This window comes from Arthrobacter sp. STN4 (assembly GCF_024539665.1).
GTDB lineage: Bacteria > Actinomycetota > Actinomycetes > Actinomycetales > Micrococcaceae > Specibacter.
Map to the genome: position 1 here is coordinate 1 of NZ_JAKZGX010000032.1, position 45,345 is coordinate 45,345.

At 68.8% G+C, this 45,345-nt stretch carries 43 protein-coding genes, 1 tRNA gene, 1 pseudogene and 2 riboswitches; of the genes and pseudogenes, 17 read left to right on the top strand and 28 right to left on the bottom strand.

All coding sequences use genetic code 11. From position 1 onward, the window contains the following. Positions 1 to 245: 245 nt before the first annotated feature. The 5 genes from sucD to MMF96_RS17030 all read right to left on the bottom strand — a co-directional run bounded on the left by sucD (position 246) and on the right by MMF96_RS17030 (position 6,868). Positions 246 to 1,148: a succinate--CoA ligase subunit alpha gene (gene sucD / locus MMF96_RS17010; protein ID WP_176617069.1), complete on the bottom strand. Its 903-nt coding sequence runs from the start codon at positions 1,146 to 1,148 to the stop codon at positions 246 to 248. A gap of 30 nt (positions 1,149 to 1,178) precedes the next feature. Beyond that, positions 1,179 to 2,348, bottom strand: a complete 1,170-nt coding sequence (gene sucC, locus MMF96_RS17015; protein ID WP_256884228.1) for an ADP-forming succinate--CoA ligase subunit beta — start codon at positions 2,346 to 2,348, stop codon at positions 1,179 to 1,181. 186 nt (positions 2,349 to 2,534) lie between these two features. Continuing rightward, a complete protein-coding gene (locus MMF96_RS17020; protein ID WP_256884229.1) occupies positions 2,535 to 3,197 on the bottom strand; it encodes a hypothetical protein in 663 nt (220 codons plus the stop codon). Positions 3,198 to 3,241: 44 nt separating this feature from the next. Further along, positions 3,242 to 5,866, bottom strand: a complete 2,625-nt coding sequence (gene pcrA, locus MMF96_RS17025) for a DNA helicase PcrA (protein ID WP_375141464.1) — start codon at positions 5,864 to 5,866, stop codon at positions 3,242 to 3,244. A 114-nt stretch (positions 5,867 to 5,980) separates the two neighbouring features. After that, positions 5,981 to 6,868, bottom strand: a complete 888-nt coding sequence (locus tag MMF96_RS17030; protein ID WP_256884231.1) for an inositol monophosphatase family protein — start codon at positions 6,866 to 6,868, stop codon at positions 5,981 to 5,983. 71 nt (positions 6,869 to 6,939) lie between these two features. On the opposite strand from MMF96_RS17030, the gene MMF96_RS17035 reads away from it, so the two are divergent. The 4 genes from MMF96_RS17035 (at position 6,940) to MMF96_RS17050 (ending at position 8,557) form a co-directional block, all read left to right on the top strand. Continuing rightward, the gene (locus MMF96_RS17035; protein WP_256884232.1) at positions 6,940 to 7,575 is read left to right on the top strand and encodes a hypothetical protein; all 636 of its coding nucleotides are present in this window, start codon (positions 6,940 to 6,942) and stop codon (positions 7,573 to 7,575) included. Positions 7,576 to 7,649: 74 nt separating this feature from the next. Then, a tRNA-Arg gene (locus tag MMF96_RS17040) sits at positions 7,650 to 7,721 on the top strand. A gap of 54 nt (positions 7,722 to 7,775) precedes the next feature. Next, positions 7,776 to 8,111 (top strand): YnfA family protein, encoded by a 336-nt coding sequence (locus MMF96_RS17045; RefSeq protein WP_176617064.1) that lies wholly within the window; start codon positions 7,776 to 7,778, stop codon positions 8,109 to 8,111. 38 nt (positions 8,112 to 8,149) lie between these two features. Continuing rightward, complete coding sequence (locus MMF96_RS17050) at positions 8,150 to 8,557, top strand: NUDIX domain-containing protein (RefSeq protein WP_176617063.1); 408 nt, start codon at positions 8,150 to 8,152, stop codon at positions 8,555 to 8,557. A gap of 81 nt (positions 8,558 to 8,638) precedes the next feature. On the opposite strand, the gene MMF96_RS17055 is transcribed toward MMF96_RS17050, so the two are convergent. Then, entirely contained in the window at positions 8,639 to 10,540 is a 1,902-nt protein-coding gene (locus tag MMF96_RS17055; RefSeq protein WP_176617062.1) for an ABC transporter ATP-binding protein, read from the bottom strand. A 355-nt stretch (positions 10,541 to 10,895) separates the two neighbouring features. Here MMF96_RS17055 and MMF96_RS17060 point away from each other — a divergent pair, with 355 nt between their 5' ends. The 3 genes from MMF96_RS17060 to MMF96_RS17070 are packed head-to-tail and all read left to right on the top strand — an operon-like array spanning position 10,896 to position 13,218. After that, positions 10,896 to 11,720, top strand: coding sequence for an amino acid ABC transporter substrate-binding protein (locus MMF96_RS17060; protein ID WP_256884233.1), 825 nt, complete (start codon positions 10,896 to 10,898; stop codon positions 11,718 to 11,720). An 18-nt stretch (positions 11,721 to 11,738) separates the two neighbouring features. Beyond that, positions 11,739 to 12,398, top strand: a complete 660-nt coding sequence (locus MMF96_RS17065) for an amino acid ABC transporter permease (protein ID WP_306295964.1) — start codon at positions 11,739 to 11,741, stop codon at positions 12,396 to 12,398. Beyond that, positions 12,385 to 13,218: an amino acid ABC transporter ATP-binding protein gene (locus MMF96_RS17070; protein ID WP_256884235.1), complete on the top strand. Its 834-nt coding sequence runs from the start codon at positions 12,385 to 12,387 to the stop codon at positions 13,216 to 13,218. Before MMF96_RS17065 ends, MMF96_RS17070 begins: the two co-directional genes overlap by 14 nt. Positions 13,219 to 13,283: 65 nt before the next feature. On the opposite strand, the gene fdhD is transcribed toward MMF96_RS17070, so the two are convergent. Next, positions 13,284 to 14,120 carry a formate dehydrogenase accessory sulfurtransferase FdhD gene (fdhD, locus tag MMF96_RS17075; RefSeq protein ID WP_375141462.1) on the bottom strand — a complete coding sequence of 279 codons (837 nt, stop codon included), beginning with the start codon at positions 14,118 to 14,120 and terminating at the stop codon, positions 13,284 to 13,286. Positions 14,121 to 14,250: 130 nt separating this feature from the next. Here fdhD and MMF96_RS17080 point away from each other — a divergent pair, with 130 nt between their 5' ends. After that, positions 14,251 to 16,581 (top strand): FdhF/YdeP family oxidoreductase, encoded by a 2,331-nt coding sequence (locus MMF96_RS17080; protein ID WP_256884236.1) that lies wholly within the window; start codon positions 14,251 to 14,253, stop codon positions 16,579 to 16,581. Positions 16,582 to 16,685: 104 nt separating this feature from the next. On the opposite strand, the gene MMF96_RS17085 is transcribed toward MMF96_RS17080, so the two are convergent. Next, positions 16,686 to 17,720: an ornithine cyclodeaminase gene (locus MMF96_RS17085; protein WP_256884237.1), complete on the bottom strand. Its 1,035-nt coding sequence runs from the start codon at positions 17,718 to 17,720 to the stop codon at positions 16,686 to 16,688. A 127-nt stretch (positions 17,721 to 17,847) separates the two neighbouring features. Here MMF96_RS17085 and MMF96_RS17090 point away from each other — a divergent pair, with 127 nt between their 5' ends. Then, positions 17,848 to 18,279, top strand: coding sequence for an Lrp/AsnC family transcriptional regulator (locus MMF96_RS17090; protein WP_176617055.1), 432 nt, complete (start codon positions 17,848 to 17,850; stop codon positions 18,277 to 18,279). A gap of 63 nt (positions 18,280 to 18,342) precedes the next feature. On the opposite strand, the gene MMF96_RS17095 is transcribed toward MMF96_RS17090, so the two are convergent. The 8 genes from MMF96_RS17095 to MMF96_RS17130 all read right to left on the bottom strand — a co-directional run bounded on the left by MMF96_RS17095 (position 18,343) and on the right by MMF96_RS17130 (position 24,403). After that, on the bottom strand, positions 18,343 to 20,163 hold the full coding sequence (locus MMF96_RS17095; RefSeq protein WP_256884238.1) for a complex I subunit 5 family protein: 1,821 nt from the start codon (positions 20,161 to 20,163) through the stop codon (positions 18,343 to 18,345). 16 nt (positions 20,164 to 20,179) lie between these two features. Then, the gene (locus tag MMF96_RS17100; protein ID WP_256127901.1) at positions 20,180 to 20,530 is read right to left on the bottom strand and encodes a sodium:proton antiporter; all 351 of its coding nucleotides are present in this window, start codon (positions 20,528 to 20,530) and stop codon (positions 20,180 to 20,182) included. A gap of 2 nt (positions 20,531 to 20,532) precedes the next feature. Beyond that, on the bottom strand, positions 20,533 to 21,300 hold the full coding sequence (locus MMF96_RS17105) for an MnhB domain-containing protein (RefSeq protein WP_176617053.1): 768 nt from the start codon (positions 21,298 to 21,300) through the stop codon (positions 20,533 to 20,535). Then, complete coding sequence (locus tag MMF96_RS17110; RefSeq protein WP_176617052.1) at positions 21,297 to 21,554, bottom strand: DUF4040 domain-containing protein; 258 nt, start codon at positions 21,552 to 21,554, stop codon at positions 21,297 to 21,299. The genes MMF96_RS17105 and MMF96_RS17110 overlap by 4 nt, the downstream gene beginning before the upstream one ends. Next, complete coding sequence (locus MMF96_RS17115; protein WP_176617051.1) at positions 21,551 to 21,853, bottom strand: monovalent cation/H(+) antiporter subunit G; 303 nt, start codon at positions 21,851 to 21,853, stop codon at positions 21,551 to 21,553. Before MMF96_RS17115 ends, MMF96_RS17110 begins: the two co-directional genes overlap by 4 nt. Then, positions 21,846 to 22,130, bottom strand: a complete 285-nt coding sequence (locus MMF96_RS17120) for a monovalent cation/H+ antiporter complex subunit F (protein ID WP_176617050.1) — start codon at positions 22,128 to 22,130, stop codon at positions 21,846 to 21,848. Before MMF96_RS17120 ends, MMF96_RS17115 begins: the two co-directional genes overlap by 8 nt. After that, positions 22,127 to 22,585 (bottom strand): hypothetical protein, encoded by a 459-nt coding sequence (locus tag MMF96_RS17125; RefSeq protein ID WP_256884239.1) that lies wholly within the window; start codon positions 22,583 to 22,585, stop codon positions 22,127 to 22,129. The genes MMF96_RS17120 and MMF96_RS17125 overlap by 4 nt, the downstream gene beginning before the upstream one ends. Positions 22,586 to 22,912: 327 nt before the next feature. Then, positions 22,913 to 24,403 carry a sugar porter family MFS transporter gene (locus tag MMF96_RS17130; protein WP_256884240.1) on the bottom strand — a complete coding sequence of 497 codons (1,491 nt, stop codon included), beginning with the start codon at positions 24,401 to 24,403 and terminating at the stop codon, positions 22,913 to 22,915. Between the two features lie 231 nt (positions 24,404 to 24,634). On the opposite strand from MMF96_RS17130, the pseudogene ligD reads away from it, so the two are divergent. Continuing rightward, positions 24,635 to 25,546 (top strand): annotated as a pseudogene (ligD, locus tag MMF96_RS17135) (non-homologous end-joining DNA ligase); the annotation flags it as partial. 76 nt (positions 25,547 to 25,622) lie between these two features. Here ligD and MMF96_RS17140 read toward each other — a convergent pair. Then, complete coding sequence (locus MMF96_RS17140; RefSeq protein WP_256884241.1) at positions 25,623 to 26,294, bottom strand: TetR/AcrR family transcriptional regulator; 672 nt, start codon at positions 26,292 to 26,294, stop codon at positions 25,623 to 25,625. Positions 26,295 to 26,373: 79 nt separating this feature from the next. Between MMF96_RS17140 and MMF96_RS17145 the strand changes: the two genes are divergently transcribed. Beyond that, a complete protein-coding gene (locus tag MMF96_RS17145) occupies positions 26,374 to 27,822 on the top strand; it encodes an MFS transporter (protein WP_256884242.1) in 1,449 nt (482 codons plus the stop codon). 10 nt (positions 27,823 to 27,832) lie between these two features. Here the strand turns inward: MMF96_RS17145 and MMF96_RS17150 are convergent, their stop codons facing one another. The 7 genes from MMF96_RS17150 to MMF96_RS17180 form a co-directional block, all read right to left on the bottom strand. Then, complete coding sequence (locus MMF96_RS17150) at positions 27,833 to 28,699, bottom strand: alpha/beta fold hydrolase (RefSeq protein ID WP_256884243.1); 867 nt, start codon at positions 28,697 to 28,699, stop codon at positions 27,833 to 27,835. After that, entirely contained in the window at positions 28,690 to 29,970 is a 1,281-nt protein-coding gene (locus MMF96_RS17155; RefSeq protein ID WP_375141463.1) for a molybdopterin molybdotransferase MoeA, read from the bottom strand. Before MMF96_RS17155 ends, MMF96_RS17150 begins: the two co-directional genes overlap by 10 nt. Before the next feature lie 8 nt (positions 29,971 to 29,978). Continuing rightward, the gene (locus tag MMF96_RS17160) at positions 29,979 to 30,263 is read right to left on the bottom strand and encodes a DUF6457 domain-containing protein (RefSeq protein ID WP_256127892.1); all 285 of its coding nucleotides are present in this window, start codon (positions 30,261 to 30,263) and stop codon (positions 29,979 to 29,981) included. Between the two features lie 35 nt (positions 30,264 to 30,298). Then, a complete protein-coding gene (locus MMF96_RS17165; protein ID WP_256884244.1) occupies positions 30,299 to 30,931 on the bottom strand; it encodes an NTP transferase domain-containing protein in 633 nt (210 codons plus the stop codon). Between the two features lie 249 nt (positions 30,932 to 31,180). Further along, entirely contained in the window at positions 31,181 to 31,951 is a 771-nt protein-coding gene (locus MMF96_RS17170; protein ID WP_256127891.1) for an NlpC/P60 family protein, read from the bottom strand. 3 nt (positions 31,952 to 31,954) lie between these two features. Beyond that, a riboswitch (cyclic di-AMP (ydaO/yuaA leader) is annotated at positions 31,955 to 32,140 on the bottom strand. 151 nt (positions 32,141 to 32,291) lie between these two features. Beyond that, positions 32,292 to 32,924 carry a M23 family metallopeptidase gene (locus tag MMF96_RS17175; protein ID WP_256884245.1) on the bottom strand — a complete coding sequence of 211 codons (633 nt, stop codon included), beginning with the start codon at positions 32,922 to 32,924 and terminating at the stop codon, positions 32,292 to 32,294. A gap of 185 nt (positions 32,925 to 33,109) precedes the next feature. Then, positions 33,110 to 33,369: riboswitch (cyclic di-AMP (ydaO/yuaA leader) on the bottom strand. A 175-nt stretch (positions 33,370 to 33,544) separates the two neighbouring features. Then, entirely contained in the window at positions 33,545 to 34,240 is a 696-nt protein-coding gene (locus tag MMF96_RS17180; protein WP_176617041.1) for a metal-dependent transcriptional regulator, read from the bottom strand. A 249-nt stretch (positions 34,241 to 34,489) separates the two neighbouring features. On the opposite strand from MMF96_RS17180, the gene serC reads away from it, so the two are divergent. After that, on the top strand, positions 34,490 to 35,617 hold the full coding sequence (serC, locus tag MMF96_RS17185) for a phosphoserine transaminase (RefSeq protein ID WP_256884246.1): 1,128 nt from the start codon (positions 34,490 to 34,492) through the stop codon (positions 35,615 to 35,617). A 105-nt stretch (positions 35,618 to 35,722) separates the two neighbouring features. Here the strand turns inward: serC and MMF96_RS17190 are convergent, their stop codons facing one another. The 3 genes from MMF96_RS17190 to MMF96_RS17200 form a co-directional block, all read right to left on the bottom strand. Next, positions 35,723 to 36,124 carry a nuclear transport factor 2 family protein gene (locus tag MMF96_RS17190; protein ID WP_256884247.1) on the bottom strand — a complete coding sequence of 134 codons (402 nt, stop codon included), beginning with the start codon at positions 36,122 to 36,124 and terminating at the stop codon, positions 35,723 to 35,725. Between the two features lie 159 nt (positions 36,125 to 36,283). After that, complete coding sequence (locus MMF96_RS17195) at positions 36,284 to 36,844, bottom strand: DUF3027 domain-containing protein (protein WP_256884248.1); 561 nt, start codon at positions 36,842 to 36,844, stop codon at positions 36,284 to 36,286. Between the two features lie 11 nt (positions 36,845 to 36,855). Then, entirely contained in the window at positions 36,856 to 37,236 is a 381-nt protein-coding gene (locus MMF96_RS17200; RefSeq protein ID WP_176617037.1) for a cold shock domain-containing protein, read from the bottom strand. A gap of 200 nt (positions 37,237 to 37,436) precedes the next feature. Between MMF96_RS17200 and MMF96_RS17205 the strand changes: the two genes are divergently transcribed. The 5 genes from MMF96_RS17205 to MMF96_RS17225 all read left to right on the top strand — a co-directional run bounded on the left by MMF96_RS17205 (position 37,437) and on the right by MMF96_RS17225 (position 44,551). After that, positions 37,437 to 37,676 carry a hypothetical protein gene (locus MMF96_RS17205; RefSeq protein WP_176617036.1) on the top strand — a complete coding sequence of 80 codons (240 nt, stop codon included), beginning with the start codon at positions 37,437 to 37,439 and terminating at the stop codon, positions 37,674 to 37,676. A gap of 51 nt (positions 37,677 to 37,727) precedes the next feature. Beyond that, positions 37,728 to 40,331: a helicase-associated domain-containing protein gene (locus MMF96_RS17210; RefSeq protein ID WP_256884249.1), complete on the top strand. Its 2,604-nt coding sequence runs from the start codon at positions 37,728 to 37,730 to the stop codon at positions 40,329 to 40,331. Further along, positions 40,328 to 41,986, top strand: coding sequence for a DNA repair helicase XPB (locus MMF96_RS17215; protein ID WP_256884250.1), 1,659 nt, complete (start codon positions 40,328 to 40,330; stop codon positions 41,984 to 41,986). The genes MMF96_RS17210 and MMF96_RS17215 overlap by 4 nt, the downstream gene beginning before the upstream one ends. Before the next feature lie 114 nt (positions 41,987 to 42,100). Continuing rightward, positions 42,101 to 42,892, top strand: a complete 792-nt coding sequence (locus MMF96_RS17220; RefSeq protein ID WP_256884251.1) for a class I SAM-dependent methyltransferase — start codon at positions 42,101 to 42,103, stop codon at positions 42,890 to 42,892. A 570-nt stretch (positions 42,893 to 43,462) separates the two neighbouring features. After that, positions 43,463 to 44,551: an IS630 family transposase gene (locus tag MMF96_RS17225; RefSeq protein ID WP_256884252.1), complete on the top strand. Its 1,089-nt coding sequence runs from the start codon at positions 43,463 to 43,465 to the stop codon at positions 44,549 to 44,551. Positions 44,552 to 44,560: 9 nt separating this feature from the next. On the opposite strand, the gene MMF96_RS17230 is transcribed toward MMF96_RS17225, so the two are convergent. After that, complete coding sequence (locus tag MMF96_RS17230) at positions 44,561 to 45,178, bottom strand: TetR/AcrR family transcriptional regulator (RefSeq protein ID WP_176617032.1); 618 nt, start codon at positions 45,176 to 45,178, stop codon at positions 44,561 to 44,563. Positions 45,179 to 45,345: the final 167 nt, after the last annotated feature.

Consider the following 45,345-nt stretch of genomic DNA (forward strand, 5'->3'; position numbering starts at 1 on the left):
GCTGCGGCACTGGCAGCCGGCCGCCCGCCACTGCTTGAACACGCACTCAGTGCCAACATCGGCACCACGACGGCAACCACCGCCACCTTCCGCCACGGGATCTTCCTCACTTGCGGTCTCCTTCATTGCTGTTGCGCAGGGCACCGTGGCCCGTTTGCGGGCCGGGGCCACAGGAACCGGCCTGACAAAAAAGCGCGGCCGCCACACCGAACAAACGGGTGCAGCGGCCGCGCTTCGGGGCTGAATTACAGTGCCGCGTACACTTCGCGCAGCAGGGCGGCGGTCTCAGACGGCGTCTTGCCGACCTTGACGCCGGCAGCCTCAAGGGCTTCCTTCTTGGCCTGTGCTGTTCCCGCGGAGCCGGAGACGATGGCGCCTGCGTGGCCCATGGTCTTGCCCTCGGGGGCGGTGAAGCCTGCCACGTAGCCGACAACGGGCTTGGTGACGTTGGCCTTGATGTACTCGGCTGCACGCTCTTCAGCGTCACCGCCGATCTCACCGATCATGACGATGGCCTTGGTCTCCGGGTCCGCCTCGAACGCGGCCAGGGCGTCGATGTGGGTGGTGCCGATGACGGGGTCGCCACCGATGCCGATGGCGGTGGAGAAGCCCAGGTCACGCAGTTCGTACATCATCTGGTAGGTCAGGGTTCCGGACTTGGACACCAGGCCGATGGGGCCCTTGCCGGTGATGTTGTTCGGCGTGATGCCGACCAGTGCCTCGCCGGGGGTGATGATGCCGGGGCAGTTCGGGCCGATGATGCGGGTGGCCTGCTTGCCGTCGGCGTCAACCTTGGACTGGGCCAGGGCCCAGAACTCGGCCGAGTCCTGCACGGGCACGCCTTCGGTGATGACGACGACCAGCGGCACGGCGGCCTCGATGGCCTCGACCACGGCGTCCTTGGTGAACGCCGGGGGGACGAACACGATGGAGACGTCGGCGCCGGTCTCGGCAACGGCTTCCTTCACGGTGCCGAACACGGGCAGTTCAACCTCGCCGTGGAGGACCGTGGTGCCGGCCTTGCGTGCGTTCACGCCGCCAACAACCTGGGTGCCGGCCTTGAGCATCAGGGCGGTGTGCTTGGTGCCCTCGCCGCCGGTGATGCCCTGGACGATGACCTTGGAGTCTTTGTTCAAGAAGATAGACATGTATTTTTCCTTAGATCTCGTGCGGCGAGCTCAGCGAGCTGCGTTGGCGAGCTCGGCGGCCTTGTCGGCGCCCTCGTCCATCGTGGCGGCCAGGGTGACCAACGGGTGGTTGGCCTCGTTGAGGATGCGGCGGCCTTCTTCAACGTTGTTGCCGTCGAGGCGGACGACCAGCGGCTTGTTGGCAGCCGCGCCCAGCTCGGCGAGAGCGCCGACAATGCCCTTGGCAACGGCGTCACAGGCGGTGATGCCGCCGAAGACGTTGACAAAAACGCTCTTGACCTGCGGGTCGTTGAGGATGACGTCCAGGCCGTTGGCCATGACCTCGGCGGACGCTCCACCGCCAATGTCCAGGAAGTTGGCGGGCTTGACGTTGCCGTGGTTCTCGCCGGCGTACGCAACGACGTCCAGGGTGGACATGACCAGGCCGGCGCCGTTTCCGATGACGCCGACTTCGCCGTCGAGCTTGACATAGTTCAGGCCGGCGGCCTTCGCCTTGGCCTCAAGCGGGTCGGCCGAAGCGGCGTCCTCAAGCTCGAGGTGGTGCGGGTGGCGGAAGTCGGCGTTCTCGTCGAGGGAGACCTTGCCGTCCAGTGCCACGATGTCGCCGGCGCCGGTGCGCACCAGCGGGTTGACCTCAACGAGCGTCGCGTCTTCCTTCTTGAAGACGTCCCACAGCTTGATGATGGTGGCGGCCACCTTCGGGGCGATTTCCGCGGGGAAGCCCGCGGTGGCGACAATCTCGTCGGCCTTGGCCGCATCGATGCCGACGGCCGGGTCGACGGCAACCTTGGCCAGGGCCTCGGGGCGCTCCACGGCCAGCTCTTCAATTTCCATGCCGCCTTCCACCGAGCACATGGCCAGGTAGTTGCGGTTGGCGCGGTCCAGCAGCACGGAGAAGTAGAACTCCTCGGCGATGTCTGCGCCCTGGGCGATCATGACCGTGTTGACGGTGTGGCCCTTGATGTCCATGCCGAGAATGGCGGTGGCGTGCTCGAACGCCTCATCGGCGGTCTTGGCTACCTTGACGCCGCCGGCCTTGCCGCGGCCACCGACCTTCACCTGCGCCTTGACAACGGTGACGCCGCCAATCTTCTCGGCTGCTGCCTTTGCTTCTTCAGGGGTGTGCGCCACGATGCCGGCCAACACGGGAACGCCGTGAGCCTCAAACATGTCGCGCGCCTGGTATTCAAACAGGTCCACGGGTTTGTGTCCTTCTACGTCGAAGTAGTGATCATGGGGTGCAAAACCCCTTCCACACACTACCGCTTTGCCGCACAAGCACATATTTTTACTTGACACCACAGGGAACGGGGGTTATTCCGCTCACAAAAACCCACTGCCGCCGATCCCCTTCAAGTCCGACGCCTGGTCCCCGGCGCGGTTGCCTCAGCCGGCCGGGGCCCGGTGCCCGGGGCCGAGGAGTTCGTAGCTGCCGGAAGCGACGAAGAACCCGAGTCCGGTGGCCAGGTTGGCGCACGCCACGCCGTCGTCCAAGGCGGCGCAACGGTAGCCGTCCGCCTCCATCGCCCGTCCCTGTCCCAGGACCGGGACCGTGGACATCGCCTCGCTGGGGGTTCCGCCGGGGCCAAAGGAGGCCTCGGCGGCGGTGACACCGGCCCGGCAGCCGCCGTACGTCACCCGGTCCGGCGTCAGCAGGGCAGTGCCGCCGAGGTAGCCGATGAACGTTCCGGCGCACTTGTCTGTGACATCGGCGGGCGCGGGGTCCGGGTAGCTGGCCAATTCGCAGTTGACCACGGGAATCGTCGGGGCCTTGGCGTTGGCGCCGTCGTCGTAGTTGTTTGGTTCCCAGGGCTGGTCCAGGTTTCCGGCACGGGAGGTGGTGAAGACGCAGGCCACGTTGCGGGAGTCGGTCACGAACTGCGGCAGGGTGCCGGCGGACGGCGCCCCGGTGGGCTGGTCCACGGGGGCGGCCTTGAGCCGGTCAACGTAGCTGGGCGGGCCGGCGGACGTGGTGGCGGGATGCGCGGGGCCGGCGGAGGGCACGGTGATGCAGCCGGCGAGCGCCACGGCGGACGCAGCGCAGCCCAAGGCCGCAAGGACGGCCCGGACCACCGTCCGGTCGCCGGCCCTGCTCAGTGCTCCACCTTTGTCAGCGGCGCGTACCGGAGCAGCAGCCGCTTTTCGCCGATGCTGAACTGGACGGTGGCCACCATTTTGTCGCCCGCGCCCTGCACGGCGGAGACCGTGCCGTTGCCGAATGCGGTGTGGTTGACCTTGTCCCCCACGCTGACGGTGATGACTTCCTTTTGCGGCTGGACGCGGCCGGCGGCGGCCCGGGCGGAAATGCTGGGCGGCAGCTGGCCGGTGTCACGCCCGCCCACGGCAGAGCCGGCGCCCCAGAAGGAGCCCGAATACCGGCTGCTGCCAAAGCCGCCCCCGGACGGCGGGGCCATGCGCGCCACGCCTTCGCGCTTCCAGTCGATCAGCTCCGCCGGCACTTCCTCGATGAATTGGCTCGGCGGGTTGTACTGGCTCTGCCCCCACAGGCTGCGGACCTCGGAGCGGGTCAGGTATAGCCGCTTGCGGGCGCGGGTCAGGCCCACGTAGGCCAGGCGCCGTTCCTCGGCCAGTTCCTTCGGGTCGGTGGCCGAGCGCGAGTGCGGGAAGATCCCGTGCTCCATGCCCGTGAGGAAAACCACCGGGAATTCCAGTCCCTTGGCCGTGTGCAGGGTCATGAGCGTCACCACGCCCAGCCGCTTGGCCTCGGCCACGGCCGCCGCGGCCTCCGCCTCGGAGCCGCCCGGCGCGTCCGGGATCTGGTCGGCGTCGGCCACGAGGGACACCTGCTCGAGGAACTCCCCGAGCGTCCCTTCCGGGTTGTCCTTTTCAAATTCACGCACGACGGCGAGCAGTTCCGCCAGGTTTTCCACACGCGACTCGTCCTGCGGGTCCGTTGAGCTGCGCAGCGTCTCCAGGTAGCCGGACTGCTCCAGCACGGCTTCCAGGGCAGTGGCCGGACCGGAGTCGGCGGCCACCTCGCCAAGGTCGCCCATCATCTTGGCAAAGCCGGTCACTGCGTTCAGCGATCGGGTGGCGAGACCCGGGGCTTCACCCGCGCGGGCCAGCGCGGCGGAGAAGGAGATCCGTTCCCGCCCGGCCAGGGCGGCGAGGGCGCCTTCGGCGCGGTCGCCGATCCCGCGCTTGGGTTCGTTGAGGATCCGGCGCAGGTTGACGTCGTCGTCCGGGTTGACCAGGGCACGCAGGTAGGCCAGCGCGTCCTTGATTTCCTTGCGTTCGTAGAAGCGGGTGCCGCCCACCACGCGGTATGGCAGGCCGGTCCGCACCAGGATGTCCTCGATGGCGCGCGACTGGGCGTTGGTGCGGTAGAAGATGGCAACGTCGCCGGGGCGGATGTCGGTTTCGTCCTGGAGCCTGTCGATTTCCTCGGCGATGAAGCGGGCTTCCTCATGCTCGGATTCGGCCACGTAGCCGATGATCTTTTCGCCGTCGCCTTCGGCGGTCCACAGCCGTTTCTCACGCCGGTTGGGGTTGCGGGAGATGACGGCGTTGGCGGCGCTGAGGATGTTTTGGGTGGAACGGTAGTTTTGCTCCAGCTTGATGGTGGCGGCGCTGGGATAGTCCTTCTCAAATTCCACGATGTTGCGGATGTCCGCGCCGCGGAAGGCATAGATGGATTGGTCGGAGTCGCCCACCACCGTCAGCTCGGCCGGTTCGATCCCGGTGTCCGGGCCTGCCGACACCCCGGAGTCCTCGCCCACGATTTCGCGCACCAGGGCGTACTGGGCGTGGTTGGTGTCCTGGTATTCGTCCACCAGCACGTGCCGGAAGCGGCGGCGGTAGGAGTCGGCCACGCCCGGGAACGCACGGAACATGTACACGGTTTCGGCAATGAGATCGTCAAAGTCCATGGCGTTGGCCTGCCGCAGCCGCTGCGTGTAGCCGTTGTACACCTCGGCCACGGCGGCGGCAAAGGGGTCCTTGAAATTGGTGTTCAACGCGTTCTCATCGGCATCGGTGAGCTCGTTCTTCAGGGCCGAGATCTTGTGCATGATGGCCTTGGGCGCAAACTTCTTCGGGTCCAGTTCCAGCCCCTTGGCCACCAGGGTGATGAGCCGCAGGGAGTCGGCGGAGTCGTAGATTGAGAAGTTGGAATTCAGCCCGACGGTCTTGGCCTCGCGGCGCAGTATCCGCACGCAGGAGGAGTGGAACGTGGAAATCCACATGCTGTTCGCGGCGTCGCCAATGAGCGCGTGGATGCGTTCGCGCATCTCCGCTGCGGCCTTGTTGGTGAAGGTGATGGCCAGGATCTGCCCCGGGTGGGCCCGTCCGGTGGCCAGCAGGTAGGCGATCCGGTGGCTGAGCACACGGGTCTTGCCCGAGCCGGCGCCGGCCACAATGAGCAACGGCGACCCGGCGTGGACCACGGCCTCCTCCTGCTGGGGGTTCATGCCCTCCAGCAGTGCGGCAGGGTCCGGCCAGCGGCTCCCCGCGCCGGTGCCGAAAGCCTGGCCGGCGCCTCCTGCGGCAGCATCGAAACCGGCGCCGCCCCGGGCAAACCCGGGCAGCGCATGCTCCGGCACGGCACCTTCCGGCAGGCCCTGTTCGGGTGCGTCGGCGCCGGGGTCGTCGGCGTCGGAGGGCTCCCAGCCCGGGAAGGCTGCAGGCAGGGGCGGCAGGAACCCGGCGGCCCGTGCCGCGGCAGGTTTGGGCTTTTTGGCGTAAGGGTCAAACAACATGTCCATGGTGCGCTCCAGTCTAGTTGGCCACCCTGACAGCGGGCACGGCACGGCGGCCCGCTGTGCACAACGCCGCGGCGGGCGCCACCAGCCTTGGCCCCGCCGTGAAGGCCGTCAGTCCGGCAGCGCACCGTCCGCGAGCGCGGCGGAAATCGCAGCCACCGCCCCGGCGGGCCCGGCCACAAACCAGTCCAGCCCGTTGACCCGCACGACGCCGGTCTGCCCGCCGGCCGCCCGCACGATCCCCTTACCGGGGAGCCAGTCCCAGGCCGGGCAGCTGTGCTGGAACCAGACGCCCAGTTCCGCCTGGGCCACGCGGCCCAGGTCGCAGGAGCCGGAGCCGAGCATCCGCAACGTTGCCGGCAGCTGGGCGGCCTCCTGCCACGGCCCGGCCGCCCGCGCCTCCGCCAGCCAGCCCGGGTGGATGTAGGTCACCCCGCCAAGCATGGAGACGTCCTGCCGGGCGTCCACCGCAACGGCCCGGCCGTTCAGCGTTGCCGGCTGCAGCGCCCCGCCCAGCCACAGCTTGTCCTCTTGGGGCTGGAAGACGGCCCCGAGCAGCACCTCGGCGTCGGCGAGGGCGTGGCGCGGCGGTTCCCCGGCACCCAGGGGGGCCTGCGTGCCCGGGGAGGTCCCGGCGTCGTGCGCCCCGTCGGCCAGGGCCAGGGCCGAGCACCAGTACGTGGAGCCGCTGAAGAAGTTCCAGGTGCCGTCCACGGGGTCGATCACCCAGGTGCGCCCGGACGTGCCCGCATGCGCGGCGCCTTCCTCGCCCAGGATCGAATCCTGCGGACGGCAGCGCAGCAGCTGCTCCACGACGTAGCCTTCGGCGGCGGTGTCGGCGGCCGTGACGACGTCGGCCACGCCGGTCTTTTCAGTGGCCGTGCCGCGGAGGGCGTCAAGCCCGCGGCTGCGCATCGCCAGGGCCAGCAGGCCGGCATTGCGCACCAGGGCCGCTGCAAGGTCAGCGTCGGTCAGGCTGGGATCCAGGTTTTCGGCCATGCACCCACCCTAGTGCGTGCCCCGCCCCGGAGCCGGAAAAGTGCTGCAGCGAACTGGGCGATAATGGAGGCATGGCAAAAACTCCCGCCCAACGCGCCAAAAAACACGGTGCGGCGGCCACTCCACCCAGTGCCGCCGTCGTCAATGCCGGCACGCGGCGTTCCCCGGCGAAGGCCCAGGGCAATGCAAACCTGATCGTGATCGCCGGCGCCGTGGCCAGCCTGTTCCTGTTTTGGTACTTCCACCTGCTGACGCTGAACCAGATGACGGACCTCTCCGGCGGCCTGGCCATGCCCGACTCCATGGTGTTCGGCTTCAATACCTCCCACATTGAGGCGCTGCGCTCGGCCATGAATGCCGACGCACTGGGGCAGCTGCAGTTTGTGCACAAGACCGCCGGCACGCTGTTCCCGCTGGTGTTTGGGCTGTCCGCCGTGACGCTCATGGCCATCAACGTCGCCAAAAAGTGGCTGCGGCGCCTGCTGTGGGTGTTCCCCGTGCTGTTTGCCGGCATCCAGCTGTGGGCCAATGTGGCCATCGACGACATGCTCGGCGCGAAGGTGCTCGACGCCAGTTCGGTCACCCTGGCCTCGGTGCTGGTGGTTGCGTCGTGGGTCCTGCTCGTGGTGTCCCTGGCGGGGACGGGCGTGGCGTTGTCTGCCGGGCGCCGGAAGAAGGCTGTTCCGGAGCCGGACGCGGCGGCCTGATTTTCGGCACCGTGTGGTGTCCGGCTGCCGGTGATTTTTTGCTTGATATCCCGTTCCGCTAGGCTGGTTGACGCGCCTCTGTAGTCCAATGGATAAGACGGCCCTCTCCTAAAGGGCAAATCCGGGTTCGATCCCCGGCGGGGGCACTCCAAGACCACCTCCCATAAAGTGCTGCGCCGGCCGGGCTGGGAGGATGGAGCATGACCGTCGCCAAAACCATTGTCCTGTTCATCCTGGCCGCCGCCGCGGAAATTGGCGGCGCATGGCTGGTGTGGCAGGCGGTGCGCGAAGGCAGGGCCTGGTGGTGGGCAGGGCTAGGCGTCGTGGCCCTGGGCGCCTACGGATTCATTGCCGCCCTGCAGCCGGATGCAAATTTTGGCCGGGTCCTGGCAGCGTACGGGGGTGTGTTCATTGCCGGTTCGCTGGCATGGGGCATGGCCTTCGACAAGTTCTCCCCGGACCGCTGGGACGTCACCGGCGCCATCGTCTGCCTGGCCGGGATGTCCATCATCATGTTCGCCCCGCGGGCCGGCTGACACCTCCGGCCCCGAACCGGCCCGCTAGGATCAGAGGGATGAAAACCGTTCTGAGGGTGTCCGCCGTGTGTGTCTACGACCCGGACGGGCGCCTGCTGACGGTGCGCAAGTCCGGCACGGGCAAGTTCATGCACCCCGGCGGCAAGCCCGAGCCGGGCGAGGGCGCGGCCGAGGCGGCGTCGCGGGAACTGGCCGAGGAAACCGGCCTCTCGGTGGCCCCGGAGGACCTTGGGCTCCTGGGCGTCTGGACCGGGGCGGCCGCCAACGAGCCGGACACCGACATCGAGGCCACGGTCTTCACCGCGCCCGGCACCTGGGACGCGGCCGGCGTCGCGGCGGCAGCCGAGATTGCCGAACTGCGCTGGCTGGATGTGGGCCGCATGGCCGACTACGACGACCTCGCCCCGCTCCTGACCGAGTTCGTCCTCCCCCGCCCCGCCCCCTAACCATCCGTGTTGCACAAAGTGGACCGAAAAGACGCCTTCCGCGTGGTTTTTGTCCAGGAAGTGCAACACAGGCCGGAGGTGTCAGGCGTCCTCGGGGATCGCGGCATCCGCCACGGCGGCCACGGCCTGGGCGAACTGGGTGTCGTGCAGTTCGGCATAGCGCCCGCCCTTGGCGATCAGTTCCTCGTGCGTGCCCCGTTCCACGACCTGCCCGGCCTCGACCACCAGGATGGCGTCGGCGGAGCGGATGGTGGAGAGCCGGTGTGCAATGACGATGGCGGTGCGCCCCTCCAGCGCCTCCCCCAGGGCGGCCTGCACGGCGGCCTCGTTCGTGGAGTCCAGCGCCGCCGTCGCCTCGTCGAGGATCACGACGGCGGGCTGGACCAGCAGGAGCCGGGCGATGGTCAGGCGCTGGCGCTCCCCGCCGGAGAGCCGGTAGCCGCGCTCCCCCACCACGGTGTCCAGGCCGTCCGGCAAGGCCTCCGCAAACGCGGACAGCCGGGCCCGGCGCAGCACGTCCCAGATCTCGGCGTCGGTGGCGTCCGGCTTGGCCAGGTGCAGGTTGGAGCGGATGGACTCGTGGAACAGGTGGCCGTCCTGCGTCACCATGCCGATGGCTGCGCGGAGCCCGTCAAAGGACAGGTCCCGCACGTCGGTGCCGCCCAGGCGCACAGCCCCGGAGTCGACGTCGTACAGGCGGGACAACAGCTGGGCGATGGTGGACTTCCCGGCGCCGGAGGAACCCACCAGCGCAATGGTCTGGCCCGGTTCGGCGCGGAAGGAAATCCCGTGCAGCACCTCCTCGCCGCCGCGCGTGTCCAGCACGGCCACGTCCTCCAGGGAGGCCAGTGAGACCTTGTCCGCGGACGGGTAGGCAAAGCGGACGTCGTCGAACTCCACGCCGAGGGGCCCGGCCGGCACCGGCACCGTCACCTCCTTTTCGGCGATCAGCGGCTTCAGGTCCAGGATTTCAAACACGCGATCAAAGCTGACCAGGGCGCTCATGATGTCCACGCGCGCGTTGGCGAGGGCGGTGAGCGGGGCGTAGAGCCGGGTCAGCAGCAGGGCCAGCACCACCACGTCGCCAGCGTTGAGCGCGCCCCCGATGGCCAGCGAGCCGCCCAGCCCGTACACGAGGGCCAGCGCCAGGGAGGAGACCAGCATCAGGGCGGAGAAGAAGACGAACTGCATGACGGCGGTGCGCACGCCGATGTCGCGGACCCGGTTGGCGCGGGAGGCAAACTCGCGCGATTCGTCGGCGGGGCGGCCAAACAGCTTGACCAGCGTGGCGCCCGGGGCGGAGAACCGTTCGGTCATCTGCGTGCTCATGTCCGCATTCAGGTTGGCGGCCTCGCGGCGCATGCCGGCCAGGCGGCTGCCGAAGCGGCGGGCCGGCATCAGGAAGATGGGCAGCAGCACCAGGGCCAGCAGCGTCACCAGCCACGAGGTGTTGAGCATGACGATCAGCGTCAACACCAGCTGCACCGAGTTGGAGACGATGCCGGACAGGGTGCCGGAAAACGCCTGCTGGGCGCCGATGACGTCGTTGTTGAGCCGGCTGACCAGCGCCCCGGTGCGGGTCCGGGTGAAGAACGCGATGGGCATGCGCTGCACGTGGTCAAACACGGCGGTGCGCAGGTCCAGGATGACGCCCTCCCCCAGGTTCGCCGAAATCCACCGGATCACCAGCGACAGCCCGGCGTCGAGCACGGCCACCAGGGCAATGAGCAGCGCCAGGTTGACCACCACGTCCAGGGCGGCCTTGGCCACGATGGCATTGACCACCCGCCCGGCCAGCACGGGGGTGGCCACGGCGAGGGCGGCGGAGACCACCGACAGCACCACGAAGACCAGCAGCTTGCGGCCGTACGGCTTGGCAAAGGCCACCGTCCGGCGCAGCGTGTCCTTGGAAATGCCGCCATTGCTTTTGTCCGATCGCATGGTGCTCCACAGGGAGCTCCAGGCGGCGCCTTCCATACTCATGCAGGTTCCTTAATAGAGGTGTGGGCAAGCTACCAGCTTAAGCGGTCCGGGGGCGGGTGGAAATTCCCGGTTCCCGTTTTTCGCCCGGCTTTCCCGGGCACGACGCCCGGGCTGCCGCGCCCGGGTGCCCCGGCCCCGGCCCGGCGTGCTCCACCCCGGCCCGCCGGCTACTAGTGCATTGACGCAAGGTGAGTCAAATCACTGCATCCATCTGCGCGTAATATACTGTCATATTCCCTCTTCGCCCCGGCCCGCCCGGTGGTAGCCTCCATAGGACGGGCAGCCCGCTGCCCTTTTGTTGCGTGGGCATTTTCCCGCGGGAACCTCCGCTTTGACCTTGAAGGAACACAGGACAATGAATCGTCGTACTTTTGGACTTGTCGGCATGCTCGCAGCGGCCTCGATCGCACTTGCCGCCTGCGGCGGCGGCGCCGGCACCAGTGGCCCTTCAGCCACCCCCGGCGCCGGCGGGGACACGTCCCTGAGCAGCGTCAAGAATGCCGGCCAGATCGTGTTCGCCACCGAGGGCACCTACAAGCCGTTCAGCTACCACCAGGGCGGCGCAGGCGAGCTGACCGGCTACGACGTGGAGGTGGCCAAGGCCGTGGCAGGCAAGCTGGGCGTGAAGGCCAAGTTTGAGGAGACCCAGTGGGATTCCATCTTTGCCGGACTGGAGGCCAGGCGCTTTGACGCCGTCGCCAACCAGGTCACGGCCACTCCGGAGCGCAAGGCCAAGTACGAGCTCTCCACCCCGTACACCGTGTCCCGGGGCGTGATCGTCACGAAGTCGGACAACACCGCCATCACTTCCTTCTCCGACCTCAAGGGCAAGACCACGGCACAGTCCCTGACCAGCAACTGGTACACGCTGGCCAAGGACAGCGGCGCCAACGTCGAGCCGGTGGAAGGCTGGGCCCAGTCCGTGTCGCTGCTGAAGGACGGCCGCGTCGACGCCATTGTCAATGACAAGCTGACCTTCCTGGACTACCAGGTCACCAACCCGGGCTCCGGCCTAAAGATCGCCGCCACCACCAAGGATTCCTCCGATTCGGTGTTCGCCTTCCACAAGGGCGCCAAGGCCCTGGACGACGCCGTCGACAAGGCGCTGAAGGAACTGGCCGCCGACGGCACCCTGTCCAAGCTGAGCGAAAAGTACTTCGGCCAGGACGTTTCGAAGTAGCCGCCGGACGCAAGGGGGTTGGTCATGGACTTGTTTTGGAGCTCGCTCGGGCCGATGGTCCTGGGCGCCGTCCAGGGCACCATCCCGCTGGCCGTCGCATCCTTCGCCATCGGCCTGGTGCTGGCCCTGCTGGTGGCCATGCTGCGGATCAGCCGCAACAGGATCGCCAACGGCGTGGGCCGGTTTTACGTCTCGGTCATCCGCGGCACGCCCCTGCTGGTGCAGCTGTTCGTGATCTTTTACGGGCTCCCGGCCGTGGGCGTGAAGCTCGACCCCTGGCCCAGCGCCATCATCGCGTTCTCCCTCAATGTGGGCGGCTACGCCGCGGAGGTGATCCGGGCAGCCATCCTGTCCGTCCCGCAGGGGCAGTGGGAGGCCGGGCACATGATCGGCATGTCGCGCGGGCAGACCCTGCTGCGCATCATCCTGCCGCAGGCCGCCCGGGTCTCGGTCCCGCCGCTGTCCAACACGTTCATCTCGCTGGTGAAGGACACCTCGCTGGCCTCGCTGATCCTGGTCACGGAGATGTTCCGGGTGGCCCAGCAGGTGGCCGCCTTCAGCCAGGAATTCATGCTGCTGTACCTAGAGGCTGCGCTCATTTACTGGGTGATCTGCCTGATCCTGTCCACGGCCCAAACGCAGCTGGAAAAGAGGTTGGACCGCTATGTCGCCCACTGACGCCCCCGTCCTGCAGGTCCGCGGGCTGAGCAAGTCCTTTGGTTCCAACCAGGTGCTGCGCGGCATTGACCTGGATGTGCCCCGGGGCAAGGTCGTGGCCCTGATCGGCCCTTCCGGCTCCGGCAAGACCACCATCCTGCGTTCCCTCAACGGCCTGGAAACGCCCGACGCCGGAACGGTCACCGTCGGCGCCCGCGGCGCCACCAGCGTCGGCGCGCCGGGGAACGGCGGGGACACCGGCACCGTGCCGCAACTCCCCGCGCTGACGCTGGACTTCGGGGCGAAGGCCTCCCCCAGGGAAGTTGCGGCGCTGCGCGACCGCAGCGCCATGGTGTTCCAGCATTACAACCTGTTTCCGCACATGACCGTGCTGCAGAACATCATCGAGGGGCCGGTCCGGGTGCAGCGGCGGCCCCGCGCTGAGGCTGTGGCGGAGGCGGAGGGGCTGCTGGGCCGGGTGGGCCTGCTCGAGAAGAAGGACGCCCACCCGTTTGAGCTTTCCGGCGGGCAGCAGCAGCGCGTGGGCATTGTGCGGGCGCTGGCGCTGAAGCCGCAGCTGTTGCTCTTTGACGAGCCCACGTCGGCCCTGGACCCGGAGCTGGTGGACGACGTGCTGCTCGTCATCAAGGAGCTGGCCGAGGAGGGCTGGACCATGGTGATCGTCACGCACGAGCTCGCCTTTGCCCGGCAAACCGCCGACGAGGTGGTGTTCATGGACGGCGGCGTGGTGGTGGAACGCGGCCCGGCCAGCCAGGTCCTGCGCAACCCCCGTGAACAGCGCACCCAGGCGTTCGTGCGGCGCCTGCTGCACGAAATCTAGCCCGCACCCCCAACGCCCGGTTGCAATCGGGGCATTTTCCCCCGACGCCCGGTTGCAACCGGGCGTCAGTCGGCGATGCGGCCGGCGTGCGTGTAGATGTTCAGGGTCTGCCCGCGGCTGAACCCCACGAGCGTCAGCCCGGACTCCCGGGCCAATTCCACGGCCAGGGACGACGGCGCGCTCACCGCCGCGAGCACCGGCACCCCTGCCATCGCGGCCTTTTGGACGAGCTCAAACGACGCCCGGCCCGACACCTGAAGGACGGTGTCGGCCAGCGGCAGCTGCCGTTCCCGGAACGCGGCACCCACCACCTTGTCCACGGCGTTGTGCCGCCCCACGTCCTCGCGCAGCAACAACAGCTCGCCGTCGGGGGCGAAAAGCCCGGCCGCATGGACGCCGCCGGTCTTGTCAAAGATCTTCTGCTGGTCCCGCAGCTCGTCCGGCAGGGAGGCGAGCACCTCGGCCTTCACCAGCGGGTGGTCCACCGGGGAGGTGACGGGGTGGTGTGAGGACTTGCGCACCGCATCGATGGAGGCGGTGCCGCATATCCCGCACGCGCTGGTGGTCGTCACATTGCGCCGGGCACCCAGCTCCGGCGGCGCAACGTCGGGGCGCAGCTGCGCCTCCACAACGTTGAAGGTCTGCTGCCCGTTTTCGTCCTCCCCGGCGCAGAAGCGCAAGGAGATGAGCTCATCGGGATCGAAGATGATGCCTTCGGAGACCAGGAACCCTGCCACCAGGTCAAAGTCGTCGCCGGGCGTGCGCATAGTTACGGTGAAGGGTTCGTGGCCCAGCCGGATCTCCAGGGGCTCCTCCGCCGCCAGGGCTTCCTCGCGCACCACGCGCCGGTGCCCGGCCAAATCAATCCTTGTTGCCTTCACTCGGTGAATCAGGCGTCCCACGGGTCCTCCAATTGACTGTGCCCCTTATCTTTCAAGGGTAGATCCTCCCGCGGTAATGCACAGCACGGGAGGTCCCCGCCGGGATAGGCTGGCCAACGACAGAGACTTCACAGGCGAAAGGGATGCGGACATGGCCGGCAAGCTGCCCCAGGAAAACATCGATGAACAACAGCTCACCGTGGGCAGCGTGCAGAAAAAGGCCGTGGGCATCCCCGGCATCCTGCATGCCATGGAGGTTTCCCTCAACCAGATGGGCCCGCTGCGCACCGCCCAAACGCTGCTGAAGGTCAACCAGAAGGACGGCTTTGACTGCCCCGGCTGCGCCTGGCCCGAAGGCGACAAGCGCCATGCGGCGGAATTTTGTGAAAACGGGGCCAAGGCGGTGGCCGAGGAAGCCACGAAACGGCGCGTGCCGCCGTCGTTCTTCGCCAAGCATTCCGTCAACGAGCTGCGCGAGTGGGACGACTTCCGGCTGGGCCAGCAGGGCCGGCTGACCGACCCGATGTTCCTGGCCGAGGGCAGCGACCACTACGTGCCCGTCTCCTGGGACAGGGCGCTGGGGCTCCTCGCCGATGAGCTGAAGGCGCTGGCGGACCCCAATGAGGCGATTTTTTACACCTCGGGGCGTACTTCCAACGAGGCCGCGTTCCTGTACCAGCTCCTGGTCCGCGGGCTGGGCACCAACAACCTCCCGGACTGCTCCAACATGTGCCACGAATCCTCCGGGTCGGCCCTGACGGAAACCATCGGCATCGGCAAGGGCTCGGTGTCGCTGGAGGACATGTACCAAGCGGAGCTGATCATCATCGCCGGGCAGAATCCGGGCACCAACCACCCGCGCATGCTCTCGGCGCTGGAGAAGGCGAAGAAGAACGGCGCCGTCATTGTGGCCGTCAACCCGCTGCCGGAGGCCGGGCTCATGCGCTTTGAGAACCCGCAGACCGTGCGCGGGCTGGTGGGCGGCGGCACGGCGTTGGCTGACGACTTCCTGCAGATCAGGCTCGGCGGGGACCAGGCGCTGTTCCAGGGGCTCGGCAAGGTCCTGCTGGAGGAACAGCGCCGCCCCGGCTCCCCGCACGAGGGCCGCGTGTTCGACACTGCGTTCATCGACGCGCACACCACCGGGCTGGGCGGCTACCTGGCGCAGCTGGAGGCCGTCCCGTGGGAGGAAATCACCACCGCCACGGGCCTGACCGAGGAGCAGATCCGGGCCACCGGCGCGCGGCTGCTCGCCTCCAAGGCCACCGTGGTGTGCTGGGCCATGGGCCTGACCCAGCACAAGCACTCCGTGGCCACGCTGCGCGACGTGGTCAACGTGCTGCTGCTCCAGGGCAACATCGGCAAGCCCGGTGCCGGCGTGTGCCCCGTCCGTGGCCACTCCAACGTCCAGGGCGACAGGACCATGGGCATCTTCGAACGCATGCCCGCATCCTTCCACGACGCCCTGGACCGCGAGTTTTCCTTCGCCTCACCGCGCCCCAACGGCTACGACACCGTCGCCGCGATCGAGGCCATGCGCGACGGCAAGGCCCGCGTGTTCGTCGGCATGGGCGGGAACTTCGTGCGCGCCACCCCGGACTCCGCCGTCACCGAGGCTGCCCTGGCCCGGCTGTCCCTGACCGTGCAAATCTCCACCAAGCTGAACAAGTCCCACCTGCACACCGGCCGTCAGGCGCTGATCCTGCCCACTCTGGGCCGCACCGAGCGCGACACCCAGGCCGGCGGCGACCAGCGCGTCACCGTCGAGGACTCCATGAGCGCCGTCCACGCCTCGCGCGGGCGCCTGGCACCGGCGTCGGACAACCTGCTCTCCGAGGTCGCCATCACCGCCCGGCTCGCCCAGCTGCTCTTTTCCACAGACGACGGCGGCACCCGCCCGGGTGCCCCTGTGGCGGACTGGCGGGGCCTGGCCGCGGACTACTCGCGCATCCGGACCCACATCGCCAACGTGGTGCCCGGCTTTGAGGACTTTGAGGCAAAGATCGACCGGCCCGGCGGCTTTGTCCTGCCGCACGGACCCCGGGACTCGCGCACCTTCACCACGGACTCCGGCAAGGCCCATTTCACCGCCAACACGCTGGAATACCCGAAGGTGCCCGAGGGCCGGCTGCTGCTGCAGACCCTGCGTTCGCACGACCAGTACAACACCACCATCTACGGCAAGGACGACAGGTACCGCGGCATCAAGAACGGGCGCCGCGTGGTCTTTGTGAACCGGACCGACCTCGCCTCGATGGGCGTCGCCGACGGCGCAATGGTGGACCTGGTCTCGGAGTGGCAGGACGGTGTGGACCGCCGGGCGCCCGGATTCCGCGTCGTGGCCTACTCCACCCCCGTGGGCTGCGCCGCCGCGTACTACCCCGAGACCAACGTCCTGGTGCCGCTGGATTCCACGGCGGACATCAGCGGCACGCCCACGTCCAAGTCGGTCGTCGTTCGGCTCGAGCCGGCAGCCGGCTAGGCGGACGCACCCGGGTTTCGGCAGGCGCCAGCAGCGGGGGCTTGGACTTTGGCAGGCCAAGCCCCCGCCGGCGCGGGTGCCCCCGCCGGCAGGGGCTGCTGCTCTCAGGGGCTCGGGACCAGCGCCCCGATGAGCCCGAAGAGGTCCTTGGGGTCGTCGGGGTTCGCCACGAGATCGATCTCGTCAAAGTAGTCCGTGGCGGCGACGGCGTCGCGCACGTAGCGCAGGGCCGAGAAATCCTCGATGGCGAAGCCGACGGAATCGAAGACTGTCACCTGGCCGGCGGACGTGCGGCCGGCGGCCTGGCCGGTGAGCACCCGCCAGAATTCCGTGACGGGGAAATCGGCGGGCATCTGCTGGATTTCGCCCTCAATGCGGGTTTGGGGGTCGAATTCCACAAAGACGTCCACGCCGTCCCGGGCCAGGATGGCCGGGTCAAGCTCGGTCTTCCCGGGGCAGTCCCCGCCCATGGCGTTGATGTGCACGCCCGGTTCCACCATGTCCGCCGTGAGAATGACCGCCTTCGCCTTGTCCGCCGTGCACGTGGTGATGATGTCCGCGCCCCGGACGGCGTCGACCGCGGAGGAGGCCACGGTGATGTCCAGGCCGAGGGGAGCCATGTTGCGCACGTACTTTTCGACGGCGGCCGGGTCCGTGTCCCATACGGAAACCTGTCCGATGCCCAACACGCTGCGGAACGCCAGCGTCTGGAACTCCGACTGGCTGCCGGCGCCGATGAGGGCCAGCCGCTTCGAATCGGGGCGGGCCAGCTTCCTGGCCACCATGGCGGAGGTTGCCGCAGTGCGCAGTGCCGTCAGCAGGGTCATCTCCGACATGAACGTGGGGTAGCCGTTGCTGACATCGGCCAGGACGCCGAAGGCCGTGACGGTCTGGAAGCCGCGGGCAGGGTTGGACGGGTGTCCGTTCACGTACTTGAAGCCGTAGTTTTCATGGTCGCTGGCGGGCATCAGCTCAATCACGCCAAAGGGAGTGTGGCTGGCAACGCGGGGCTTTTTGTCGAATTCCTCCCAGCGGCGGAAATCGTCTTCGATGTAGCGCACCATTCCGGCCAAAATCTGCTCGGTGCCCTGGGCGGCCGCCCACCGGACCATGTTCCCCACATCCACAAAACGCGTCATTGCGATCCTCTCAAAGTCGTTGGTGCTTTCACTCTAGGAGCTGTCGATTTGCATGTTCAATGGACAATCCATGTACATACAGCAGGGAAACTACGCATAATGTCAGCACGGACCATACAATTTGTCCATGAACGCTTTGGACGCACTGGACAGGCGGCTGCTCGCCGCGCTGCGTGAAAACGGGCGCGAGCCCGTAGCTGCGCTGGCCCGCCGGCTGGACGTCTCCCGGGCCACCGTCAACAGCAGGCTGGACCGGCTGGTGGCCTCGGGCACCATCGTCGGCTTTTCCGTGCGGGTGCGTGACGAGGCGGATGCCCTTTCCATCCGGGCCATCTCCCTGCTGGAAGTTGAGGGCCGTGCCACGGACAAGGTGATCAGGGCGCTCAAGGGCCTGCCCGAGATCAGGGCGCTGCACACCACCAACGGTGCGTGGGACCTGGTGGCCGAGCTCGCCGTCGACGACCTGGCGGCCTTTGACCGGGTGCTGGGCCGGATCCGCTCCATCGAAGGCATCGTGAACAGCGAAAGCAGCCTGCTCCTCAGCTCCGTGCTGCGCTGACGGCGGGCGCCGGCCGGCACCGCACCGGGCCGTGCGGGGCGCGCGGGGGCGATCCGCTTTTCCTCACGGCGGCAGCATGGCCAGGACAATGATGCCGCCGACGCCGAACAGCAGCCAGGCGGCATAGTCCCCAATGTGGCCGGAGTGGACGCTGCGCATCATGTGCAAGGCGGGGCGCGCAGTCCGCAGCACGGCCAGGATTTGCCGGGGCAGGGCCGTGCCGTACAGCCCCAGAAGCGCCACGAGCGCTGCCGCACCGACGGACGCCAGGCACAGCACAATCCCCTCCACGCTCCAGCCTGCCGAGGCCGCCGGCGAAGCACCATAGCTTGTGGTTCCGTCCAGCACGGCCGCCACATAGCCGGCACGCCCGGCGAACCGCCCGGCTGCCAGCGCGGCCTGGTCCCCGAACCCCGGCAACAGCCCGACGATGGCGCCGGCAGCCAGCAGGGCGGTGAGGGGGATCCCCATGGTAACCGGAAGCCGGGTCATCCCCGTGGCCAGCTCGCGCTTTTCTTCGTCACCACTCATTGCGCCGGCTTCCTCCGCACCGGGCCCCCGCCCGATGCCCAGGAAAACCCGGGCCCCGACACGAAGCACGGCGCCGCCGGTGGCAGCCGCGACGAGCAGGAAAAGCACCGGCCCCCACCAGAGGCCGGCCCGGACCACGCCTTCCTCCGCCATCACCTTGCCCAGGCCAACGGCAAACGGGGGCATGCCGGCGAGCCCAAGCCCGGCCAGCATAAACACGATCCCGGTCAGCCGGGCGTCCCTGCCCTTGCCCTGCAGCGTGAACTCGTCCACGCTGCCAAAGCGGTTGAGGAGCACCCCGGCACAGAGGAACAGCACCGACTTCACGGCGGCATGGCCGACGACATAGACCGCAGTCCCCGCAGTGGCCACCGGATTCAGCGACCCGACAGCAATCAGGAACATCCCGGTGTGGGCGATGGTCGAAAACGCCAACAACCTTTTGAGGTGGCGTTGCAGCAGGCACATGACGCTTCCGACCACGGCCGTCACCACGCCAAGCACGACGAACAGCCGCTGGATGGTGCCCGCCTCAAGCGTGCCGCTGAACGCCACCCAATACAGCCGGGCCACACCATAGAGGCCCAGTTCCACCATGATGCCGGAAAACAGCACGCACACCGGTGTGGGGGCGACGGCATGCGCATCGTCCAGCCAGAAATGAAATGGCACGGCGGCCGCCTTCACCAGGAAACCGGTGGCCACCGCCACGAAGCCGACCACGACCAGCACGTCGGGCCCGCGGGCCGTCAGCGCCCGGGACAGCAACGCCAGGTTCAACTGTCCGGTTGCCGCATACAACATGCCGATGCCCATGAGCGAGATATAGGCCCCGAGTGAATTGATCACGCCAAAATTCAAGGCGCCGTGCACGGCCGTCGGGTCCTCTACCTTCACGGCCGTCAGGGCATAGGCCGCCACACCCATCAATTCGAAAAAAACGAACATGTTGAAAAGGTCCCCGGACAGCGAAAACCCCGTGAGCCCGGCCAGGAACAGCAGCATGAGCGCATGGAAGTTGACGTGGATGTCCTCGAAATAGCGCCACGAATAGGCCAGCGCACAAGTCATCAGGACTCCCGCCACGAGGGCCGCGCCGGCGCCGACCTGGTCACCGACGAACACGATCCCGACACTGGCACCATGTTGGGGTCTCCAGCCACCCAGCCATGCGACGAGCCGGTGGTTCCCGGCCGCCGAAAGCAGCACGCCGTCCGCCGTGGCAACTGCAGCCGAGGTGGCTATGGCGACGACGTCAATCGTCGGGCGGTCCAGGCGGCGTCCCAGGGCCAGCAGAAGACAAGCCACGACGATGGGGGCCGCGACGACGGCCGGGAGGAGGGCATTTGCCATTTGGTCGTGGGTCATCTCACCCCCGCAGGGACCGCAACTCGTCCGGGTCCACGGTGTCGTGGCGTTTGGCGATCTGCACCGCGAGGGCCAGCAGCATGGACGTCACGGTGGCTGAAACAACGATGTCGGTCAGGGTCAGGGCCTGGACCACGGGGTCCACGAGGGTCGCCGCGTAGCCTGCCTTTTCCGGAGCGGACTGGAAAATGGGGGCCGTGGCGCCACGCTGGTAGCCTACGGTCAAAAGCAGCACATAGGTGCCGGACTGGGCGACCGCCAGACACACCACGGCATGCACCAAGTTGCGGCTGCGGGCGATGCCGATGACGCCCAGGAACAAGATCGCGCCCGCGACCACGTACGGGTACATGCTCACGGCTGCGTCCCGTCGCCCGGTGCATGCCGCGTCCCCGGGGGAGGGCTGAGGAAGCGCTGGTCGAGGAAATGGGAGAGCAGGACCACAACGCTGCCGGCCACGGCCAGGCCCACCGCGGCATTGAGCAGCGGGACGGTGCCGGCTGAAACCAGTCGGGCCAGCGTACCGTGCGGAAGAATGTTGGCCAGCCACGATCCGCCAAATGCGAGCCCCGCCACGCCCACGGCCGCATAGGCAACAACGCCCGCTGCCTCGGCCTGCTCGAACAGGCCGATGGGGCGCAGCCGCGCAAAGACGCGGTAGCGGTCCCCGACATAGATCAGGTGGAGGGCAGTCGCCGCCACCACGCCACCCTGGAAACCGCCGCCGGGTGTCACTGCCCCGTGGGCGACCACGTCGATTCCGAGGACGAGGGTGAGGGGCACCGCCACGACCACGAGCATCCGGGTTGTGCCGAGCACGTGGCCGCCCTGCCGCCCATGCCGGTGCCGCTCGCCCGGCAGCGGCCGGAGCAGGACGGCCACCCCCACCACGGACGCCAGCAGTATGGTTTCCTCGCCAAGGGTGTCAAAGCCGCGCTGGTCGAAATTGACGGATGAGACGACATTGGCGGTGGAGTGGCGCAGTGCGGCCGCCACGGCCGCGTCGCGGTAGGGATGAAACCCGCCGCCAAATCCGGGCATGGACAGGAACGCCCAGGCCAACGCCCCGCCGACCGCGGCGATGCCGACGGCCAGGACCCAATAGCGGCCGCCGCGGCTCACCGCTGTCGCCGCCTGGCCGCCCGCAGGCTGTCGATCTTGCGGATGGCCAGCATGACGATGAGCGGGACGACGGCTGCACCGACCGCGACCTGGCTAAGTGCGACATCGGGGGCCTGCAAGGCCATGAACAAGGCGGCCAGCAGGATTCCGTAGACGGACAGCACCACGGCCTGCCTCGACGGGACCGGGGTAAACACGACAACTGCGGCGCCTGCCAAAACCAGGGTAAGGGCCACCGTGATCAAGATGTTCATTCAGGCGACTCCCCCGTGTCGGCGTGCAGTTCTTCCTCAATCACGCGCCCCACTGCCATCGAGAGCACCGGCCCGGAAAGGACAACCACCAGTCCGATGGCCAGGACCATGGCGGCACCCAACGATGGACCCTCCTGCACGGCGGCGGCCACGACGGCCGCCGGAACCACTCCGGTCGTGATGAGTGACAGGAAGTGCAGCCTGTCCAGGGGGCTCCGGGCAACCGCCATGGCGGTGATGGCGATGCAGAACAGCACGCCGGCAATTCCCAGCAGGACCACGATGACGACGTCAGCCATCGTCCCCGGCCCCCTGCCCGGCCCGGACGTCCTGGTGCAGCGTCCTGGTGAAGACCAACGTCCCGGTGGCGGACAATGTTGCCAGGACCAAGGGGACGATGAGGTACATGGGCTGGCCGGCCGCCTCAGCAATGGCGACCAGGACGAGGACGCCGACCACGCCGGCCAATTGCAGTCCGACCAACCGGCTGGCGCTGCTCCCGCGGGCGCAGAATAACAATGCCGGTCCCAGGCCCGCGACCAGAAGCACGATGGCGGCCACAATCCAGGCATTCATGGCGCCGCCGCCGTAATCGGAGCCGGGTGTTCCGGGAACAGTTCATGCACCAGGGTGCGGCCCGAACCCGGGTCGACGTCGAGCACCAAAGTTCCCGGCGTGGCGGAGACCAGGACGGCGGCTGCTGCGCGCCAGCCCTCTGCCCGGGCCGACCCTCCCGCCGGCCAGTCCAGGTTTCGACGCCGGCCGGCGGAGGCTGCGTTGCCGGCGCCCCGGACGATGAAGCCAAGCGTCGCGCCGATGTCCGCGGCGAGCGTCCGCGGCAGGCCTGCAAGCCAGCCGGGCACCTCCCGCGGAATGCGGATGCGAAGGCCGAGGGCCCGGCGGACCCGGCGGGCAAAAACCGCCCCTGCCAACCCTGCGGCCAGTGCGCCAACCAGTTCGGCCGCGCCGACTGTCGAGACCGTCAAAATCCAGAGCAGGACGCCGGCGCCCCACCAACACATGATTTCCATAACCGCGCCCATGACCACGCTCCGTTCGTTCCGGTGTTCGTTCCGGCCCGCGTGGACCCACCATAGCCCCGCGCACGTCCCACCTGTCAAGGCATCGGATGGACTCTGCCAAAGCACCCGCGCAATGCATCCCGACGCCATTTCCACCGCGCCCGCAATGGTGGCCGGCGTTGCCATGGACGCATCAGCAGCGGCGCCATTGGCCGGGGGCATCGCGGCAATGGGGCAATGGGCGTGGTGCGCTTCGGGCACGGATATCCATACTGCGGCGAACCCATGCGGGTTCCGCCCAACGTTTCCGCGGCAGCCTGCGGTTGTGCCGCCCCGTCAGCGTTTGTCCAGTTTTGTCTTGTCGTCCAGTTCCAGCCGGCTCACTTCAGGCAGGAGCGCCTTGACGAACCAGAACGAGAGCGCTGCAAAGAAGGCAAAGCCGGCGTAAACGAACCCGAGTCCGACGGCGGCACTCATGATGGGGAACAAGAGCGTGACGAGGAAGTTGAAGATCCAGTTGAAGGCGGCGGCAACGCCGAGGGCAAGGCCCCGCATCTTGTTGGGGAACACCTCCCCGAGCACCACCCACATGACCGGACCCCAGGTTGCCGCAAAGCAGACGACGAAGAGGTTGGCCCCCGCCAGTGCGATGGCTCCCCACGGCGCCGGCAAGGCGATCGACGTCCCGGACCCCGTGGCCTGGGCAAAGGAGATGGCCGCCGCGACCAGCCCAACAAACATGCCGACCGAACCGGCCAGCAGGAGCCGCTTCCGTCCGACCCTGTCGACAAAGAAGATGGCCACAAACGTCAGTGCCACGTTGATGCTGGCCGTGATGACGGAGGTGGTGAACGAGTCCTGCTGGCTGAAGCCCACGGACTGCCACAGGGTGGTGGAATAGTAGAAGATGGCGTTGATGCCCACGAGCTGCTGGAAGGCCGCCATGCCGATGCCGATCCACAGGATCGGGGCCAGTCCCAGCGCGGGTCCGCGAAGGTCACGGTAGGTGGAATGCCGTTCGTCCTCGATGCTCTCCTGGATGTCGGCCAGCCGCTGCTTCGGATTGGCCGCCCCGGTGACCCGGCGGATCACTTCAAGGGCCTCGTCCTTGCGGCCGGCACGGATCAGGTACTGCGGCGACTCGGGAATGCGCAGGGACAGCACGCCGTAGACGACGGCCGGGATGACGCCCACCAGCAGCATCCAGCGCCAGGCGGGCACCCCCCACCACAATTGGCCGCCGGCCCCTCCGGCGCCCCTGGCCAGGGAAGCGTCCGACAGCAGGGCCAGAAAGATCCCGACCGTGATGGCCAGCTGTTGCAGCGAGCTGAGGGCCCCGCGCAGGCGCGCCGGGGCAATCTCCCCAATGTAGGCCGGCGCAATGACGGAGGCGATGCCGATGGCCAATCCGCCGATGACCCGCCACGCCATCAGGTCCCAATCCGCGAAGGCAAAGCCTGATCCAATGGAACTGGCCACAAACAGGCACGCGGCCAGGACCATGACCGGCTTGCGGCCCCACACATCGGCCAGCTGCCCGGCAAACCAAGCCCCGACGGCGCACCCCAGCAGCGTGATCGCCACCGTAAACCCCAGGACTGCCGGGTCAAGGCTGAACGTCTTCTGGATCGAATTCACGGCCCCGTTGATGACCGAAGTGTCGAAGCCGAACAACAACCCGCCGAGCGCTGCGGCAGCAGTGGCCAAATACACCTTGCGGCGCGTCGACGGGTCCACCGTGCCGCCTTGCAGTGCCTCCCCTTCTTGCGGATTCCCGTCGGTGGAATCCCCGCCGCGCAGGGAACCCGGGTGTCTGTGCGTGCCCATGACACACCCCGTTTCCGGCCCGTGCTGCGACCAAACGACTGCCACCAAGCCGGGCCACCACTTGGCCGACGCCGGGGTTGGCCCCCACAGCCACCCGGCCACGGTTCCGGGTCTCCACCCTGAGCTGGCTGCGGGGCACGCCGCAAGGCAAACCACTAACGCCATTGTGCGCCCGCCGGCTCCCGGGTGGCAAGGGTGGCGGACCCGCCGGGCGGGGGCCAGACTGGAACCATGGCAGGCACCCGTGGGACCGCAAAAAGACAGGACGTCACCATTGACGGCCACCGGTTGACGCTGACCAACCTGGACAAGGTCCTCTACCCGGAGACCGGCACCACCAAGGCCGATGTGCTGGACTACTACGAACAGGCCGCCCCGTACCTCATTGCCGCAGCCCACGGCCGTCCGGCGACGCGCAAACGTTGGGTCAACGGTGTGGGCACGGCGTCAAAACCCGGGCCCATGTTCTTCCAAAAGAACCTCGACGACGCCACCCCGGACTGGGTGCCGCGCGCCGCCCAGCAGCACAAGGACCATGCCAACGACTACCCGCTGGTTGATGACCTGGCCACCCTGATGTGGCTGGGCCAGCTCGCCACCTTGGAAATCCATGTGCCGCAATGGCGCTTCGGCCCCCGGGGCACACCGCTGAACCCCGACAGGCTGGTGCTGGACCTGGACCCGGGCGAAGGGGCGGGACTTGCCGAATGTGCCGAGGTGGCCCGGCTGGCCCGAACCGCCCTGGCCGGCAGGGGCATGGAACCGGTGCCCGTGACCAGCGGCAGCAAGGGCATCCACCTCTACGCGGCGCTCGACGGCACCCGGACATCCGGGGAGGTGTCCGACGTCGCGCATGAACTGGCCCGCTCCCTGGAGTCCGACCATGCCGGGCTGGTGGTTTCGCTAATGCGCAAGGACCTGCGCCGTGGGAAGGTGTTCGTGGACTGGAGCCAGAACAGCGCCAACAAGACCACCGTGGCCCCCTACTCACTGCGCGGGAGGGCGCGCCCCTGGGTCGCCGCCCCGCGCACCTGGCGGGAGCTGGCCAGCCCGGCACTGGCCCAGTTGGACTACAAGGAAGTGCTCCGCCGCCTCGCCAGGCGGGGCGATCCATTCGCTGCGGTATCCGGCGGCGCCCCCGGCGGGCAGGCCGGCCCCGGGCGCAGTGGGTAAAAGCGCCAGTGCCGGGCGCGGTGCGGGAACCTGCACCCCGTGGGGCTCAGTCCCCCTTGCTGGCTGCCACCACCACCTGCAGCTTGCTGCGCAGGGTGCATTCGAGCAGTTCGTTCGCGGTGGCGTCCTGGCCGTACATTTCAGGCAGCCGCAGGCTGATCAACGTGTTCATGAGCATGCCGTGGGCCAGGAAGTCCCTGGCACCGTCGGTGTCCAGTCCCACTTCGTCGCGGAGCAGTTGGTACAGGCCCAGGAACCCCTCCCGGGCACGCGCCCCGATGACGGGTTCGTGCCCGGCCAGAAAGGACTGCATCAGGATCAGCAGCAGGCCGCGGTCCCGGATAAGGTCCGCGTACGCTGCGCCCAAAAGCGGCACCAGCTGTTCGGGCCGGCCGGGGCCGACGGCCGGGTCCAGCCCCGCCACCTGGCCGGCGAGGCGGCCGGCGTCGTAGTCCGCCATGACGGAGCGGAACTTCCCCGTCAGCTTCCCCAGTGCGCGTTCCAGCGCCTCGAGAAACAGGTTTTCCTTGGTGCCGAACATCCGCACCACGTACGGCTGGCTGATGCCGGCGGCCCTTGCCACCTGGTCCGTGGTGGCCCCGGCGTAGCCGCGTTCGGCAAAAACTGCCGTCGCGGCCTGGAGGATGAGCCCCCGGCGTTGTTCCGCCGGCAGCCGCACGGCCCGTTCGGCAGCTTCCTGGACTGATTTCTTGACCATGCTTGACATGTTATCAGTTGATTACTACATTGGTCGTTTAAGTAATCATTCAATTACCTCACTTCTGAGGAAGCCTCCCATGAAACGTCCCGCCCCCCTCTGGCTGGCCATCGCGGCCGCATCCCTGCCCGTCTTCATGGCCACCCTGGACAACCTGGTGGTCACCAATGCGCTGCCTGTCATCCACGAGAAACTCGGTGCCGGGGTCGAGGAGCTGCAGTGGGTGGTCAACGCCTACGCGCTCAGCTTCGCCACCTTCATGCTGCTTGCCGTGGGTCTGGGCGACCGGTTCGGCCGCCGCCGTGCCTTTCTGGCCGGGCTGGCCGTCTTTACCCTTGCCTCCGCCGCCGCGGCACTGAGCACCGACCCGTCCGCGCTCATTGCGGCCAGGGCCGTGCAGGGGCTCGGGGCCGCCGCGCTGATGCCGTTGTCGCTGACGCTGCTGGCCGGATCCGTCAGCACCGCGCGGCGGCCCCTGGCCATCGGCATCTGGGGCGGAGTGTCCGGGCTGGGCGTCGCCGTGGGCCCGCTGGTGGGCGGCGCCGTGGTGGAGGGCTGGAACTGGCAGGCCATCTTCTGGCTGAACGTCCCCCTCGGCGCCATTGCCATTCCGCTGGTACTGCTGGGCCTGCCCAACAGCTTCGGCGCCCGGGTCCGCGCCGACGTGACGGGGCTGGCCCTCTCCGGCCTTGGCCTGCTGGGCCTGGTGTTCGGCATTGTGCGGGGCAACGCGGCCGGCTGGTCCAGCGCACAGGTGCTGTTGCCGCTCATTGGTGGCGGCCTCCTGCTCCTGGCCTTCGTCGCCCGGGAGTCCCGCACCGCCGCGCCACTGCTGCCCCTGCGCCTGTTCCGCGACCGCAGCTTTACGGTGGCCAACATCGTGGGGCTCACCTTCAGCTTCGGCATCTTCGGCTCGGTGTTCATCCTGATCCAGTTCCTGCAGGTGGTCCAGGGGTACAGCCCGCTCCAGGCCGGCGTGCTGACCATGCCGTGGACCCTGGCCCCGATGGTCGTCGCCCCGCTGGCCGGCCTGCTCGCGCCGCGGCTGGGGACCCGGACCCTCATGGTCACCGGACTGGTGCTGCTGGCCGGCGGCATGTTCTGGCTCGCCGCAACACTCAGCGCGGACATTGCCTACCTGCTCATGGTGCCCGGTTACCTGGCCGCCGGGATCGGCATGGGCCTGGTGTTCGCGCCCATGTCCACGGCGGTCCTGGCCAACATGCACCGCCACGACCACGCCAAGGCCTCCGGCGCCAATGCCACGCTCCGTGAAGTCGGCGTGGCCCTGGGCGTGGCTGTCCTGACCGCCGTGTTCACCGGCGCCGGCGGGCGGCTCACCCCCACGGGGTTTGTCAGTGCCGCCATCCCCGCCGTGTACGTGGGCGCCTCGGTCCTGGTCGTCGCGGCGGCCGCAGCCCTGTGGCTGCCGTCCCGGAACCGGGCCCGGGAGCTGGCCGCCGCAGTGGCCCGGGACGCGGACGACGCCGGCACGCCCGTGCCGCTTCCCTCCCCCGTCAGCGCCTGACCGGGCCGGCTCAAACGCCGGCCCAGGCACCGCCGTCCAGCCAGGCGAGGGTCTGCGGCCAAAAGGAGTCCCGGTAACGGCCGTGGAACAGCGCGAAATGGCCCAGCGACGGCTCCCCGTAGTATTCCGGATCAAGGTGCAGCACCGTGGACGGGCTGTTGGGCGTATACGCCACGGCCCGTTCCATGGCGGCGGTGGTCGCGTAGGAGTCATCGCTGGGGGCGAGGGCCAGGATCGGCGCCGTGACGGCGGCCTGGTGCGCCAGCAGGGCGCTTCGCACGGGGCCGGCTGCCGCCGTCGTAAAGTCCTTGCGGCTGCGCGCCCAGTCCAGCGCCACCCCGGCCGGCAAATCTTCCATCAGGCCCAGCCGCTTCGCCGGAAAATAGCCAAGGATGCCCACCAGCGGCAGCATCAGCAGGGCCCGGCCCCAGTGCCCGATTTGGTGCCGCAGCCGCAGGTCCCGCCAATAGGCATGTTGCGCGCCCACGGTCAGGATGCGGCCCAGCCCGGCGGCATGCCCCGCCAGGCCCACGCCAAAGCCGCCGAAGCTGTGGCCCACAAAGTGCACCGGCAGCCCGTCCGCCTGCGCCAGTGCCCAGGCCAGGACTGCGTCAATGTCCAGCGACCCCCATTCAAACCAGCGCACGTGCTGCCCGCGCAGCGATCCGCCGCGGGAACCGCCGATCCCCCGGTAGTCGAAGGTGAGGGCCGCATAGCCGTTTTCCGCGAGGTACGCCGCGTACCGGTGGTAGTAGGAGGCCTTCACGGCCGTGGCGCTGGCAATGACCACCGTCCCGCGCCGAGCAACGCCCGCGGGCACGGCAAACAGCTGCCCGGCCAGCACCCGTCCGTCCGCGCAGGTGAACGTTACGTCCACGGCAGCCCGAATGCGGTGAGGGGCTCCCCCATTTTCGCCCCGTGCGGCGGGACCACCATGACGCCGTCGGCCGCCGCCATCCCGCGCATCATGGCGGAGTCCGTGTTGGCGCACGGGGATGCCAGCCCGTACAGCAGCCGGTACGGCATCAGCCGGGTGGGTCCGTGGTACTCCTTGATGGGTGATCCGCACGCCACCTCGAACGTGGGCGGCAGGGGGCTGCTGCCGAGCCTGGCCAGCAGCGGCGCACCAAGCGTCAGCAGGGCGATCATGGCCGCCAGCGGGTTGCCCGGCAGGCCCACCAGGAAGCGCCCGTCCGGGAATTCGGCGAGCAGGCTGGGGTGGCCGGGGCGCATGGCGATGCCGTCGACGTGGAAAGTCCCGCCCATGGCGGCGATGGCCGGGCGCAGGAAGTCCGCGCTGGAGCGGCCGGTGGCACCCGTGGTGATGACGACGTCGGCCGGGTTCCCTTCGGAGTCGGCGAGGGCCTCCAGCGTGGCCGCCAGGTTGTCGGCCGCGCGGCGCAGCCCCACCACGGTGCCTCCCAGCAGTTCGACGACGCCGCCCAGCTGCGGGGTGAAGGCGTCCCGGACCTGGCCGGGTGCGGGGATGCCGTGCTGGACCACCTCGTCGCCGGTCAGCACCAGCTGCACCGCCGGGCGGCCCAGCACCGACAGTTCATCCAGGCCGCCCAGCGCGGCCAGGGCAAGGTGGGCAGGGTTCAGCACGGTGCCCGGCTTGACCAGCAGCTCCCCTTCGGCCGCCTCCTTGCCCGCAGGCCTGATGTGCTGGCCGTTTTTGGGTTCCCCCGGGCGGGCGGCGCCGCCGCGCACCAGGACCGGCAGGCCGTCGTCGTCCGTGGAAAGCAGGCCTGCCTCGCTGCGCAGGACGGCCTTGGCACCGGGCGGGACCAGGCCGCCGGTGACGATGGGCGAGGCCTGCCCGGGGGCGAGGCGGCGGCCCGGCCCGGCCAGTATCCAGGGCGGGCTGCCCGCCACGGCCCAGCCGTCCATGGCCGAGGAGGCATAGTGCGGCATGGGATGCAGGGCCACGATGCCGGCCGCCAGCTTCCGTCCGGCACCCTGCGCCAGCTCGACGTCGACGGCGGGCAGCGGCCGGGCCACCTCGTACGCGGCGGTCCGGGCCTCCTCCCAGGTGTGGGGCAGGGTGCGCGGCTGCGGTTCAGGCTGCGGCTCCGCGGCGGGCTGCAGTGCCGCAGGCTGCGGTTCCGGCTCCCCGGCGGACGGGGCCGCTTCGGCGTAGGCTGCCACCTGGCCCCCTATTCGGCGGCGGAAGCGGGCGCTTCGGCGGCGGCCAGCTTCTTGGCCAGGCCCAGCGCGGCAGCCATCGACTGTGCGGAATCCGCCTGGCCCGACCCGGCCGCCAGACCCGCTGCCAGCCCGGCCACAAAGGTGGTCAGCGGCGCCGCGGGGCGCACCACTGCATGCGCGGCCACGCCGGCCAGGTTCAGCACGGCATGGACATCCACCTCAATGTCGGCGATCTCAAAGGCGGCCAGCAGTTTTGCCAGCCACGCGTCCAAAACCTCGTCGTTGTTCTCCATGTCCGTGCCCTTCCCGTCCGGGTTGCCCGGCCAGCTCAAAGCGGGGCGCCGATCCCGTGCAGGCGGGCGTCGTCCCAAGTGTCGATGTCCGCCGCCAGCCCCGCCGGCACGGCACATTCCTTGATGTTCACACTAGCAAGCAGCGAGAAGACCGACGCATTTTCCAGCCGGTGCGCCGCCCGGGCCTCCGCCACCGCGGCCTGCAGCGCCGCCAACGGATAAATGGCGGCCAACGGCTGGCGGCGCCCGCCGTCCACGGCCATCACCGCCTCCGAGGCGCCGCACCCGGCGGCGGCTTCGGCCAGCAGTTTTGCCAGCGGCCCGGCCTGCGGCATGTCACAGGCCAGCACCAGCACCCGGCCGCCGGTGCCGTCCAGGGCCGAGATGCCCGCGGCGATGCCGGCCGCCGGGCCGGAATACGGCGGGTCCTCCTGCACCAATTCCAACCGCCCGGACCGCCGGCCCGGACCCAGCCAGGCGGCCAGCTGCCCCACCGGGCCGACGACGGCGGTCCTCCCCCGTGCGTTCCCGGCGGACGTCGCGTCCACCACGGCCTGGGCGGCACGCAGGGTGTGCGCCAGCAGCGTTTCCCCGTTCACCAGCAGGCCGGCCTTCGCCACGCCGCCGAGGCGGCGTGAAAGCCCTCCGGCCAATATCACGGCCTGCACGGCTGCCCGCTTCCACTGTCCATGAAACCCATGCTAGCCCGCCCCGTTCCTACGAACGTCTGCACCGGCCCGGACAGGACCGTGCCGGATGCCAAGCCAGACGGCGGGCCGCGCACCGCGGGCACGGCTGCCGGCGGTGTTGTGACGGACGCCGGGCCCTGGGCCGCGGCTGCCTGCGTCGGCGGCCTGCCATTAAAAAGCACCGGCCCCGTCCTATGGACGGGGCCGGTGCTTGGAAGCTTTTCGGAACTAGTGGCCCATCGCGATGAACACGGGGGCCGAGCCGCCAACGTCGACCGACCAGACGACGGTGCTGCCGTGGAAGCCGCCGTGGACGGCCTGGCCGTTGCCGATGTAAACGGCAATGTGGGCCATGCCCAGGCCGCCGTCGGCGTAGTAGATCAGGTCACCGGGCTGTGCTTCAGCCTCGGAAACCGTGCGGCCGAGGGAGAGGTAGCCGGCCGGCCAGCCGTGGTAGTTGATCCCGGCCGCTGCCAGCGAGTTGGTGACCAGCATGGTGCAGTCCTGGGCCACGCCGAGCTGGGCCAGGGCCGCAGCGGCGATCGTGGCGCCAATGCCGCTCTTGGTGGCGGGCTGGGGGGCTGCTTCGGTGGTGGTGACCGTGGCGGCCGGAGCCGCTGCAGGGGCCTGGGCGGCGGGCACCTGGGCAACGTCGCTGCTCTGCGCGGCCACGGGGGGCGTGACAACAACGGGAGCCGGGGTTGAGGTCACCTTGGGGGTTGCGAAGGAGATCTTCACGGTCGACTTTGCAGTCACTGCCGAGGCAAGCTGCGTGTTCTGGCTAAGCGTGGTGCCACCGTCGGAGGCGCGCTCCACAGTGGGGGTGGCGGCATTTGCTGCAATGCCGGAAGTGAGGACCAGTCCGGAAGCTGCTGCGATTACAGCGGCCTGGCGTCCGACACCACCGACGTTGGAGCCGACGGCTTTCGTGATGACGGAGATCGGGCTGGTCTTAACAACCTCGGCGCGGTGACGCCCAAGGGCAGTGTTTGAAGACAAGAAGGATCCTCTCCCAAAGCCTGCGAGGTAAGCTGTCGGATTCGGATGGGAGTCACCCGGCCGCTCCACACCCGTTCCAGGAATTGTTTTCCATGGACGGACGCTTCGCGGCTTCACCCCTAGGACTTCCATAAAAGAAGCCCGATAATGGTTCCCCCGCCCCTGCCAGACGATTGATACGAACGGACCGTGAGCGGTGGCAGAGCTAGGCAATCCACTCACAGGCGCCAGCTTGATTCGAAGTTGGCGCGGTTACGACGGTACAACAGATTTTTTCCAATGTCACGTTCAGGTCACGGTCGTGTCTCTAAGTCGTGACCTGGCCCCCCTTGTGGAGGACTTAAAGCCACCCGGTCGGGTCAACGGTCTGGTCGTCGACCATGACCTCAAAGTGCAGGTGGCAGCCGGTGGAGGCCCCCGTGGTGCCGCTGAGCGCCACCTGCTGCCCGCGCTCCACTTCCTGGCCCACCTTCACGCCGATGGAGCTCAGGTGGTTGTACGACGTCGAGAGGCCGTTGCCGTGGTCGATGACCACGCGGTTGCCTCCGCCGTAGGGGTGCCAGCCGGTAAAGGCCACCGTGCCGCCGGCCGCGGCGAACACGGCCGTGGAGCACTGGACGGCATAGTCCTGCCCCGTGTGCATTTCCCCCATCGCCCCGGTCAGGGGGTTGAGGCGTGAGCCAAACGGCGAGGACGGCGTGAGCACCTTCAACGGCGCCGACAGCGTTCCCTTGGCAGCCTGCGGCGTGACGTTGGAGGCCTTGACCTTCAGCGTTTCCTTCAGTTGTCCATCCGGGTTGAGTGCACTGGCAATGGACGGCGCTTCAAAGGTAATCGGCACATCTGCCGCCGCGGTGACCAGTGACTGCGACGCGGCCGGTCCGGCCGGGGTGTCGCTACCGGCCAGCTGAAGCGCCCCGCCGGCCGACGGCACGGTCACGGCGAGGGCCAGGCCGGTGGCGGCCAGTGCCATCCCGACTTTCTGGCCGGCCCCGCGTCCAATGCTGCTGCGGATCAGCCCGCCCAACGTGGGGTGGGGTGCTACGCCCGACCGCTCGGCCGCGAGCAGCTCCCGGCGGGTTGGCTGGGCAGTCGCTGCCGGTTCGGTACATGGCGGACCCGCCCGGCGGCGTCCGCGCTGCTTGACCTCTGACACTAAAAACCTCTCTGCGAAGCACCTGCGGAGTTAGCTGTCGGATTCGGATCAGAGAGTGCAATGGTTGATCCGGCCTGGCCCGCGGCACGCGCAATGCACCGGCTCCCGCCCCGTCCTGGGCATGGTGCCTGATGGGTTGCGGGTGGTGCGAGACCTGGCTTCACCCCAAGGCAGGCTTCTCGGCCTGCCGGTTGTGGTTCCCCCGTCCTTGCCTGAAACGGTTCATTCCCCCTCTGAAGGCAAGGCTCGGTGTCAGAGGTTGGTAACGCTTTGGTTACAGCGCCACGTAGTTACTATACGGTAAAAACGACAGCCGTGATAATTCCGTTATATTTGGCGGGCTGCGCGTCAAGCGCCTGACGCGTTCCGCCGCAGCCACGGCCGCAATCCGGCCGGCTGCGGGCCCGCCGGGGCGGACCGGATACGTCCCGGGCCGCTTAGCTCATCGAGACAAAGACGTGGGAGGCGACCTCGGGCGGCAGCTCAAGCGCGCCGTCGATCCCGGGGACGCGCACCGAAATGTATTCGCCCACCTGGGCCAGGGAGATGGTGGCGCCGGGACGCAGCCCACCCTCGTCCAGCTGGGTCAGCAGCTCCGGCTCCACCTGGATGCGTTCGGAGAGCCGGTGGATGGTCACGGACTGTTCCGGGGAATAGGAGGCCATGGCGTCCACCAGCGTGACCAGGCCCGCGGCGAAGACGGGGGCCACATTGCCGCCCAGTTCCTCCAGCCCGGGGATGGGGTTGCCGTAGGGCGATTCCTCCGGCTTGCCCAGCAGTTCGAACAGCCGCTGCTCGACCCGCTCGCTCATGACGTGCTCCCAGCGGCACGCCTCGTCGTGCACATAGGCCCAGTCCAGGCCGATGACGTCCGAGAGCAGCCTTTCGGCCAGGCGGTGCTTGCGCATGACGCGCGTGGCCTTGTCGCGCCCGGCGGGGGTCAGTTCCAAGTGGCGGTCACCGGAGACGATGACCAGGCCGTCGCGTTCCATCCGCCCGACGGTCTGGGAGACGGTGGGGCCGGAATGGTGCAGACGTTCGGCAATGCGGGCCCGCAGCGCCACGATGTTCTCTTCTTCGAGCTCCAGGATGGTGCGCAAATACATTTCCGTCGTGTCAATCAAATCTGTCACGTCAGATTCCTCCTGGGGTTGAGCGAGATTCCGGCAACAGGCCTTTTGTCTCTAACGTTATCCTGCTTAATACAAGGGCGGAAAACGTCCCCTTGTTCCCCTGCGCCACCCGTTTGTTGCCCGTCTCCGTGCAGCGGGGGAAACATTTCACCATGCGGCCCGCATTTCGGAATGGGCGGGGCCGTGCGGCAGAATTGGCCGCAGGCCCTTGGCGCCTTAAAATCCATCGCTTAATATTTGGAGCAGCCCGTGAGCGAATCCACGCCCCTCACCATCCCCGCCAACCTGCGTCCGGCCGACGGCCGCTTTGGCGCAGGCCCCTCGAAGGTCCGCCCCGAGCAGGTGTCCGCCCTGGCTGCCGCCGGCGCATCCCTGCTGGGCACCTCCCACCGCCAGGCGCCCGTGAAGAACCTGGTGGGCGAGGTCCGCAGCGGCCTGTCCACCTTCTTCAACGCCCCCGACGGCTACGAGGTCATCCTGGGCGTCGGCGGGTCCACCGCATTCTGGGACGTGGCCTCGTTCGGGCTCGTGGAGAAGAGGGCCCAGCACCTTTCCTTCGGCGAATTCGGCTCCAAGTTTGCCTCCGCCACGAACAAGGCCCCGTTCCTTGAGGCCTCCTCGATCATCACCTCCGAGCCGGGCACGCGCCCCGAGGCGGCGGCCGAGTCCGGCGTCGACGTGTACGCCTGGCCGCAAAATGAAACCTCCACCGGCGTGGCCGCCCCCGTGAAGCGGGTTCCCGGGGCCGACGGCGGAGCCCTGGTCCTGGTCGACGCCACCTCGGCCGCGGGCGGCCTGCACGTGGACGTCGCCGAGGCGGACGTCTACTACTTCGCCCCGCAAAAGAACTTTGCGTCCGACGGCGGCCTGTGGCTGGGGTTGTTCTCCCCCGCCGCGCTGGAGCGCGCAGCCCGCATTGGTGCAAGCGACCGCTGGGTGCCGGACTTCCTGAACCTCACCACGGCCATCGACAACTCGTTGAAGAACCAGACGTACAACACGCCGGCCCTGTCCACGCTCGTCACGCTCAACGAACAGGTCAAGTGGCTCAACGCCAGCGGCGGCCTGGACTTCGCCGCCCGGCGCACCGCCGAATCCGCGGGCCGGCTGTACTCCTGGGCCGAGCAGTCCGCCGTCGCCACCCCGTTCGTCGTCCGGGCCGAAGACCGCTCCAACGTCATCGTCACCATCGACTTTGACGAGTCGGTGGACGCCGCTGCCGTGGCCAAGGTGCTGCGTGCCAACGGGATCGTGGACACCGAGCCCTACCGCAAGCTGGGCCGCAACCAGCTGCGCATCGCCACCTTTGTCGCGATCGAGCCGGAGGACATCACCGCACTGACCCGGTGCATCGACTACGTCATCGAAAACCTCTAGCGGCCCCACCACCAAACGCAGAAAAGGCGCCCCGGCTTGTTCGCGGGGCGCCTTTTCTGCGCCATGGGCCCTGAGGCGTTTACGTTCGACGGCGGCCGGGTTCCGTCAGGCGGGTTCCTCCCAGAACGCGTCCAGCGCTTCCTGGTCCGAGTAGTGGCCGCGGACCTCGCGGATCAGCCCGTCCTCCACACGCATCAACTGGCAGCCGGTGATGTCCAGGACCCGCCCGCCAACGTCGCCGGTGGCGTGCTGGACGGCCACGATGTACCGCCCGCCCACCGCCACATCCAGCAGTTCGGCCTTGAACGTGCCTCCGGAAAGCGGCCCCAGCTTCACCAGGAACTCGTCCCGGATGGCGGGCCACCCCACGTGGTCGCCGGCAATGGGCCCCTTCCCCGGCAGGTGCCACCGGGCATCCGGGGCAAAGCAGGACTCGGCCTTGGCCAGGTCGCGCTCCGCGACGGAATCATAGAAACGCCTCACCACATCCACTGCTGCATCATCCATGCACACAGCTTGTTCCTGCGGCGGGGCCGGCGTCAACCACGGTTTTTCTGCCCGAAAGTCCGGACCGCCCCGCCGAAAGTACATGTATGGCGGCCCCCGCCGGGCGGGGGCCGCCATACATGTACATAGGCCAGCGAAAGGGAGCCCGCGGCCGGCGGCTCAGTCCTCCGGCGGGCCGTCAGCCTCCGCCGGGGACCCGGCGTCGTGCCCGGACTCCGCGTCCACATCCCCGTCAGGGTCCCCGTCAGGGTCCCCCGCGGCGTCGGCGCCAGCCTCGGCACCGGCATCTTCGGTGCCGGCGTCGTCGGGCTGGGCGTCCTCGGGGCGGACCCGCTCGGCCCAGGGGACCCACGGCGGGGCGAGCAGGGAGCCATTGGTGGGGAGCAGCCCCACCTCGTTGACAGTGGCGTCCTTGGAACGGGAGACGCGGGCCAGCGTGGCGAACCACTGCCAGCCGACGCAGCCGGGCAGCAGGCATTCAAAAAGGTGCGTGACCGTCCGGACACCTTCGCTGCGCACGGCGGCATGCGCGCCGATGTTCTCCGGCGTCGCGATGTCCAGCACGGCATTGCGGGCCACGTCGATGGCCGTGGCCAGGAAGGCGTCGGGCTTGCCGACCCGCCAGACCGGGACGCCGGGGCGCGGGGCGTCGGCTGCCGGCGGCGCGGCCTGTGGCCCGCCAGTGGACGGCGTGGCTGGTTCGGTGGGAAGTTCGGTCATGGTGGGCACCGTTATGCGTCGAAGTTGTCGGCAACCTTGCGCAACGCTGCGGCAATCTTGCCCGCGTCGCCTTCCGGGTACTTGCCGTTGGTCAGGGATCCCACTGAATGTTCCAGCAAGGTCACCAGGTCCTGCACGATCGGGGCGAGGTCACGGGCCGGCATGCGCTTGGCCTTGGCCACGGACTGGCCCCGGTCCAGAAGCTTTGCGGCCATGGCCTGGGCACCCTTGCGGCCGTCGGCCACGCCAAATTCCATGCGCATGCCGGGCTTGATGTCACCGGCGTCGGCTGGCAGGGCGTTGGCGCGCAGAAAGACTTCCCGGCCGTCGTCGGCGGTCAGGATGCCGAAGCCCTTTTCATTGTCGTACCACTTCACTTTGCCGATCGGCACTTGCTTTACCTCGTATATTTCATCTGTCGGGATCACGCCGGGGACCTGCGCGGCGGAGGGCCGTGCGCACCCGTGGCCGTGAAATGTGCGGCCGGTGCAAACAGGTTCGGGGCGTGCTGGTCCATTCCCTTCAAGGTTACCGCGTCCTTAGAATGCCGGCGCGCTTTGTGCCGCCACTGTCCGCTGTTAGCGTTATGGCCATGAGCTCCCACAACACGGCACCTGCCTCCGACGGCCGGGGCTGGCAGGCCTTCAATCTCGCAGCCCTCGTGCTGGCATTGGCAGGGGTGGCCGCCCTGGCCATTTTGCTGCTGACGAAATGGGCCGGCGGGGAGCCTTGGACCGGCTACACGTGGGTTGCCATGCTTTGCCTGCCCGCCGCGTTCATCATGATGGGCGGCAGTGTCATCCATGCCGTGTCCAGGCGCCGGCGCCTTTAGCTTCCCCGCACCGGCGGTCCCGCGGCGGCTTTTCGCGGTAGCGTTGAGCTGATGTCCACCTTGCGGCTCCTGATTTCCGACCTTGCTGCCCGGCCCGATTCCTCGCTGCTGCGGCTGCTTTCGCTGCGCCCGGAGCTGATGGATCCCCCGGCCGCCGATTTCGCCGCCCTCGCCGCCCGTGCCTCCAGCCGGGCCGGGCTCTCACGCGCCCTGGACCGGCTGAACCAGCCGCAGCTGCAGGTCCTGACCGCACTGGTGGTCACGGCCGGTCCCGAGTCGGGCGCCACCGCCGAACAGCTGGCCGACGCCGTGGGCGGCGCCACGCCCGGGGATGTGGAGGCGCTCCTCGCGGAACTGCACGGGCTGGCCCTGGTGCTCCCTACACCCCGGGGGACGGACGACGCCGGCCGCCGGCTTTTCCTGCCCGTCACCTCGCTGCGTGAGGTGTTGGGCGCACACCCGGCCGGACTGGGACGCAGCTATGCCGAACTGGCCGATTCCCTCCCCGGCTGCCGGGACCGGCTGGCCGGGATCGCGGCGGCCCTGCAGCTGCCCGGCACGACGGCCGGGCCCGCGGCTGCGCTGCACCGCCACCTCTGCTCTTACACGGACCCTGCCCGGTTGCTGGCGGGCGCACCGGATGGCACCGCGGAACTGCTGGCCAAGTTTGGCGCCGGCCCCCTGGGCCGGGTGGGGCATGCCCTGCGAGACCCCGGCGGCCCGGACAGCCCGGGTGACCCCGGAGAAGGAGGCGGGGCCGTCAACTGGCTGCTGGGGCACGGCCTGCTGGTTCCCGTCGACGACGACCACGTGGAGCTGCCCCGCGAGGTGGGCCTGCTGCTGCGGCACGGCAAGGTGGTGGCCCGCTTTGCACCCGAACCGCCCGGCACCCCCGTTGCGCAGGTCCGCACTGCGTTGCGCGACAACGCGGCCTTGGGAGCGGTCGCCGCCGTGCTGCGGACAATGGGCCGGCTGCTGGATTCCGTGGAAGGCGCGCCGCTGGCCACGTTGCGGGCCGGAGGGGTTGGCGTGCGGGCCGTGCGCGCCCTGGCCAGGGACCTCGAAATAGAAATGGCACAGTCGTACTTTTATCTGGAGTTGGCTGCCATGGCGAAGCTCATCACGCTGGATCCGGACACCTCGCTGTGGAAGGCCACGGCGTCGGGCTGGCGCCCGCGCGACCGCGCCGAGCAGTGGCTGTGGCTGGCCTCCGCCTGGCTCGACGCCGCCCGGCTGCCCTCGCTCGTGGGCACCGGCTCCCCTGCCGTCAACGTGCTGGCCGGCGAGGCGCACCGCGCGGACGCGCCGGCACTGCGCGCCACCTCCCTGCAGGTGCTCGCCACCCTGCACCGGGGCACTGCAGCGAACGCCCCAACGGCCCCGACGGAGCAGCAGGCCCCCGCACAGCCCGGCATGGTTCCGGCACCCACCCCGGAACAGGTCCTGGAGCATTACGCCTGGCACCACCCGCGCCCGGCCCGCCGGATCGCCAGGGCCCTGGCCGGTTTCCTGGCCGAGGCCGAGATCCTGGGCCTGACCGGGGCCTCCGCGCTGACGGAACTGGGCCTGGCCGTGATCGAGCGCGACTGGGACGGCGCCCTGGACCTGCTGGCCGCCGCCCTGCCGGACCCGGTGGAACATGTCCTGTTACAGGGCGACCTCACCGCCGTGGCGCCGGGCTACCTCTCGCCGGCCCTCTCCGCGGAGCTGTCCCTGCTCGCCGAGCCGGAGGGCCGGGGCACGGCGGGCGTGTACCGCTTCACGCCCGCCTCGATCCGGCGGGCCCTGGCCGCCGGCCGCACCGGGGCCGGGATCATGGAGTTCCTGGCCGCGCACTCGGCCACGTCCGTGCCACAGCCGCTGGCGTACCTCATTGCGGATGCCGACTCACGCCACGGCCGTTTCACGTTGGGCGCCGCCTCGGCCGTGGTGAGCACGGAGGATCCGGCGCTGATGGCGGAGCTGTTGGCCGGGGACCGGGCCGCCCGCCTGCAGCTCACGGCCGTCTCGCCCACCGTGGCCGTCTCTGCGCTGGCGCCGGCCGACCTGGCCCGGGAAATGCTCGACGCCGGGCACTCCCCTTCCCTGTCCGGGGACCTGGCCGCGGCGGAACCGGACCGGCCCGCCGGCAGGGCCTGGCGCGCCGCCCCTGCCGTACCGCACCAGGCATTGGCACCGTACGAGGCCGCCCGCCTGCTGGCCGCCGAATACGGGACGGATGCAGGCAGGACCGACGATGCACCCGACGCCGGGGACCCCGCCGCCCAAACCCCCGCCGCCGAAACCCCGGGGGACGGCGCGGCGGCCGCCCAACGGCGGGAGGCGGGGAACGGCGTCGGCCATCCCCGGGGTGCGGCAGAGGCACAGCTGGCCGTGCTGCGCAGCCGTCCGGCATGGACGCCGGGGCGGGGGGAGGCTGCGCCCGCCCTGGTCCGGGAGCAGCTGCAGCGCGCCATCCGGGACAGGGCCGATGTCTGGCTGACCACCGTCAGCGGCGAAGGCCGGCCTGAAAGGCTGCGCGTGCACCCGTCGACCGTCGCGGAGGGGCGGGTGCGGGCGTTCGACCCCGGGCGGGACAGCGAACGCGTTTTCAGCCTCCACAGGGTCATGGACGTGGAATTGATCGAAGGCACAGGGACGAAGGGCAGGGCATGAACGACGGGCCGTTGATAGTCCAAAGCGACAAGACCATCCTGCTGGAGACGGCGCACCCGCAGGCCACCGAGGCAAGGCACGCCATTGCGGCCTTTGCCGAGCTGGAGCGCGCGCCGGAACACATGCACAGCTACCGGATCACGCCGCTGGGCCTGTGGAACGCGCGGGCCGCCGGGCTGGACGCCGAGCAGGTCCTGGACACGCTGCTGAAGTACTCGCGCTTCCCCGTGCCGCATCCGCTGCTGATCGACATTGCGGAGGTCATGTCCCGGTACGGGCGGCTGCGCCTGGAAAAGGACCCCGTCCACGGGCTGGTCATGCGCACCACCGATTTTCCCGTGTTGGAGGAGGTGGTCCACGCCAAGAAGATCGGCCCTCTGCTGGGGCCGCGGATCGACCCGCTGACAGTGGTGGTGCACTCCTCCCAGCGCGGGGCGCTCAAGCAGCTGCTGCTCCGGGCCGGCTGGCCCGCGGAGGACCTGGCCGGCTACGTTGACGGCACCCCGCACCCCATTGCCCTGACCGCCGGGGATGCCGACGCCGTGCCGCCCAAGGACGGGGCGTGGTCGCTGCGCCCCTACCAAAACCTGGCCGTGGAGAACTTTTGGGCGGGCGGCTCGGGCGTGGTGGTGCTGCCCTGCGGGGCCGGGAAGACCATTGTGGGCGCCGCGGCCATGGCCGTCTCCGGCACCACCACCCTGATCCTGGTCACCAACACCGTCTCCGCCCGGCAGTGGAAAGCCGAGCTGCTGAAACGGACGTCCCTGACGGAGGCTGAGATTGGCGAATACTCCGGATCCGCCAAGGAGGTCCGGCCCGTCACCATCGCCACATACCAGGTGCTGACGGTGCGCCGCGGCGGACTCCACCCGCACCTGGAACTGCTCAATGACAACGACTGGGGGCTGATCATCTATGACGAGGTCCACCTGCTCCCGGCCCCCATCTTCCGCATGACCGCCGACCTGCAGGCCCGCCGCCGGTTGGGCCTGACCGCCACGCTGGTGCGGGAGGACGGCCGCGAGGGCGAGGTGTTCTCGCTGATCGGGCCCAAGCGGTACGACGCCCCGTGGAAGGACATCGAGGCGCAGGGATACATTGCCCCGGCGGACTGCGTGGAGGTCCGGATCGACCTGCCGCAGGACGAACGCATGGCCTACGCCATGGCGGACGACGCCGACAAGTACCGCCTGTGCGCCTCCAGCGAGAGCAAGTCCGCCGTCGTGGAACGGCTGGCGGCCGAGCATGCAGGCGAGCAGCTGCTGGTGATCGGGCAGTACATCGACCAGCTCGACGAGATTGCCGAACGGCTCGGCGCGCCGCTGATCAAGGGTGAAACGTCGGTGCGGGAACGCGAGCGGCTGTTTGACGAGTTCCGGCGCGGGCTCATCCACACCCTCGTGGTTTCCAAGGTGGCCAACTTTTCCATCGACCTGCCCGAGGCGTCCGTGGCCATCCAGGTCTCGGGGTCCTTCGGCTCCCGGCAGGAGGAGGCGCAGCGGCTGGGCCGGCTCATGCGCCCCAAGGCCGACGGCCGCACGGCGCGCTTTTACACGCTGGTGGCGCGGGACACGGTCGACGCCGGCTTTGCCGCCAAGCGCCAGCGCTTCCTCGCCGAGCAAGGCTACGCGTACCGCATCATCGACGCCCCCTAACTCCAACCCCCGGTTGCAACCGGGCGTTGGGAAAAAACGCCCCGATTGCAACCGAGCGTCTGGGGTGGCGGAGTAGGATCACTTGCCACGGGGTTCACAGCAGCTGGAGGCGTCATGGATTACGAAGAATCGGTGGCCGCGCACTATGGCGGCGCCGACGTCCTGGAACGGCTGCTGGCCGTGGTGCGCAACGCCGGCGGCGATCCGGCGCACTTTGCGCCGGCGGAACTGCGCGGGACCGACCAGCTCCACATCGGCGGCCGCGCCGCCACCTCGCGGGTGGCGGAGCGGGCCGGAATCGAGGCCGGGACGCGTGTGCTGGACATCGGTTCCGGACTGGGCGGGGTGGCCCGCCACCTGGCCGGCGAATTTGGTGCCGACGTGCACGGCGTGGACCTCACGCCGGAGTTCGTGGCGGCCGCCAGAAGTCTCACCGAACGCACGGGGCTGGTCAGTTCCGTGCAGTTCACCCAGGGCAGCGCCCTGGACCTGCCGGTGGCGGACGGCTCCTTCGACGCCGCCGTGGTGATCCATGTGGGCATGAACATCCGCGACAAGGACCGGCTGTTTGCCGAGGCCGCCCGTGCCCTGCGCCCGGGCGGCGTCCTGGCCGTGTACGACATCATGTTGGCGGGCGGCGGGATCGAGGCCTACCCGCTGCCGTGGGCCGCCACCGGGGAGACATCGTTCCCGCAGCCGCCCCTGGCCTACAGCGATGCCATGGGCCAGGCGGGCCTCGAGGTGGACAGTGAGGCCAAGCCGCTCGCGGAGGGCATCGCCTTCCTGGAGCGGGCCCTCGATGGCGGCGCCCCGCTGGGGCTGGCAGGGCCGGCGCTGGGCAACCTTCTGGACGCCTTCCGCGCGGGCCTGCTGGCACCGGTGGAAATCTACGCCCATCGGCCCTGATCCGCGGCTTAAAACACTACGCGCAGTTCGGGCGAGCCGGTCCGCCTGCGCCGGGTCGCCCGCCAGGCAGCGCAGCCCCGAATCGGGGGTCCTTCCGGAGAGCCCGCTGGCAAAGTCAGCCCTACGCCAGACAGCCGGGTTTGCGAGCCCTGGCCGCCATGCCACCTTGGCTGCCCCGGCTGCGTAGCGGACGGCAGCGTCCGCCGGGGTAAGGCCCCGGTTTTCCTCCACCTGCACCTGGTTGGCGGCGTCCAACGCCCCAAGGTGGGGGTACCGGCGTCGTCCAAGTTGGCGGTGCCGCAGCGTGGCGCGGACGCTGAGGATGTCTTCCCGGGCCCCGGCCAGGTGGGCTGCGACGTCGCGGAGCTCCACCGGCGCAGTCCGTGCCGGCGTGCCACAGCGCCTCCGGCAGGCTGGCGAGGAACCCGGCAATGCCGGACACGACGGCAAGGCAAAGGGCTGCTGAGGTGGCGCGTTGGGCTGCCGGAATGGCAGTGGCGGAAACGGGCTGGTTCCTTCCTAGTGTAGTGTCTCCAAAATAGTTCGTGTTTTGCGTGTTAAACTTGGGGTATGTCAAATATTGCCCCCGCTTTGGTCCTTGACGATGCCCAGCGCGAGGTCCTGCTGGCCCTGTCCAAGTCGCAGGTGGCCTCGCACCGGGAGGTGCAGCGGGCGCAGGTGCTGCTGATGGCCTCCGAGGGCCTGGCCAGCGAGTGGATTGCCCGGGTGGTGGGCGTGAACCCGGGCACGGTGCGTGCCTGGCGCGCCCGCTTCGTCCAGGACGGGCTGGTGAAGTTCGGGGCGGTGCATACCGGTCGCGGCCGGAAGCCGGTGATCCCGGAGTCGAAGATCGCCGAGATCGTGTGGCTGACGCAGAACACTACGCCGACGGCGAAAACACACTGGTCGGTGCGTTCCATGGCTGCCCGCACCGGGGTCTCCCCGGCCCAGGTGCAGCGGATCTGGGCTGCCCGGGGGCTCAAGCCCCACCTGGTCAAGACGTTCAAGCTCTCCAACGACCCGCACTTCGACGAGAAGCTCATCGACGTGTGCGGGCTGTACCTGAACCCGCCCCAGAACGCGATCGTGCTGTGTATGGACGAGAAGACGTCCATCCAGGCCCTGGACCGCACCCAGCCGTCCCTGCCCATGGTCAAGGGCCGTGCCGGGACCATGACACACGACTACAAGCGCAACGGCACCACCACGCTCTTCGCCGCCCTGGAGGTCGCCACCGGCAAGGTCATCGGAAACTGTGTGCCCAAGCACCGCCACAATGAGTTCCTTGATTTCCTGAAGACCATCGAGAAGGAAGTCCCGAAAGGTCTTCAGATCCACCTGATCATCGACAACTACGCCACGCACAAGCACGCCAACGTCAAGGCCTGGCTGGGCAAGCATCCGCGGTTCCACCTGCACTTCACCCCGACCTCCTCGTCCTGGCTGAACCTGGTCGAGCGCTGGTTCCGGGACCTGACGGAGAAGGCCCTGCGCCGCGGAGTCTTCCACTGCGTGCCGGACCTCATCGAAAAAATCGAGGACTACATCCGTGCCAACAACGACAACCCAAAGCCGCTCATCTGGACCGCGACGGCCGAATCAATCCTCGAAAAAGTCAACCGCGGCTGCGTCGCACTCCAAACCGCCAAGCAAAACTGAGACACCACACTAGGGTGAGTAGTGCTCCAGCCACAGGGACACTGCCGGTTCGACCAGCCGCGCATAGCGTCCGGACCCACCGCCCGCAGGTTCGTTGGCCAATTGTTGTGAGACCACTCCCGCCACCACCGTAGTGAACAGCAGCACGGCTTCCTCCGTTGCCGCGGACGCGCGCAGCTCGTTGCGTGACACGGCCAGCTTGATTTGCGCCCGTAGCAGTGCCACCGTCTCCTGGCTGGGCACATAGGCCTGCGGCGAGGGCTCAAACCCCGGCACGGGCCGCCAGTTGACCAGCTGCGCCGCAACAGGATTGCCCACCGACCACTGCACGAACGCGCGGGCGCCGGCGCGCAGGGCGGCGACGGGCTGGTCCGGATGCTGGCTGCCGGCCGAGGCCACGGCGTCCCGGAGCCCGGCGGCGCTGCGTTCAAAAAGGGCGTCGTAGAGGTCGCGTTTCGAAGGAAAGTACTCGTACAGGGACGGCGGCTTCATGCCCACGCGGCGTGCCACTGCGGACAGCGACATCCCCGCCACGCCGTCACGGGCCATCAGCTCGACGGCGGCGCCCAGAATTTCCCCCATCGTGGTGTCCCTGCCCACCCGGCGACGATCCGGCACTTTTTCCATGCCTCCATTGTCCCCTAATGCCATTAGGGAAACAAGGGTGCGACGAGACTCATGAAAAGTGCTCGCGTAATGGGGTGCGTGCCTCATTTGGGAAGTGCTCGCGAAATCTCTGGTGCATGTTCGGGTGCTTTGGTGTGCTGGAGGGATGGGCTACAGGGTGTCGTTGT

Bases quoted from the DNA above. Each gene is read 5' to 3' on its own strand.
- MMF96_RS17145 (WP_256884242.1), top strand. From the start codon at position 26,374: ATGAAACGTCCCGCCCCCCTCTGGCTGGCCATCGCGGCCGCATCCCTG.
- MMF96_RS17035 (WP_256884232.1), top strand. From the start codon at position 6,940: ATGGCAAAAACTCCCGCCCAACGCGCCAAAAAACACGGTGCGGCGGCC.
- MMF96_RS17110 (WP_176617052.1), bottom strand. From the start codon at position 21,554: ATGAACATCTTGATCACGGTGGCCCTTACCCTGGTTTTGGCAGGCGCC.
- MMF96_RS17045 (WP_176617064.1), top strand. From the start codon at position 7,776: ATGACCGTCGCCAAAACCATTGTCCTGTTCATCCTGGCCGCCGCCGCG.
- MMF96_RS17225 (WP_256884252.1), top strand. From the start codon at position 43,463: ATGTCAAATATTGCCCCCGCTTTGGTCCTTGACGATGCCCAGCGCGAG.
- MMF96_RS17095 (WP_256884238.1), bottom strand. From the start codon at position 20,163: ATGGCAAATGCCCTCCTCCCGGCCGTCGTCGCGGCCCCCATCGTCGTG.
- MMF96_RS17070 (WP_256884235.1), top strand. From the start codon at position 12,385: ATGTCGCCCACTGACGCCCCCGTCCTGCAGGTCCGCGGGCTGAGCAAG.
- MMF96_RS17215 (WP_256884250.1), top strand. From the start codon at position 40,328: ATGAACGACGGGCCGTTGATAGTCCAAAGCGACAAGACCATCCTGCTG.
- MMF96_RS17125 (WP_256884239.1), bottom strand. From the start codon at position 22,585: ATGGAAATCATGTGTTGGTGGGGCGCCGGCGTCCTGCTCTGGATTTTG.
- MMF96_RS17210 (WP_256884249.1), top strand. From the start codon at position 37,728: ATGTCCACCTTGCGGCTCCTGATTTCCGACCTTGCTGCCCGGCCCGAT.
- MMF96_RS17205 (WP_176617036.1), top strand. From the start codon at position 37,437: ATGAGCTCCCACAACACGGCACCTGCCTCCGACGGCCGGGGCTGGCAG.
- MMF96_RS17060 (WP_256884233.1), top strand. From the start codon at position 10,896: ATGAATCGTCGTACTTTTGGACTTGTCGGCATGCTCGCAGCGGCCTCG.
- MMF96_RS17195 (WP_256884248.1), bottom strand. From the start codon at position 36,844: ATGACCGAACTTCCCACCGAACCAGCCACGCCGTCCACTGGCGGGCCA.
- MMF96_RS17090 (WP_176617055.1), top strand. From the start codon at position 17,848: ATGAACGCTTTGGACGCACTGGACAGGCGGCTGCTCGCCGCGCTGCGT.
- MMF96_RS17140 (WP_256884241.1), bottom strand. From the start codon at position 26,294: ATGGTCAAGAAATCAGTCCAGGAAGCTGCCGAACGGGCCGTGCGGCTG.
- MMF96_RS17080 (WP_256884236.1), top strand. From the start codon at position 14,251: ATGGCCGGCAAGCTGCCCCAGGAAAACATCGATGAACAACAGCTCACC.
- MMF96_RS17220 (WP_256884251.1), top strand. From the start codon at position 42,101: ATGGATTACGAAGAATCGGTGGCCGCGCACTATGGCGGCGCCGACGTC.
- MMF96_RS17030 (WP_256884231.1), bottom strand. From the start codon at position 6,868: ATGGCCGAAAACCTGGATCCCAGCCTGACCGACGCTGACCTTGCAGCG.
- MMF96_RS17085 (WP_256884237.1), bottom strand. From the start codon at position 17,720: ATGACGCGTTTTGTGGATGTGGGGAACATGGTCCGGTGGGCGGCCGCC.
- MMF96_RS17115 (WP_176617051.1), bottom strand. From the start codon at position 21,853: ATGGCTGACGTCGTCATCGTGGTCCTGCTGGGAATTGCCGGCGTGCTG.
- MMF96_RS17100 (WP_256127901.1), bottom strand. From the start codon at position 20,530: ATGTACCCGTACGTGGTCGCGGGCGCGATCTTGTTCCTGGGCGTCATC.
- MMF96_RS17160 (WP_256127892.1), bottom strand. From the start codon at position 30,263: ATGGAGAACAACGACGAGGTTTTGGACGCGTGGCTGGCAAAACTGCTG.
- MMF96_RS17050 (WP_176617063.1), top strand. From the start codon at position 8,150: ATGAAAACCGTTCTGAGGGTGTCCGCCGTGTGTGTCTACGACCCGGAC.
- pcrA (WP_375141464.1), bottom strand. From the start codon at position 5,866: ATGTTGTTTGACCCTTACGCCAAAAAGCCCAAACCTGCCGCGGCACGG.
- MMF96_RS17130 (WP_256884240.1), bottom strand. From the start codon at position 24,403: ATGGGCACGCACAGACACCCGGGTTCCCTGCGCGGCGGGGATTCCACC.
- MMF96_RS17190 (WP_256884247.1), bottom strand. From the start codon at position 36,124: ATGGATGATGCAGCAGTGGATGTGGTGAGGCGTTTCTATGATTCCGTC.
- MMF96_RS17055 (WP_176617062.1), bottom strand. From the start codon at position 10,540: ATGAGTATGGAAGGCGCCGCCTGGAGCTCCCTGTGGAGCACCATGCGA.
- MMF96_RS17120 (WP_176617050.1), bottom strand. From the start codon at position 22,130: ATGAATGCCTGGATTGTGGCCGCCATCGTGCTTCTGGTCGCGGGCCTG.
- sucD (WP_176617069.1), bottom strand. From the start codon at position 1,148: ATGTCTATCTTCTTGAACAAAGACTCCAAGGTCATCGTCCAGGGCATC.
- MMF96_RS17175 (WP_256884245.1), bottom strand. From the start codon at position 32,924: ATGGCACTGGCCGCCACCGGCCTGGCCCTCGCCGTGACCGTGCCGTCG.
- MMF96_RS17230 (WP_176617032.1), bottom strand. From the start codon at position 45,178: ATGGAAAAAGTGCCGGATCGTCGCCGGGTGGGCAGGGACACCACGATG.